This window comes from Bifidobacterium platyrrhinorum, assembly GCF_010667645.1.
Taxonomy (GTDB): domain Bacteria; phylum Actinomycetota; class Actinomycetes; order Actinomycetales; family Bifidobacteriaceae; genus Bifidobacterium; species Bifidobacterium platyrrhinorum.
Genome location: NZ_WHZV01000007.1, coordinates 1 through 57671, shown reverse-complemented (window position 1 = coordinate 57671; position 57671 = coordinate 1). Strand labels below are relative to the sequence as shown.

The window sequence follows — 57671 nt, the reverse complement described above, 5'->3', positions numbered from 1 at the left end:
ATCTGTCCGCCGTACTGGATCCCGACACCTTCGTCATAGGCGGAGGCGTGGCCGAAGTCGGCAGCATGCTGCTCGACCCCGCCAGCACCGCATTCAACCGATACCTACAGGCCAGCATGTACCGCCAGCACGCCAACATCCTGGAAGCCAAGGCCGGCGGCAAGGCAGGCATTATCGGAGCTGCCGATCTGGCGAGAGTCGACTAGAGACCAATACTCACGGGAACCGTTTTCGGCCGGTACTCTACGATAAGCGTGGAGTACCGGCCGTCTTCATATCCGCAAGGCCTACGACTACGAGACCAAGCTCGCGGCGGCGCGGGACCGTGTGGAGCATGGCCTGACGAGGGCGGAGGTCATGGCCAGGTACGGGATCGCGAGCATCACCGCGTTGGAGCGCTGGTGCCGGGAGTACCGTGCGGGAGGCCCGGAAGCGTTGCGTCCGAAGCCGAAGGGCAGGCCGAAAGGCGCGAAGTCCAAACCGAAACCGGCTCCAAGCCGTGAGCGGGAGCTGGAGGAGGAGAACGCGTATCTTAAGGCGAAGGTCGCGTATTTGGAAAAAGCCCGGGCCCTGCTGGCATCGAAATCACCAACCGGGAGAAATCGGTGATCGTTTCGACGTTGGCGGGGCTTGGACACAGGCTCGCGCATCTGCTGGCGGCTGCGGGATTGGCGAGAAGCACCTACTACTATCTCCTGTCCCATCCGGCCGTAGTCACTCGCCCTGACATCGAGCCCATGGTCGCCGAGGTCTTCGCCCGCACCCCTAACGGGTGCGGCCACCGGCAGGTGCGCATGTGCCTTGTACATGAGTTCGGTATGCGCGTGAGCCATAAGAGCGTGCTCAAGGTCATGCGGCGCATGGGGTTGACGTGTGCCATACGCCGGCCGAACCCATACCGCAAATACAGTTCGTATAAAGGCGAGATGGGCGACAAGGTGCCGAACCTGCTGGAACGCGACTTCTCGGCCGACGGGCCCTGGAACGAAGCCGGGCACGGATGTCACCGAGTCCAAGGTCGCGGGAGGCAAGGCATACCTCGCGCCCGTATACGACATGGGATCCAAGGAGATCGTCGCCTGGGACGTCAGCCGGCACCCCGACCTCGCCCAGCAGCAACGCCTGCTCGCCATGCTCGCCGAACGTCTGTCCGAGGGAACGACCCCGATCCTCCACTCGGACATGGGATGGCAGTACCAGCACCAGTGGTGGAGGAATCGTTTGACGGAGTTGAACATTCGTCAGTCCATGAGCCGGAAGGGCAACTGCATCGATAACGCCGCGACCGAGCAGGTGTTCGGCCATCTCAAGGACGAGTACTACAACGGTCGCGTGTTCGCCTCTTTTGAGGAGTTCGAGGCCGGACTGAACGCGTACATGGTCCACTGGAACACCAAACGCCGTCAGAAACGACTGGAGGGACACACCCCGGAGGAATTCCGGAACATGTCCCTCACAGCCTAATCAGGTACCCTTATAAACTACGTCCAACTTCCGGGGCGCAGTTCAGCCAAGGCTCTCTCCAGTTCAATCTTGGATTCTTCCAGCTTCGAAGTCTGCATGGCGATTTCCAGAATGGCCTGTTGCAACACGTAAGCATCATGCTGATCGGGAAGGAAATCGAAAGCCAACAGATCAGCAATTCAAGTTCTGTGTTCAGGGACGATCCTCTGATAATGGCGTATGGCGACCTGCGCCGAGGAATGACCGAGTTCATCCATGACCTCGCGTAGAGTGCCTCCCTTCAGCATGTACAGTGTGGCATGCGACGCGCAAGGTCTGGAATGTGAGTCTGGTCTGCCGGCTATCTCCCTCGCCGTCCGAAAGTACTTCTGCAACGTCGTCGGGGAAAGGATACCGGACGATGACTTCTTTGCGGGAAACATCATGATGCTGCGCCCATTGCCACAGTGGGAAGAGATGTGACGACTAATCATGTCGGTCAGTACCATGGGTATGGGCACTGTTCGCCTGCTGGATTTGGTCTTGGTCTTCCCTAACTGCATCGGGCCCCGATCCTCATCGCCGCGGTTGGCGGAGTGACGCACACGCAGCAATCGGTGTTCCAAATCGATGTCAGAGACGCGCAATGCGCATTCACGGCCATCATCGGCCTCCTTTCAACGAGGCGGCCCGCCATCGGACCGCTTCACTGAAAGACGCTACGGGAAACAACACACCGGTACCACCCAGACGCTACACCCGGTACCACTCTCAGGAGATCCCATTACCAACAGGATTATTTTCCACGCGGGTGGAGTTCCTCCTCCTTGTAGCTCTGACTGGCCGATTGGACCTAGGTCTATTGCACACCTCAGGAGTGCTTTTGCCCGTGTCGGCTTGTGCACCTAAAAGTGCACCTACATGCTTTTCCATTACAAGCTCCTTCGGTGTTCCCACGTTGCGCTACTTCACGTACGTCTCTGCAAGACCAGGAATGATTCAGAGAAAAGAAAAAGGCGGGGCCTCCCCGCCAGCGCCACAGGAAAAGGTGACTACCTTACTGACGACTGGGTTTACGAATAATGATGGTCAGGAAACCGAATGGCAGGGTGTTGCCGGTCAGTGTGAGTACATCTGTCTGGCTGCAAGTATGGAGCTTGGCGGTGTCTGTTGTCTGAAGCTCGATATGCTCGAATCCCTGCGGGGGAGGGGGGCACTTCCATCGTCCGCCATCGTTCGTCATCATCCGGAAACAAACCGCCGAAACATACGGCGGCTAGGCTCGTTCCCCGTCCCGACCGCAGCACAACCGTGAAGGAGAGGAACGTCATGCCGTCCAGCTGGACCCACGTCGACAAGGACACCACGACCGGACTGCCGATCATGCTCGCGCAGAACATCATCGTCGGCGCCGCGCTCACCGTCGGCGCGATCGCCTGCTCGGGCTTCTACCTCACGATGATCGGCAACGTCGCCTCGCTCGTGCCGTGGGCGCTCGTCGTCACGTTCGTCGCCGTCGCCTACACGTACGTCGTCGGCTTCGCGATCCTGTGGTGCGTCGAATCGTTCACCCTGCGCATGCGCGACAAGTTCAAGCCCGTCGCCTACGGCGTCATCGGCGCGATCGGCTACGGCGTCTGGGGCCTGTTCGTGATGACCTCGGTGATGAACTCGCTCGACCAGCCGCTCAACGGCGTCGTGCTCTCCAACGGGGACGTGGTCGCCATCACCGTCAACTACGCGGTGTTCGGCTTCATCGCCACCATGCTCGGACAGGCGCATGCGACGAAGCTCGCCGCCAGGAGCAAGACCGCGATTGGACTGCTCGTCGCGCAGATCGCGCTTGCCGCGCTCGGTCTCGTCTGCGCGGTGATGATGTTCTCGGCGCTCGGCCGGTGACGTACGGAACGACACCGGCAGACCGATAAACCGGCAGTAAGGAGGAATCCCATGTTCAGCGTCCTCGACATGTTCTCCATCGGCGTGGGCCCCAGCTCGTCGCACACCGTCGGGCCGATGTCCGCCGCGCACGCGTTCGTCGCCTCGATGCGCGACGACGGCCTCATCGAACGCACGGACCGGATCAAGGTCACCCTGTACGGCTCGCTCGCGCTCACCGGGCTCGGCCATGGCACCGACCGCGCCGTCATGGCCGGGCTCGAAGGCAACGTGCCCGCCACCGTCGACACGCAGCACATGCTGCGCATCCGCGAGACCTGCGCGCTCGACGACACGCTCGACCTCGCCGGCATCCGGCGCATCGGATTCCACTACGACAAGGACATGGTCTTCGAACAGTGGAAGCGCATGGCCGCCCACCCTAACGGCATGCGCTTCCAGGCGTTCGACGCGGCCGGCAGCCTCGTCGACGAGCAGGTCTGGTACTCCATCGGCGGCGGGTTCATCCGCAAAGGACATCCGGACGACCTCATGATCGGCATCCACGACCGGCCTCCGGAGGGCACCGCGTTCGCCGACGAGGACGAATCCGCCTCCACCGACTTCGGCCCCGATGCGCCCTACCCGTTCTCCTCATGCGCCGAACTCGTGGCATTGTGCCGCGAACACCACCTGAGCATCGCCGAACTGGTGTGGGCCAACGAGACCGCCACGCGTTCCGCCGTGCAGGTGCGCGCAGCCATCGACAACGTGTGGCGCGTCATGCGCGAATGCGTGAACCACGGATGCTCGTCCACCGAGCCGGTGCTGCCCGGCGGACTCGACGTGCCCAGGCGCGCGCCGAGGATGTACGCGCGTCTCGCCTCCAACGCCGACGTGCTGCGCCGCGACCGGCAGCGCCGCGACGCCGTGCTCGAAAGCTCCGACGCCGCCTGGGTGGATCTGTTCGCGCTCGCCGTCTCCGAGGAGAACGCCGGGGGAGGCCGCATCGTGACCGCGCCCACCAACGGTTCGGCGGGCATCATCCCCGCCGTGCTCCACTACTACTGGCATTTCGTCGACGAGGCGAACGAGCAGGGCGTCGTCACGTTCCTGCTCACCGCCGGCGCCATCGGCTACCTGTTCAAGCGCAACGCGTCGATCTCCGGCGCGGAGGTCGGTTGCCAGGGCGAGGTGGGGTCCGCCTGCTCGATGGCGGCCGCCGGTCTCGCCGCCGTGATGGGCGGCACCCCCGAACAGGTGGAGAACGCCGCCGAGATCGGCATCGAGCACAATCTGGGGCTCACCTGCGACCCGGTCGGCGGGCTTGTGCAGATCCCGTGCATCGAACGCAACGCGATGGCGGCGAACACCGCCATCAACGCGGTGCGCATGGCCATGCTCGGCGACGGGTCGCACATCGTGAGCCTCGACCAGGCGATCCGCACGATGAAGGAGACCGGTGAGGACATGATGGCCAAATACAAGGAGACCTCCAAGGGCGGTCTGGCCGTCAACGTGGTCGAATGCTGAGCTCGGCCGCGGGCGGAACGGCCATGCGCGTCGGCGGGAACGGTGCTAATATGAGCGGCATTGTGTTCGTGAAGGACGATTGTCCAAGGAGGCAAACCCATGGCTGATATGCCCACCGTGCAGGCCGAATTCGGCACCACGCCCGTCATCGAGTTCCCGACCCCGGAACCGCCGGCCGGCCTCAAGGTCGTCGAGGTCGTCGAGGGTGACGGCCCGATGGTGCGTCGCGGCGACACCGTCACCGTGAACTACCACGGCGTTGTGTGGGGCAAGTCGGATCCGTTCGACTCCAGCTTCAACCGCCACCAGCCGGCCAGCTTCGGCATCGGCGTCGGCCAGGTCATCAAGGGCTGGGACCAGACCGTGCCGGGCCACAACGTCGGCTCCCGTCTCATCGTCTCCATCCCGCCGGAGTACGGCTACGGCTCCCGCGGCGTCCCGCAGGCCGGCATCGGCGGCGGCGACACGCTCGTGTTCGTGATCGACATCATCTCCACGCGCTGAACCATACGTTCGCACGGACGACAAGGAAGCGCCGGGACGTACGCCGGCGCTTCCTTGTATTTCCGCGCGGCCTTGGCGGGCCGGCGCGTGTCGCATAGCACATAGAACAAGGAAGGAACGCACATGTCGGAAGACAAGGACATCCTGCTCACGCAGGAGGCATACGACAAGATGAAGGAGGAACTCGCCTGGCGTGAGGGCGAGTACCGCGACGAGATCCTCGCCAAGGTGTCCGCGGCGCGCGCCGAGGGCGACCTGAGCGAGAACGGCGGCTACCAGGCCGCCCGCGAGGCCCAGCGCGTCAACCAGGGCCGCATCGACGAGCTGACCGTCAAGCTGCGCCACGCCAAGATCCTCACCGCCCCGCCCGCCGGCAAGGTCGGCGACGGCTCCCTGGTCACCCTCGACATCATGGGCCGCGAGAAGGTGTTCGTGCTCGGCACGCGCGACCTGTCCATCGCCACCGACCACGACATCATCAGCCCCGAGTCGCCGATCGGCGCCGCCATCAACGGCGCCTCCGCCGGCGACACCGTGACCTACAAGGCGCCGAACGGCCGCGACATCTCCGTGACCATCAAGGAGTCCAAGCCGCTCGTGTGAGCGTGACGACGCGTATGCGCGTATGCGGAAAGACCCTCCGGCTCCCGAAACCGCTCGGGAGCCGGAGGGTCTTCGTGTATCCGCGTCGCGGGCCGGACCCTCAGACCCACAGCGCGACGATCACCATGTAGATGGCGACCATGTGGCATGCGTAGCCGGCGACGGTGCCGCAGTGGAAGATCTCGTGGAAGCCGAACACGCGCGGCCACGGGTCGGGCCTGCGCAACGCGTAGACGATGGCGCCGAGGATGTAGCACGCGCCGCCCGCGCACAGCAGGATCACCACGGCCGGCCCCGCATACGGCGAACGCCAGAACAGCATCATGAACGCGAGCCCGTAGATGCCGAAGACGATGTACACCACCGTGTACAGCCACCGCGGCGCGGAGATCCAGATCACGTGGATGACCATCGCCACCGCGGTGCACGCCCACATCGAGATGATGATGAAGTCGCGCCAGAACGGCTGCAGCGCGAACGAGACCGGCGTGTAGGTGCCGGCGATGAGCAGGAAGATGTTCACGTGGTCGATGCGGCGCAGCACGTCGGTGACATGCGGGCTCCAATCGCCCAGATGGTAGCAGGCCGAATTGGTGAACAGCACCAGGGAGGCGGTCATGAACACCGCGCACGCCCATTTGAGGCCGGCCCCCTGCGCCAGGCAGATGAGCACGATGCCGGCGGCCAGCGACAGGGGGGAGGCGACTGCGTGGATCCAGCCGCGCATCGCGGGCTTCGGGCGGCCGTGCACGTCGAGACGGACCTTGCGTTTCACCTCGGTGGGCGTGATGCCCTCCAATCGCAGCGCCTTGGCCTCGCCCTTGGCGATGACGTGTTTCGCCTTGGCCTCCGCCTTGAGCCTGATCTCCTGCGCCCTGAGCGCGGCCTTGCTGCGTGCGGCGTCCGCCTTCGCCTTGAGCGCCTGTTCCCGCGCGTCCGCGACCGCCTGGCGTTTCGCCCGCAGCTCCTCGTCCGTCAACTGCCCTTCATGTGCCATGCCGACCTCCGGCCTCGTCCGTCCTTGTTGTTGACGGTATCACAACCTACGTTACCGTAACCTACGATAGCGTAGGTTAGTGCAAAGTCAAGAAGGAGAACGCGGTCGATCCCCCCATCGACTAGCATGGAGGCGGTCGGCCGCAACCGGCCGTCATGCCTTGAGGAAGTGTGCGAGGGAGAAGAGACCATGTCCATTTGTCCGAACTGCGGTCATCGGGAGGAATCGGGTGCGTTCTGCACCGAATGCGGCAGCCCGCTGAACGCGGCGCCCCAGGAGAACGACGCCACCATCATCGACGGCTCGGCGCAGCCGGCGTATGCCCCCGTGGCGCCGCCGGCCTCGCAGCCCGCAGCGCAGACGGCATACACGCAGCCCGCGGCGACGACCCCGGCCGCGCAGGGCACCGTCACCCAGCCCGCTCCCGCGCCCGTGACGCCGACCCCCGCCGGAACCGCCACGGCGAAGGCGAAGCCGCGCACCGCCATGATCGTCGGCGCCATCGTCCTGGTCGTGGTGCTGGTCCTCGGCACCGCGTTCGCCACCCACCAGATGAAGCTGTGGGGCGACGCCACCGTGCCCGACTACACCTCGTGGACCTCGTCCGGCGAGGGCATCAGCGCCGAGGAGGCCGCACAGCGTCTGCGCGACGCCGGCTTCACCGTCACCATCGAGCAGCAGTACTCCAACGAGGACAAGGGCGTGTTCATCGGCGTCAAGGGCATCGACGCCGGCGCGAAGCTCAAGGTGAAGTCCAACATCACCGTGCTTGAGTCGCGCGGCCCGCGCGCCGTCTCGTCCGACGACTCCTCGGACTCCGACTCCTCCTCGAAGAAGAAGACGTCCAAGCTGCCGCAGATCACCTCCGGCCAGCTCGAATCGATCGCCGGCCGCTACTCGTCCGGCGACGTCGCCGTCTCCGCGATGCCCATCGGCTCCGGATCCTCGTCGTCGTCCGCCTCCCTGGCGACCACGCAGCAGGGCCACAGCAGGTTCGAGGCCGCCGGCCTCTACCTGCCCGTCTACCTCGCCGCCAACAGCGCCGGCGGCTCCGCCCAGTCCGAGGCGACCACCGCCATGAGCGGCATGGACAACAACGCCGCCAACAGCGCCGTCGCCGACATGGGCGGATGGAGCGCCGTTAACTCCTGGCTGAGCTCGCACGGCTACTCCGACACCTCCTTCAACCGCAACTTCGGCGACGTGGCCGCCAGCCAGGCCGGCTACACGAACCAGAGCTCCTCGGCGGACGCCGTGCGTATGCTCGCCGCCGTCGACGCGGCCGGGGGCACCAACCTCATGAACGTCGACATCGCCTCCGAAGGCGTCTCCATCCCCTCCGGCATGAGCGTGCACGCGCACCGCGGCATGGGCATCCAGAACACGTGGAACTACTTCGCCATCGTGGAGACCAACGGCCACAAGGCGGCCGTGTCGGTCGTCACCCAGAACCAGGGCAAGACCGTCGCGGCCCAGATCATGAGCGACGTGCTCGCCTCCGTCAACGACAGCCTGAACAAGTGATCCCATGGGGCGGCGGGGCGGGACGGACCCGGCCCGCCGCCCTGCGTATGATGGGACCATGGCAGATTTTTCCCAGATACTCGCAACGCGGCCGGACCTCGACGACAGGGACAGGGAATGGCTGCATCAGCTCGTCGCCGACTGGCAGGTGATCGCCGACCTGAGTTTCGCCGACCTCCTGCTCATCATGCAGAACGGCGACGGACACTACGTGGTGGCCGAACAGTGCCGTCCCTCCACCGTCATGACCCTGCGCACCGACGACGTCGTGGGCGACGTCATGCCGGACGCGATGACCGGCGAACTCGACGCCGCCATGCAATCGGCCGTCGTGTTCCGCTCCACCGTGCTCAGGACGGTCGGCAAGTCCACCGTCTGCAACGTGTACGCGCCCGTGCGCCACAACGGCAAGACGCTCGGACTGGTCGTGCGCGAGACCAACATGGCCACGCGCGAATCCAACGGCCGCTACGAGTCCGAGAGCATCAACGCCGGCAAGCAGCTCTACGAGATGATCCCGCGCGGCCAGTTCCCCTACTCCGATTCGGTGATGAGCCAACGCCACATGGCGCGCGTCGCCGACGGCTTCATCGTCCTGACGATGGACGGCATCGTCCGCTACGCCTCGCCCAACGCGATCAGCTGCTTCCGCCGTCTCGGCCTGCTCACCACGATGCAGGGCCACTACCTGAGCGAGCTCGGCGCCGACCTGCTGCGCGAGCAGAACGAGCAGGTCGACGAGCAGCTGCCGCTGGTCCTGAGCGGCAAGGCCGCCGTCGACTCGGAGATCACCACGAACCGTTCCGCCGTATCCGTGCGCTCGTTGCCGTTGTGCGACATGAACGGCCGCACCGGCGGCATCGTGCTGTGCCGCGACGTCACCGAGCTGCGCCGCCGCGAGCAGGAACTGCAGACCAAGAACGCCGCGATCTCCGAAATCCACCACCGCGTGAAGAACAACCTCCAGGCCGTGTCCGCGCTGCTGCGCCTGCAGGCGCGCAAGACCAAGTCCGAGGAGGTCAAGAAGGAGCTCAAGGAGGCGCAGCGCCGCGTGCAGACCATCGCCATGGTGCATGAGGGACTGAGCCAGACCGTCGACGAGGTCGTCGACTTCGACAAGGTGATCGCCAACCTGCTCAAGATGGCGGTGGACGTCGCCTCGATGCGCGACCAGCACATCGACATCGACTTCGTCGGCAAATTCGGCATGATGCCCGCGCAGGACGCCACCCCGCTGTCCCTCGTGCTCACCGAGCTGATCACGAACTCCGTCGAGCACGGATTCGAAGGGCGCAAGGAGGGACACATCACCATTTCGGTGGGGCGTTCCGGCTCCAATCTCAACGTCGTCGTCGAAGACGACGGCACCGGCCTCGACACCGAGGCGCAGGGCGGCATGGCGCGTTCCTCCGGTTCGGGCCTGGGCACGCAGATCATCAACACGTTCGTCACGAACGACTTCGGCGGCACCGTGCACTGGGAGCCCCGCCGCGGCGGCGGCACCCGCGTGGTGCTCGACATGACGTTGCGCGCGGCCCAAGCCGAGTGATCCCCCACGGGTCGTCCCGGACGGCCATCGGCCCGTGCGGGACGACCCGCCCGTCGGATCATGCTGAATCATGTCGGACCATATGGCGTGACGCGGAATACGTTGGGGCCCGGTCCCTTTCGGAACCGGGCCCCAACGTGCAAGCGGAACGATCACGGCCGACCGACGGCCGGAGAGTGGAACAAGGCGAATCAGATCTGCATCTGCATGGCCTGCGAACGGCGCAGGCGCATCGCCTTGCGCTTGAGCTGGCGACGCTCGTCCTCGCTCAGGCCGCCCCACACGCCGTAATCCTGGTTGGTGTCCAGCGCGCACTTGAGGCATGCGTCGATGACCTTGCAGGTGCGGCACACGGCCTTGGCCTCCTCGATCTGCTGGTAGGCGGCGCCGGTGTTGCCCACCGGGAAGAACAATTCCGGATCCTTGTCACGGCACGCGGCCTTGGCACGCCAATCATAAGCACTGCTCATCGTCGTTTCCTTCCGATCCCTGAAATCCTGTCTTGTTATACCTAAGCACGTTCGGATGCCTTTTTCAAGACTTTTCGCCAAAGAGGTGACGGCGGTGGCGTGTCCGGCGATTCATCGGCCCCGGTCCAGCACGCACTGCACGGCCGCGGCGCATCCACGTCCGATCAGCGCCGCGCGGCCGGGCGACGTCATGTCGTCTCCCATCGAGGCCCACAGATCGGCGGGGATGCCGTTCATCAGGTCGGCGGCGCGGTCCGCCGTGGGGAACACCACGCGGAACGGGCAATGGTCGGGGATGCGCACATGCCGGCTCGTCTCCACGGCGAACACGACGGTGGTCCGGTGGTCGTCGAGCGCGCGTCGCAGTTCGGCGCACAACGGGTCGTCCCCGAACGGGTCGAACAGCGGCCCGGCATCGTCGACGATCCACACCGCCCGCGGCGGCCTCGGGGGCCCGCCCGCGCCGGTCGCGTCATATCGACGCGCCCGGGACGCCGGCCCGATCGGGCGTAGGGTCCGTGTCCGGTATCCGCGTGCGTCCCGCGACGTGAACCTGACCGCCACCGGCGTCTCGGCGGGAGTCTCGGTCAGATGCCGCGCCAGCACGGCGAGCAGGTTCGTCTTGCCCCTGCCGTGCTGGCCGATCACCCCGATGTTGCCCCGGTCGACGGGCAGATACGCCACGGCGAGCGTCATGCCGTCGTCCTTCAGGCCGAACGGCATGCCGGCGCCGGCCCGCACGGCGGGCAGCGTGGCGAGCCGGCGCGGCAGGGGAGCGGTGAACAGGGCCGGCGGCGGCACGCATCCGTGGAACCTGGCGGCCGTGGCGATCGCGTCCGTCAGCCGCGGGATGTCGGCGCATGCGGCGCATCGCCATGCGCGCACCGTCTCGCCGTCGGCGCGGTAGGCGGCGCCCGGCAGGGACGGGGGTATGCGCGCGGCCCGGGCATCGCCGATCAGTTCCGTGGACTGCATGCCGTCGCGCACGCGCAGGCACAGCCCCAACGTCATGTTCGCCTTCATCTCGGCGGACACCTGCCCGGAGGGGTGCTGGGTGCATGCGACGACGTGCATGCCCAACGCGCGTCCCAGCGAGGCGATGCGCACCAGCCGGTCGACGGTGTCCGGCAGCTGGTCCTTCAATGCGTGGAATTCGTCCACCATGATGACCAGCCGCGGCGGCGGTTCGCGCAAACCGTCCACATCCTGCGCGCGGCCATGGGCGACGAGCCGTTCGCGTCTGCGCAGCTCATGCTCGATGGCGTGCAACGCCCTCGCGGCATGCCCCAGATCGAGGTCGTTCACGCTGCCCACGCAATGCGGCAGGCCCTCCAACGCGCGGAATGCGGAACCGCCTTTGAAATCGAGGAACACGAAACGCAACGCGTCCGGCGGGTTCCGGCAGGCGAGGGCCAGACACCAGCTCTGCAGCAGCACCGATTTGCCCGAACCGGTGGTTCCCGCCACCAGCGCGTGCGGACCCTGACCGGCCAGGTCGAGCCTGAACTCCCCGTCCTCGCCCATGCCGACCGGCACGTCCAACGATCCCGGTTCCAGCCATCGCCGTGCGATGGTGCGCCACGGCAACGGGTCGTCGCCACGTTCCAACGCCAACAGGCGTTCCAACGACGATGGCCTGATGAGGCCGAAGCGTGCGGCGTCGTCGCTTCCGTCGTCGGCATGCGGCGTTCCCACGGCCGACGACGGAGCCTGCGCCGGATCGGGGCCGGTCGCGGTCGGCTGGGCGGACCGCACGAGCAGCATCGCCGCGCAGCCGATGAGCGAGGGGACGATCATGAGCGCGAACGCCCAACGCCGCATCGCCAGCAGCGTGACGAGCATGACGCCCTGTGCGACGAGCGGCGCCGCCGTCGCCACCATGACCAGACGCCGCTCGCGGCGTCGTGACTTCGTTGTCCGGTTCATGCGTCCAGTGTGGAGGGCCGCCGGGCGCAGGCGCAATCCGTACGGGGAATGTGTACAGAGCTCCCGGAATCTTCACAATCCGGGAGCTCTGCGCGATGAGAGAGGAAAGTCAGCCGGCCTCCGCGAGCGAACCCACGGTACCCGCCTTATGGGTGCCCCCCGCGAGTTCGGAGAACAGCTCGACGTTGCGGGTGTCGTCCAGCAGCACCGACGATCCCACGCCGTCCACCTGGTAGTCCGGGTCGCTCCAATAGACGCTGCCGGTCACGCCGCCGTCGCCGGTGGCGTCCTTGAAGGCGAGGGCCATCGTCAGCAGCGTGGCGGGCGAGGTGTCGTCGTCGACCGTGACGGCCGCGAGCCCGGCGGCGGCGACCTTCATCACCTTCGCCGGATTGGACAGCACCGCCTTCGACGACGCCTTCGAGACGATGGCGGCGATCACCTGGCGCTGTCGTTGGGCGCGGCCGAAATCGCCGTTGGCGTCGGAATAGCGCATGCGGGAGAACGCCAGTGCGGTGGCGCCGTCGGCCACATGGCATCCCGCCTGCCAGTTCAGCCCGGAGTAGACGTCGCTCACCGTCTGGTCGTAGCACAGGTTCACGCCGCCGATGGCGTCGACGACCTCCTGCAGGCCGCCGAATTTGATCTTGGCGATGTGGTCGATCTTCTGCCCGGTGATCTGCTCGACCGTGCCCACCAGGGCCTGATTGCCTTCGAGCTGGGCCACCGCGTTGATCTTCATGTACTGGTCGTCCACCTGCACGAGGGAGTCGCGCGGAATGGAGATGAGCGAGCTGGGGCCGTTCTTCGGCTTGGTGAGCACGAGGATCGTGTCCGTGCGGAATCCGGGCGTGTCGTCGGCCGAGCCGCCGGCGGTGCCGTCGCGTTCGTCCGAACCGAGGATGAGCCAGGTGGAGGCCGAGGTGTCCGCGGCGGACGTGAGCCATCCGGATTCCTTGTTCAGCCGCGAATCGACCCAATGCCAGGCGCCGAACACCGTGATCGCCAGCGCCGCGACGATCACGGCCAGCGCCGTGGCCGCGATGCGGGGCGCGTGATGGCCATGCGAGGCGCGGGGGATGGACCGTGCGGTCGCCCGGGACCCCGCATCGGCGTTACGTGCGGTGAGCGGGGATGCTCCCTGGAGCGCCGTCGTCCTCGGGGTTCGGGATGCGACGTTGCCCGAGCCCGAGGAACGTCGCGCCGCGCGCGCCGGAGCCGGGGAGAAGCTGGCGGGCGCGGCTTCGGCCGGGGAAGCCGCCGCGTGGCGTTCCGTCGATCGCGGCGTCGTGCGGTTCATGCGGTCCTGCGTCGAGGCCGTCGCATGCGATGGGGAACGGGGGGCGAAGGACGCCGGCTGTGAGGATTCCTGAGCCGCATGCTGGGAGGCGGAATGACGCGGCGTACCCGTGCGCCGCGGCGCTGGGGCGAAACTCGGCGGGGTCGCGCCGCGGGGCGCGGGCGCATCGGCCGCCGTCGACGCATGACGTGAGGCTCCGGTTCCGGCGGCGGGGGAGAGGTTCGGGATCGGGGAAGCGGCGGGGGCGGCGGCCGAACGGCGGCGGGCGCCGGAGGGGATGAAGCTCGGAGGGATCTCCTGGGGACGCGTTCCCTCGTCTTCCTGTGCCATGCCGCCTCCTGAATGTCCTGTTGAGCTTATGTCACTGTTGCACATCGTGTGCCATGCCGGTGTTGGCGCCCGTGTTTTTTCTCATTTCCGGCACAAGAGAGGCGGCCACGGCGCCGTTCGGGCGCCATGGCCGCCTGGGATCGGCCGGGCTCGGCCGTTCATCGTCCCACTACTTGGTGGGGCAGGCCACGTTGTTGAGGTAGGCCTCGGAGATGCCGACGACCTGTCCGGTGACCGCGTCCTTGATGATGCCGGTCTCCGTGTCGATGATGCCGCCGGTCGCGGTGTCGATGTACTGGCCGGAGGCGTCCTGCTCGACGCCGTCGGCCACCTTGGTGTTGCCGGACTGCGAGGCGTCCGCGGAGCCGTCGGCGGAGGTCCCGTCGGACTGGGACTGGTCGGCGGAGCCGTCGGACGACTGCCCGTCCGCGGAACCGGAGGACTGCGAGGAGGAATCGGACTGGGCGGAATCGGAGGAGGCGTCCGAGGAGGACTGCTCCACGAACGGCTCGCCGTTGCGCATCTTGGCCCACAGGTCGTCGGCGTCGTCGCCCCACACCACGCGGTTCGCGTCGGTCGGCGCCTGCACCACCGGCACGGTGCGCGTGTAGAAGTTGGAGACCTTGAGGTCCTTGAGGCTCATGGCCAGGCCCGCGAGCGTGGTGGTGTTGGCCAGTCCCTTGGAGATGTTGAGCGACTTGAGCGCCGCCTTGGCGAGCTGGTAGAGCTGGCCGGACTGGGTGAGCATGTCCTTCTGCAGCGCCTCGTTGAGCAGCTGCTTGACGAGGTACTGCTGGCGGGTGGTGCGTTGCACGTCGGAGCCGTCGCCGGCGCCGTGGCGCATGCGGGCGTACTGGGTGGCGGCGGTGCCGTCGAGGTGCTGCCATCCCTTGGACAGGTTCGTGTTCGTGTACGGGTCCTCGACGTCGGACGGGATGCACAGGTCCACGCCGTTGACCGCGTCGATCATGTTCTTCAGGCCGTTGAAGTCCACCACGATGAAGTTCTGGATGTTCAGGCCGGTGAGCGAGTTCACCGCGTTCATCGTGCAGCTGGCCGCCGAGGCGAGGTCGCCGCCCTGGTCGTATCCGGAGGCGAAGATCGTGTTGAACATCACGCCGTACTGGGCGCCCACCGTGCCGTTCGAGGTCTCGCAGCTCGGCACGTCGACCAGGGAGTCGCGCGGGATGGACACCAGGTTGATGTACTTGCGGTCGGCGGAGATCTGCATGACCATCGTCGTGTCCGCGTTGTGCGTGCCCTGCACGTCCGCGAAGTCGCCGCCGATGGCGGTGTTGTCGCCGTCGCGTGTGTCCTGGCCGAGGATGAGGAGCTCGATGGACTTGCCCGCGTTGGGGTCGACGACCTGGGTCGAGGCGGACTTGCCGTTCTGGGGGATCACCCCCACGGCCTGGTCGGCGATGGTGCCGTTGATGTCGAGCATCGTCGCGCCGGCCGCGGACCCCGCGAACACGAGCACGGCGGCCACGGCGCAGACGATCGTGTTGCGCACGCGGTGCTGGACGCGGTACGCCACGCTGTGCCGCGGGCTGCTGTCGTCCCAGCCGTTGATGTTCGGGATGTCGGCGCCGGATCGCTTCGAGCTCACGTGCAAACCTTCCTATGGGGGGCAAAACGTCTTGATTGTACGGCAGGCAGTCGAAAAGAACGCTGGGAGCGGGCCGTGGCCGCCGCCGTTTTCCACGAAATCCGCGCGAAAACGCCCTATACCACACCGCGGCCGCGAATGTCTGCATTGACACGAGGCCACTTGACAAAAGCGAAAGCGCATGTGTGTAATTTAGGACGAAGGAATGGGCTCGGATCAAGGCAAGGAGGTTGGTGCGCATGTGGGGCATTGCCGACGATTCCGCCGATGAGCCGCTTCAGGAGCTGCTGTGGGGGCTGTTCGCGTCCGAGGGGGACAGGTCGTGGCAGCACAAGGCGCTGTGCTCCCAGACCGATCCGGAGGCGTTCTTCCCCGAGAAGGGCGGGTCGACGCGCGACGCCAAGCGCGTGTGCGCGCAGTGCGAGGTGCGCGAGCAGTGCCTGCAGTGGGCCATCGACCATGACGAGCGTTTCGGCATCTGGGGCGGCATGAGCGAACGGGAACGCCGGCGATACAAGAAGATGCGCAAGGAGCAGGCTTGAGCGATTTGACCGATACCAGAGAACAGACTTCCACGGGCGGCGTGCGTCAGGTTTTGGCCGATGCATTGGCCGCCCGTCCGTATTCGCACAGCCAGTACGTCGAGCGCGCCGTGGCGGCCGTCGTCGCCGTGGGGGAGGACCTGCGCTTCCTGCCCGCCACGCTGGCGGCCGTGCTCAGGCAGAACGTGCTGCCCGGCGTCATCGTCATCGCCGACTGCACCGGGGGCACCGCACAGCCGGTGGAGACCTCGTTCGACGTGATCTGCGCGCCGTCGGAGCCGATGGAGCGGGTGCCCGAGACGGTGCCCGTCAGCGTCCAGCTCGTGCGCGCCCAGGGGGCGCGTTCCTTCGGCGGCGCCGTGTCGAAGGCCCTGTCCTACGCCCGGCTCGACCCCTCCACGCGCGCCCTGTGGCTGCTGCACGACGACTCCCGCCCGGCGGATGAATACTGTCTCGAGGAGCTGGCCGAGGCGTGGCGCAACACGCCCGGTGCGTCGCTGCTCGGCGCCAAGCAGCTCGACTGGGAGGGCACGCGCCTGCACGGCGTGGGCGCCTACGCCGCCGGGCACGCCGTCAACACGCTCGTGGTGGACGGCGAACCCGACCAGGAGCAGTACGACGCCCGCGCCGACGTGTTCACCGTCTCCCTGGCCGGCGCGCTCGTGCCGTTGGAGACGATGAAGGCGTTCGGCGTGTCCGATTGGTTCACCACCTACGTCCAGGGCGCGGACCTGTGCCGCAGGATCTGCCGTGGCGGCGGCCGCGTGGTGGTGGTGCCCGGCGCGGGCATCGCCCACCGCCGCGCCCGCTTCGAGGGCGTGCGCACCCGTGCCGGCAGACCCGTGGACGAGGACGGCGCCCTCGACCCCTCCATGGGCGTGCTCGCCGCATGGCAGCGCTATCGGTACACGGACATCGGCATGGCGCGCTGGCCCCTCGTGTGGCTGTGGTCGCTCGTCGCCGCCGTGGGGCTGGCGCTGGCCCGGCTCGTCGGCAAGCGCCCGTACGAGGCCTGGTGCGAGTTGTGTATGCCATGGCGCGCCCTGGTCTCGTTGCCCGGCGCCCTGCGCGCCCGGCGCACGGTCGCCCGGCAGACGAAGGTGAGCAAGTCGCGTCTGGCCATGCTCACCGCATCGCGCGAGCAGCTGGCGCAGTGGCGCGAACGCGTGCGCGCGCTCGATGACCAGCGCGGCACCGTCCTGCTCGGTCCGCTGGTGCGTTCCCATCTGCGTATGCGCGCCGTGAGGCGTTGGGGCCTCGCCGCCGCCATGGCCGTGGTCGCCTTCGCCGCCGTGCTCGGCCTCGATTGGTCGCTGTTCCGCACCGCGCTGTCCGGAGGGTCCCTCCATTCCGCCCAGTGGCTGCCCACCGACGCCACCCTGGCGCAGCTCGCCGCGGCGGCCACCACCCAGTGGACGTGGGGCGTCGGCGTCGGCGTGGCCGTGCCGCCGGCCCCGTGGCTGTGGGTGCTGCTGGCCGCCTCGCTCGTCACCGGGGGGCATGTGGCCGCCGCGACCACCCTCGTCTTCTTCGCCGCGGCGCCGATGAGCGCGCTGGCGTTCTGGGCGTTGGCCGGCATCTTCACCCGGTCCGACGCGGTCCGCGTCATCACCGGCCTGCTGTGGGTGTCGCTGTCGCTTGCGCTGGGCCTGTATTCCACCGCGAACCTGCCGATGCTCACCGTGATGGTGTTCCTGCCCGCCGCGTTCGCGTTCACGTTCCGTGCCGTGGGGCTGTACCACACCGAGGACCCCGTCCGCCCCCGGCCTTCCGTGCAGGCGTCCGCCGCGGCGTCCCTGTGCTACATGCCGGTCGTGGCGGCCGAACCCCAGCTGCTGCTGCCGCTCGTCGTGGTCTTCCTCGTCTTCCTGCTGTTCGTGCCGCGGCATCGCGCCATGCTGCTGCTCATGCCGCTGCCCGCCGCCCTGCTCGCCGCGCCCACGCTCGTGGCCGCCGTGCGCTACGCCTCCCGCGGCGAATGGCGCCAGCTGTTCGGCGATATGACGGTCCCCTCGTCGTCCGTCAGCGGGACCCCCGCGGCGCTCAACCTCACCGATGTGGTCGTCCGCGCCTTCGGGCTTGACGAGGCCGCCGGCTTCGCCCAGTTCCTTTCCGGAGGCTTCGGCATCGCCACGCTCGCGGTCCTCGTCGCGGTCACCGTGCTCGCCGTCGTCTCCCTTGTCCTGCCGTTCGCGCTGCGCGCCTCGCGCATGATGTGGGTCGCGATCGTCGCCGGCGGCGCGCTCAGCCTCGTCTCCGCCCGCGTCGCGGTCGCGTTCGACGTGCGCGGCGCCGTCGCCGGATCGGTGCTGCCCGGTCTGGCCCTCGCCATGATGGGCGCCCTGTCGTGCGTCTGCCTCATGGCCGGCGGCGCCGTGCGCCGCTTCGTGGCGTTGGGCAGGCCCGGCGATCGTCCGAAGTCCACCGCCCCCGACCGCCACTGGCTGGTCGTCGGCGGACGCGCGCTGCTGTGCGCGGCGCTGGCCATGGGCGTCGTCGCGTGGACCGGATTCTCCACCGCCCGCCACGTCACGGGCGCCGTGGCCGTGAGCGAGTCCGGATTGCCGATGGTCGCGATGGACGTGCTCGACAACCAGCCGGACCAGCGCATCCTCGCGCTCGACGCGGATTCGCGCACCGGCGTCTCCTATGCGGTCATGGACACCTCGCGCGGCGACCTCGTCGACTCCTCGCCCGCCTGGCGCGCCCGCCAGGTCGCGGGCCAGGGCGACGCCACGGACGCGCGCATCGGCGAACTCGCGTCGCGGCTGCTGTCCAATGACGACGACGAGGCGATCGCCGAACTCGTCAAGCTCGGATTCGGCGGCATCTACGTCGTGTCCGGCGGCGCCGGGGACGACCAGCTCGCCACCAACGTCACCGCCTCCGACGGCACCCAGTCGGTCGTCTCGTCCTCCGACGGCACCTATTACCGTCTCACCGCAGCCGAAGGCAAGGGGGTGGGCGTGGACACCTCGCACGCGCGTGCCATGCAAACCAGCCCCTGGCGCGTCGCATGGCTGGCCTCGTTGGGTGTGATGAGCCTGTTGTACGTGCTTGTGGCGGTGCCCCGCCGGCACCGGACCGAACGTCAGGAGGAAACGGCATGAAGCATGCGAACACCCCGATGAAGGCCCTGCGGATCATCCTCGCCGTCGTCACGAGCGCGCTGCTGCTCGCCGCGTTCGCGCTGATGGCCGTCGTCAAGATGCCGCAGATCATGGTCGACGCGGTCCCGGGCGGCGTCACCTCCTCCCATCGGATCGTCCAGCACCGTCTCGAGGCGTACTGCCCGGGTCGCATGCAGCTGTCCGATTCGACCGACTGGGGGGACAGCGACTACCGCGCCTCGTCCGGCGACATTGCCTCCTCCACCGCGCTCGCCGCGTTCGGTTCGGTATACGCCTCCACGTCCTCGCCGCTCGACCTCACCGGCGGCGGGTCGACCGTCTCCCTCAAGGCTCCGGACAAGCCGACCAGCCGCGACGCGATGGTCGTCAGGGATGACGGCGACTACTCCCGCCTGCTGTCCACCAACCTGCTCAAGGCCGGCGACGGGTCCGGTCACGCCGGCGTCATCGCCTCCCACGCCTCCGACGGCGACCTGCGCGGCATCTCCGCCGCGACCTGCGTGACGCCCTCGATGAAGCAGACCTTCCTGCTCGGCGCCACCACGACCGGCACCAGCCAGCAGCTCGTGCTCGCCAACCCCTCCTCCAAGGCGACCACCGTCTCCATCGAGATCACCGGCAGCAAATCCTCCGGCCCGATGAGCCTGGCCACGGCCGGCAGCGCCACCGTCGGCGCCGAATCGGAGACCGTGGTGGACCTGTCCGCGGCGGCGTCCGGCCAGGACGGCCTGTACGTCACCGTCACCAGCGGGGCCACGCCCGTCGGCGCCGTCGTGCGCACGACCTCCTCCAGCGGGCTGACGCCGAAGGGCTCCGATTTCGCCATGCCCGCCGGCGACACGGCCACGCTGAACGCGATCCCCTCGGTCAGCCAGGGCGATCACGTCCGCCTGTATCTGTACGGCGAGCACGCCACCGACGCCACCCTGTCCTGGGTCACCGACGACGGGCTCTCCTCCATCCGCAAAGAGCAGGTCAAGGGGGAGCGTGTGGGCGTGTTCGACCTCGGCACGGCCCCCAGGAACGCGCATGGCATCCTCGTGACCAGCGATGAGGCCGTCGTCGCGGCCGCCAAGGCCACCCGGTCCGGATCCGGCGGCCAGGAGGACTTCGCCCTGCTCGCGGCCGCGGCCCCCGCGGCGTCAAGCGGCATGGCCCTGCCCGACGGCGTGGATTCCACGCTGGTGCTGGTCAACACCGGCAACGACGACGTCACCGTGTCGCTCACCATGATGGGCGACGACGGCAAGGCGGGGGACGCCGAAAGCGTCGACATCAAGGCGAATTCCGCCGTCACCGTCGACGGCAAGGGCACGGCCGCCATGCTCGACGACGAAACGAAGACCGTGGCGTGGGGCGTGCGCCTTTCGGGAGGCGGACTCGACCAGTCCAAGACCGCCGGCCTGTCCGCGGTGACGCCGACCGCGCTCGCGGTGCGCGAGGAGACCGTCCGGTCCACGCCGGACGCCTCCATCGTCGGCTGATGATCGTCCGACGGCCGTCAGAAGGTCGGACGACGGCATGAACGGCGGAGGCGGATCCCGCGGCCGTATGGCCATGGGATCCGCCTCCGCCGTTCTATGTGGTCACCATTCGAAATCCGGATCGATCTCCTCGGGCCTGCGCCCGTACAACTCGCCCAGACGGATGACGAGTTCGTCGCGGATGGCCCATTGCAGTTCGTCCTTGCCGCGCGTGTGCGACTGCAGCGGCATCCGGTACAGCACGATGCGCGCCGGCATGCCGTGGTCGGCGGGGAAGACGCGCGAATTCACGCTCGGCTCCGTCTCCCACGGCGCGGGATCGGAGGGCGGCACGTCCTCCACCGCGAACTGCACCGGGCGGACCAGTTCGGGCCAGGCCTCGGACAGCCGTCGGATATGCGCGGCGACCAGATCGTCGAACATCCCCGAACGGGTGCGGTAGCGGGGCAGACGGGTGCCGAACATCGGCGTCCTGACGCCGCGGCCATGACGGTTGCGGTAGACGCGTTCATTCCAAGGGGTTTCCAACATGGCCCCCACTGTAGGACAAGGCTGCGGCAACGGCGGCGGGGCGTGCGACGATAGGATAGGATACGTAACGATGGGCGACCGGACCGGCAGGAGGCGATGATGATCACACCGTGGAGCGAATGGGACCTCGACGCCCTCTGCGCCCGCCTGCTGCTGATCGGATTCGACCTGGACAACACGCTCGCCAACTCCAAGCGCCCGATGTCCGCCGCGATGGCCCACCGGTTCAGCGAACTCACCCGGCGCATCGACGTCGCCGTCATCACCGGAGGCCGCTACGAGCTCGTCGTCAGCCAGATCCTCGACGTGCTCGAGCCCACGGCGGACCTCGCGCGCCTGCATCTCATGCCGACCAGCGGCACCTGCTACCGTCGATGGAAGGACGGCCGCTGGGAGCGGGTCTTCAGCCATGATCTGAACGCGGACCAGCGCGCCCGCGCCCGCGCCAGCCTCGAACGCCGCGCGCGGGAACAGGGATTGTGGGTCGAACGGGTGTGGGGCGAGCGCATCGAGGACCGCGGTTCGCAGATCACGTTCTCCGTGCTTGGCCAGCAGGCGCCGCTCGAGGCGAAGCGGTCGTTCGATCCGGACGGCACGCTCAAGGAACGCCTCGCGGCCGCCGTCGCCGTCGATCTGCCCGACCTCAAGGTGCACGCCGGGGGCTACACCAGCATCGATGTGGCGGGTCAGGGGATCGACAAGGCGTTCGCGGTGCGCGAGCTCGCGTCGATCACCGGCGTCCCGGTGGAACGGATGGCCTTCGTCGGAGACCGCATGGAGCCCGGCGGCAACGACTATCCCGCCGCGCAGGCCGGTGTGAGGGGCGTCTCCGTCACCTGCCCGGCTGACACGCTCGTCCTCATCGACGGTCTTCTGGAACGGCTGCCGGCACCTGAACGAAGCGTCCGAGCCGGAGACAGATAGCGTCCGCGGCGGAATACGGGGGTGGGTCACGATGACGGGCGGCGGATCGTGGGCCTCGATGGCGGCGGGGCTGGTGTTGCCCCGTGGATGCGCGGGCTGCGATGCCCCCGATGAGGTGCTGTGCCCATCATGCCGTGCGCTGTTCGACCGTACCGTCGCCGTGCCGATGCCGGAGTGTCCTATGGGCGCCGCATACGCCTGCGCCGTGTACGAAGGCGCCGTCAGACGTGCGGTGCTCGGGTGGAAGGACCATGGCGACGAGGAGTGCGACCGTGCGTTCGCCACGGCGCTGTGCACGCTGGCGGAACGGGTGGATGTCCTGAGAAGACTCGGGGCGTCCGGGAAGGACGGTGTGCTGGTCGTGCCGGCCCCCTCATCCGCGCGTTCCACCAGACGGCGCGGCCGCAGGCATCTCATGCCGTCGGCGCGGGCGTTGGCGGCATGGTGCGGCAGAAGCGGCATCGACGCCCGGGTCCGCCGCGTCCTGGCGAATGCCGTGGACGGCGGCAAGGCGGTGGAGACCGTCGGCGCGCGCGGTCGTGCGGCGCGTCTCGGAGGCCGTATCCGCGTGCGCGGTTCGGCCGGTCTGGCCGGTTCGCGCGTCATATTGGTGGATGACATCATCACCACCGGGGCGACGATGCGCTCGTGCGTCGCGGCGCTGGACGCCGCCGGGGCGGCGAGGGTCGTCTGCCTGGCCCTGGCCGCTACTCCGCGGTATGGTGTTTCGGCAATGTGATTTCGAAATCGGCGCCGCGCATATCGTCGACGACGCGGACCGTGCCGCCGTGCAGCTGGGCCGCCCAACGTGCGATCGACAGGCCCAATCCGGTGCCTCCCGATTCGGTGCCGGGCCCCGTCTTGCCCTTGACGAACCGGCGGAAGATGTCGGAACGCGATTCGGGGGCGATCTGGGAGCCGAAGTTCACCACGTTCGTCACCACGGTGCCGTGGGTCTCGTCCTCATGGACCTCGATGAGCACCGTCGTGCCGTCAGGGGAGTGCTTCAGCGCGTTGGCGATGATGTTCGTGAACAGCTGGCGCAAGCGGTCCTGGTCGCCTTCCAGCATGATGCCCCCGGCGACCTGCACGTGGATGTCGTGGGCGTGGCCGCCGTCGGCGATCTCGAGCGGTTCGATGGTGTCGTCCAGGAACTCCGCGAAGTCGAAACGCTCGATCTCCAGACTGGCCGCGCCGGCCTCCATGCGGCTGAGGTCCAGCAGGAACGCGATGAGGTCGGTCAGCCGCCGCGTCTGGTCGAGGATGCCCTCGAGGTTCGCCGGCGTCGGTTCGGTCACGCCGTCGGCCATGTTCTCCACCTGCGCCTGCAGCGCGGAGACGGGCGTGCGCAGCTCATGGCTCACGTTGGCGATCATGTCGAGGCGCATCTGGTCGGCGTGCTGGAGTTCCGCCGCCATCTCGTTGAACGAGCGGGCCAGTTGGCCCACCTCGTCATGGCTGGATTCGTCCATCGGCACGCGCACCGTGTAGTCGCCGCCGGCCATCGCCTCGGCGGCGTCGCGCAATTGGCGCAACCGGGCCGTCAGCCCGCGCGAGAACGTGTACGTGATGCCCAGCGCCACCACCAGGGTGAACGGCATGGCCACCCAGCCGCTCCATCCGAACTTCAGCAGGAACCAGCACATGGTGAACGCGATGGCCGTCGCGAAGACGAGCAGGGCGCACAGTTCGAGCTTGAGCGAGGAGAACAGACCGAGCGGGCGCACGCGTTCGCCGCGTGCACCCGCTCGTCGGGAGGATGCGGGGGATCGCATGTCGTTCCCGTCAGCGTCCCTGCGCCGGGGGCTCGAACGCGTAGCCCACGCCGTGCACCGTGCGGATCATGTCGGGGCCGAGCTTGTGGCGCAACGCCTTGACATGGCTGTCGACGGTGCGCGTGCCGGAGGCGTCGACCCAGTCCCACACCTCCTCGAGGAGCTTCTCACGGGTGAGCACGGACTTCGGCTTGCGCGCCAGCGTGGCGAGCAGGTCGAACTCGGTGGGGGTCAGGTGCACGTAGTCGCCGTCGACGCTCACCGTGCGCTGCGCGGGGTCGATGACCAGCGATCCGAAGTCGAGGATCTTCTCGTTCTCGGCGTTCTTGGCGATGACCTTCGCGCGTTCCACGCGGCGCAGCAGGGCCTTGCATCGGGCGATGAGCTCGCGCATCGAGAACGGCTTGGTCATGTAGTCGTCGGCGCCCGCGCCCAGACCGGTGACCTTGTCCGCCTCGTCGTCGCGTGCGGTGAGGATCAGCACCGGCACCGGGCGGGCGGCCACGATGCGTTTCGTCGCCTCGAGGCCGTCCATCACGGGCAGCATGATGTCCATGATCACCAGATCGGGCTTGAGCTGGGCGGCCGCCTGCACGGCGCTGGCGCCGTCGCCGGCCACGCGCGCGGTCCACCCCTCGGCGGTGATGCGTTGCGCGATGGCCGTGGCCAGCGTCGGTTCGTCCTCCACGACCAGCACCGTGCGCGGTGCCGTCTGCTGACGTGCCGTGGTATTGAGCATATTCGTGTTGCCGCCTTTCGACCGGTAGACAGTAGGGGGAATGCCCCCGCTTCACTCTTCCGGCTTCAAGAATACAGCGCCGAGCGCGGGGACGGTGATTTTCGCCGAAGCCGGACGCGAATGGTATTCGCCGGCGTCCGCCTCGAACGTGCCGTTCGAGATGCCCGAGCCGCCGTACTTCTTCGCGTCGGTGGTGAACACCTCGGTCCACTTGCCCTCGGAGGGCAGCGCCACCTGGTAGTCGGACCACGCCTCGCCGGAGAAGTTGACGACCACGACGACAGTCTCGCCGTCCTTGCCGATGCGCATGAAGCTCAGCGTGTTGTGGTCGGCGTCGTCGCTGGTGAGCCACTGGAAGCCGTCGGGCGTGAAGTCCTGGCTCCAGATGGCCGGGGTCTCCTTGTACAGCCTGTTGAGGTCGGCGACCATGGACTGCACCTCGCGATGGTCCTCCCAGTCGAGGCAGGCCCAGTCGATGGAGTTGTCGTGGTCCCATTCGCCCCACTGCGCGAGCTCGTTGCCCATGAACGTGAGCTTCTTGCCCGGGTGCGCCCACTGGTAGGCGAACAGGGCGCGCACGCCGGCGTACTTCTGCCAGCCGTCGCCCGGCATCTTGCCGTACAGGGAGCCCTTGCCGTACACGACCTCGTCGTGGCTCAGCGGCAGCACGTAGTGCTCCGAGTAGGCGTACACCATCGAGAAGGTGATCTCGTTGTGGTGCCACTTGCGGTTGATGGGCTCCTCGTGCAGGTACTCGAGCGTGTCGTGCATCCAGCCCATGTTCCACTTGAGGCCGAACCCGACGCCGCCGGCGTCGGTCGGGGCGGTGATGCCCGGGTAGGCGGTGGACTCCTCGGCGATCATCAGGATGCCGGGGTTGTTCTTGTACGCGGTGGCGTTCGCCTCCTTGAGGAAGTCGATGGCCTCCAGGTTCTCGCGGCCGCCGTAGATGTTCGGGTGCCACTGGCCGGGCTCACGGCTGTAGTCGAGGTAGAGCATGGAGCTGACGGCGTCCACGCGCAGGCCGTCGATGTGGTATTCGCCGAGCCAGAAGCAGGCGTTGGCGACGAGGAAGTTGCGCACCTCGTGGCGGCCGAAGTTGAAGATGTAGGTGCCCCAGTCCGGGTGCTCGCCGCGCGTCGGGTCCGGATCCTCGTACAGCGGCGTGCCGTCGAAGCGGCCCAGGGCGAACGCGTCCTTCGGGAAGTGCGCGGGCACCCAGTCCATGATCACGCCGATGCCGGCCTCGTGCAGCCTGTCGACGAGGTACTTGAAGTCGTCCGGCCCTCCCAGGCGCGAGTCGACCGCGTAGTAGCCGGTCACCTGGTAGCCCCACGATCCGGTGAACGGGTATTCGGCCAAGGGCATGAACTCCACGTGGGTGAAGCCCATCTTCTGGATGTAGGGCACGAGCTTGTCGGCCAGCTCGCGGTAGTTGCTCACGTCCTTGCGCCAGCTCAGCGCGTTCATCTCGTAGATGGCGACCGGCCTGTCCATCGGGTCGGTCTTCGCGCGGCGGTCCATCCATTCGCCGTCGCCCCACTCGTGGGTCGACTCGACGACGATGGAGCCGGTGGCCGGCGGGACCTCGTGCGAACGCTCCATCGGGTCGGCCTTCTGCACCCACTCGTAGTTCGCGTTGAGGATCTCGTACTTGTACACCTCGCCGGCGCCGACGCCCGGGATGAAGATCTCCCACACGCCGGAGGAGCCGAGCTCGCGCATCGCGTGGCGGCGGCCGTCCCAGCCGTTGAAGTTGCCGATCACGCGCACGGCGTGGGCGTTCGGCGCCCAGACCGCGAAGGACACGCCGGACACCTGCTCGCCGGGCGTGCCGTCGGCGCCGCCCATCGGGTCGTCGTAGCGGCGCACGTGCGCGCCCAGCGCCTCCCAGAGACGCTCGTGGCGGCCTTCGCCGAACAGGTAGGTGTCCATCTCGCCCAGCGTGGGCAGGTAGCGGTACGGATCGTCCTCGACGAGCTCCGTGCCGCCCTCGTAGGAGGTCCTGACGCGGTAGTCGGGCACGCTGAAGCCGTGCTCGGTCGGGGTGGAGGGCACCACGGCGATGAATACGCCGTTGTATTCATGGGTGGCGGGGAACTCGCCGTCCTGGGTGATGATGGTGACGGTCTTGGCCAGCGGGCGCAGCACGCGCACGGTGGTTCGGTCGGCGTGCGGGTACACCGCGAGGTGCGCGCCGAGGATGGCGTGGGGGTTGTGGTACTCCGCGTTGCTGACTCGATCGAGGTCGCCCTGGTTCACGGGCACGGCAACGGTATCGTCATTGATGTTCGTGTTAGTAGCCATGCCCATTAGTGTACGGCCACAAACGTTGTCATCGGGGCATATGGCGCGTCGTGGCGCGTCCCGGCGCGACCTGCCGGCAAGTCCACGGGACATGGCATACTTTTTCAGGTTTTTTGTGTGTCTGCATTCAGCGGAGGTTTCATGGGCTACAAGGTCGGCGATATGGTCGTCTATCCGCGCCACGGCGCGGCGAGGGTCGAGGCGGTCACCGAGCGGACCGTGAGGGGGAAGACCCGCGAGTACCTGCAGCTGTCGGTGCTGTCCTCCGACGGCCTGGTGATCAACGTGCCGGTCGAGAACGCGAAGAAGGTCGGCGTGCGCGACATCGTCGACGCGAACGAGGTGGCGAAGGTCTTCGAGATCCTGCGCACCCCGATCGTCGAGAAGGAGATGAACTGGTCCCGGCGTTACAAGCTCAACGTCGAGAAGATCGCGACCGGCGACGTCAACAAGATCGCCGAGGTCGTGCGCGACCTGGCGCAGCGCGACGTCGACGAGCACGGCCTGTCCGCGGGCGAGAAGCGCATGCTCACCAAGGCCCGCTCCATCCTCACCTCCGAGATCGCCCTGTCCGAGAAGATCGACGAGGACGAGGCGCAGCGCCTGCTCGACGTGAACCTCGGCTACAGCGAGCCGCAGCCCGGCGACGACGAGCACCACACGCAGGCCCCCGAGGAGGCGGCCTCCGACACGATGGCCCGCCTCGACGCAGCGAAGAAGAAGACCCGCAGGAAGTGACGCGGCCGTAGGGCCGCGCTGCGGACGTACAGGCCCCGTGCGGGGCCTGTTTTCGTATCCGGCCGCCCCGGGGCGTGCGGAAGGGACAGGAAACGAAGGAGCGACGCGAATGCGCATAGGGCAGGGTTTCGACGCACACCGGTTCGCCGATCCGGATTCGGGCACGCCGTTGTGGCTCGCCGGTCTGGAATGGCCCGGCGCCGGCCCCGGCATCGAGGGGGATTCCGACGGCGACGTCGCCGCCCACGCGCTCATCGACGCGCTGCTCGCCGCCGCGGGGCTGGGCGACATCGGCTCGTTGTTCGGCGTGGGGGCCGACGCGCATGGCGCCGGCATGCATGGCGCGGCGATGCTGCGCGAGACCGTCGACGTGCTGCGCGGGGCGGGGTTCGTCCCGGTCTCGGCGTCGGTCGCCGTCATCGGCAACCGGCCGAAGATCGGCCCGCGGCGGTCCGAGGCGTCCCATGCGCTGGGCGAGGCCGTCGGATGCCCGGTGTCCGTGACCGCCACCACCACGGACCGCATGGGGTTCACCGGTCGTGGCGAGGGCGTCGCCGCGGTCGCTTCGGCGCTGGTGGAACGCGTCCGTTAGCGCCTGACGACGGGCGCTAACGGCGACGGAGGGACTCGACGGCCTTCGCCGCCGCCCAGAACAGCGTCGAGATCGTCACGATGACGAAGCTCGGCGGGGCGGGGAACATCGCGGCCAGCACGAGGCCGCCCCATATCGACGCCAGGCAGATCAGGCCCGCGACGACCATGGCCTTCAGCGGCGAGGCGGCGAGGATGTTCGCCGCCGCGGCCGGCGTGATGACCAACGCGAAGATGAGCAGCGTGCCCACGGCGGGCACCGCGATCGTGATCACGCCCGCCATGATCGCCATGAACGCGACGTTCATCCAGCCGATCGGCACGCCCTTGGCCTGCGCCACCTGCTCGTCGAGCGAGCTGAACAGCAGCGGGCGGTAGATCACGGCCAGCACGGCCAGCAGCACCACGTCGAACACCGCGAAGCCGACGATCTGCGCGCTTGTGATCGTCAGGATCGAACCGAACAGGATGGATTGCATCTGCTGGGAGGCGGAACTGGACAGGCGCGCGAAGAACAGGCCCAGGCCGGTGGCGAAGGCGAGCACCGTGCCGGTGGCGATCTCGCGTTCGGAGACGCGCTTGCCGAGCGCGCCGATCACGAGCGCGCCGCCCAGGGCGAACACGCCGAGCCCCAGCGAGACCGGCAGGCCGAGCAGCACGGCGCCGGTGGCGCCCGGCAGGCCGATGTGCGCGAGGGCGTGCGCGGCGAACGTCGACTGGCGCGCGATGGTGAAGTATCCCATCACTCCCGCCGCGAACGCGATGCACAGCCCGGCGAGGAACGCGTTCGCCATGAACGGGGCGGACAGCGTGTCCAGCCAGTTCGGGTCGAAGCTGAAATCGATGTGGCTCATCCGTTACCTCCTCGGATTCGTGTCGTTCCCGCCGTGCGCGTGCATGACCGGGGTGTGCGCGTGATGGTGCAGTTCCGCGACCTCCGCGGCGGTGTGCATGTCCAGCGGCTGGCCGTCCGGCTCGTCCGGGGTCGGGGTGACGAACATGTCGCCCTGCGGCGTGGTCACCACCTGCACGTTCGTGCCGTACAGATGGGTGAGCAGATCGGAGTCGAGCACCTTGCGCATGTCCGCGTAGTGCGGATGGCCGTCGAGCAGGTACACCGCGCCGGTGAGGATGGGCAGCAGCATGTTGAGGTCGTGCGCCACCACCTGGATGGTCATGCCCAGCTCCCGGTTCAGCCGCGCGAGCAGATGGGCGACGGCGCGTTGGGACGCCAGGTCGAGGTTGGCGAGCGGCTCGTCGAGCATGAGCAGCTTCGGGTCGGAGACGATGGCCTGGGCGATGGCGACGCGCTGGCGCAGGCCGCCAGACAGTTCGGACAGCCGGTAGGGGGCCTTGTCCTCGATGCCGACGAACGCCATGGCCCGGCGGGCCCTGGCGCGTTGGGCGCGCGTGACCGGATGGATGCCGAAGCGCGTTCCGGTCAGGCCGAGCAGCACCGACTGCTCGGCGGTGAGGTTCGAATCGATGTCCGAGGTGTAGCTCTGCGGCACGTAGCCGATGTCCGCGTTCGCCGACCCCGCCGGCCGGCCGAGCACGCTCACCGATCCGGAGGCGAGCGGCAGCAGGCCCAGTTCGGCCTTCATCATCGTGGTCTTGCCGGTGCCGTTCGTGCCGACGATCGCGGTGACGGAACCGGCGGGTATGGCGAAGTCGCCATGCTGCCAGATGATCCTGTCCCCGCGTCTGATCGCCGCGTCGCGGAATACGATCGCGTCCTGAATCCGTTCGGCCATGCCCGAGCCTCCCCGAAGTGCGTGTCTGGGATGCGTCCATGCGGCGCACCGAAGGGATTATCGCAAATGATGTTGACAACCGTTCTCAATTGCGGAACGGGCCCGGACCCGGACGGCGTGTCCGGGCGCTCCCGTTACTTTCCGGGGTCGGGCTGGGCGGCGCCGGTCCCGTCGTCGCTGGCCTCGCCGGTGTTCACGCCGTCGGAGGAAGCCGAGCCGGAGCTGCCGGAGCCGCCGTCGGAATCGCTGTCGGATCCGTCGCCGGAGGCATCGCACGTCGTCTTGCCGGTTCCGCCCTCCTCGCCGTCGCCGTCCGAGGCGCCGTCCGTGCCCGTGCCGTCGGAGCCCGTGCCGTCGGCCGTGCATCCGTCCGCCGTGCCGTCCTTGCCGTAGTCGGGGTCGACGGCGGTGAAGATCCCGTCGGCCAACGCGCCGATCCAGTCGACGAGCGTGTCGTACTTCTTCGGCATCTGCTCGCTCACGTCCACGACGGGCACGTCGGACCTGCCGGCGGCGCCCGTGAGCATGTTCGTCGCGTCGGAGGCCTCCTGCGTGTTGTTGACGAGCACGTCGAGGCGCTTCCTCTCGATGAGCGTCCGGAAGGTCTGCAGGTCGGCCGGGGCCACCTCGCCGCCGTTCGACACCGCCTGCGTGTAGCCCTTCGGCGTGACGTCCTCGAAGGACATGTCGCTCATGAGGTAGTAGACCACGGTCTCGGTCGCGCCATAGGTGAGGTCCTTGTGCGTGTCGGCGAAGTCCTTCATGCGCGCGTCGAGCCCCTTCTCGCGCGACTGCCATGCCTTGAGCCTCGCGGCGAACGCCTTGCGCTTCTTCGGCCGCGCCTTGGAGAACGCGTCCGCGAGCTCCTTGGCCATGCCGGCGCGGGCGTCCTTCGAGAACCACAGATGCGGGTTGTCGCCGTCCATCGCGCCCACGATCTGGGCGGCCGAGACCAGCGTCGAATCCGGCCCGCGCGACTTCGTGGCCCAGGTGTCGTACCCGGCGCCGTTCGCCACCACGATCTCCGCCTTGGAGAGCCCGGCCAGGTCCGAGGTCTTCGGCTCGAAATCGTGCGCGTCCACGCCGGTGGAGGAGAGCACCGACGTCACCTTCACGTCCTTGCCGCCGATCTCCGCGGCCAGCGAGCCCCACTGGTTGACCGACGCGACCACGTCGATGACGCCGGTGCGCGCCTCCTGCGCCGGCGTCCCGGACGATCGTCCGTCGCCGACGTCGCCGGAGCCGCACGCCGCGCACGCGGCGACGAGCGCGGCCGCCGCCGCCAGCGCCGCCGCCTTCGCCAGCGAACGGATGCGATGATGCGTATGCGAACCCATGTGAACCCTCCGACCCTTGACGATGCATCGGTCCCCGCCGTGCGCCCGCCTCCGGCATCCCCGGGCGAAACCGACATGTTACCTAATCGTAGTAGCGTTCGGGCGCATCGACGACACGTTCGGCATACAGAAGGAGTGACATGTCCACGAAACTCGATGGCAAGGCGACGGCCGCACGGATCAAGCACGAGCTGGGGGAGCGCGTCGCGCGTCTCAAGGAGCGGGGCGTGGAGCCCGGCCTGGGCACGCTGCTGGTCGGCTCCGACCCCGGATCGGTCAAGTACGTGGCCGGCAAGCACGCCGACTGCGCCGAGGTCGGCATCCGCTCCATCAAGCACGAACTGCCCGCCGACGCGTCCTTCGACGACATCGCCGCCGTGGTGCGCGAGATGAACGAGGATCCCGCCTGCACCGGGTACATCGTCCAGCTGCCGCTGCCCAAGGGCATCGACCAGAACGCGATCATCGACCTCATCGACCCGGCCAAGGACGCCGACGGCATGCACCCGTACAACCTCGGCGAACTCGTGCTGCATGTGCGCGGCGATCTGACCACGCCGCTGCCGTGCACGCCCCGCGGCTGCATCGAACTGCTCGACGCCTACGGCATCGACCTCGACGGCAAGGAGGTGTGCGTGCTCGGCCGCGGCATCACCATCGGGCGCACCATCGGCCTCATGCTCACCCGACGCTCGGTCAACGCGACCGTCACGCTGTGCCATACGGGCACGCGCGACGTCGCCGACCACATGCGCCGCGCCGACGTGATCGTCGCCGCCATGGGCTCCGCCGGATTCGTCAAGCCGGACATGATCAAGGACGGCGCCGTGCTGCTCGACGTCGGCGTTTCCCGCGTCTTCGACGAGGAGGCCGGCCGTTGGCGGGTCAAGGGCGACATCGACAAGGCGTGCCACGAGAAGTCCTCCGCCTATTCGCCGAACCCGGGCGGCGTCGGTCCCATGACCCGTGCCATGCTGCTGGCCAACGTGGTGGAGATGGCGGAGCGCCGGGCGAACGCCGGGGACGAGGCCTGACGCTCCGACGGCCCGCCGGGCGACGACGCCGACGAGGGGGTTCCGGGGCGTCGCGCCCGGGTCTCCCTCGCGACACGCCCGGGATTTTGGGCATGGCTGACTGTATGGTGGGAATTCGCGTGTCCATAGGGCGCATTCATAACTGAATAACGAGTAATTATCCATCCATCTATTGAGAAACCATTACCTACATGGCAGAGAACAATACTGAGGTCACCAAGGTCGCCATCAACGACATCGGCACCGAAGAGGACTTCATCAAGGCAGTCGATTCCACCATCAAGAACTTCGATGATGGTGATCTGGTCGAGGGTACCGTCGTCAAGATCGATCACGACGAGGTCCTCCTGGATATCGGCTACAAGACCGAGGGTGTGATCCCCTCCCGCGAGCTTTCCATCAAGAAGGACGTCGATCCGGACGAGGTCGTCGAGGTCGGCGATACCGTCGAGGCCCTTGTCGTCACCAAGGAGGACAAGGAAGGCCGTCTGATCCTGTCCAAGAAGCGCGCCCAGTACGAGCGCGCCTGGGGCGACATCGAGAAGATCAAGGAAGCCGACGGCGTCGTCGAGGGCACCGTCATCGAAGCCGTCAAGGGCGGCCTCATCGTGGACATCGGCCTGCGCGGCTTCCTGCCGGCCTCCCTGGTCGAGATGCGTCGCGTGCGCGACCTGTCCCCGTACATCGGCCAGAAGATCCAGGCCAAGATCCTCGAGCTCGACAAGAACCGCAACAACGTGGTCCTGTCCCGTCGCCAGTACCTCGAGGAGACCCAGTCCGAGGTCCGCGAGACCTTCCTCTCGCAGCTCAAGAAGGGCCAGATCCGCGAGGGCGTCGTGTCCTCCATCGTCAACTTCGGCGCCTTCGTCGATCTCGGCGGTGTGGACGGCCTCATCCACGTCTCCGAGCTGTCCTGGAAGCACATCGACCACCCGTCCGAGGTCGTCAAGGTCGGCGACAAGGTCACCGTCGAGGTGCTGGACGTCGATCTGGACCGCGAGCGCATCTCCCTGTCGCTCAAGGCCACCCAGGAGGATCCGTGGCAGCGCTTCGCCCGCACCCACGTCCCCGGCCAGATCGTCAAGGGCAAGGTCACCAAGATCGTGCAGTTCGGCGTGTTCATCTCCGTCGAGGACGGCATCGAGGGCCTGGTGCACATCTCCGAGCTCGCCAACCGTCACGTCGAGAACCCGGAGACCGTCGTCAAGCCGGGCGAGATCGTGTTCGTCAAGGTGATCGACGTCGATCTCGATCGTCGCCGCATCTCCCTGTCCCTCAAGCAGGCCAACGATTCGGTCGACCCGAACTCCGAGGACTTCGATCCGGCCATCTACGGCATGCCGGCCGAGTACGACGAGCAGGGCAACTACAAGTACCCCGAAGGCTTCGACCCGAACACCAACGAGTGGATCGCCGGCTACGAGAAGCAGCGCGAGGAGTGGGAGTCCCAGTACGCGGCCGCCCACCAGCTGTGGGAGGAGCACAAGGAGTTCGTGGCCAAGGAGCTCGAGCACGCGGACGAGTCCGCCGCCGCCGACGGCCAGGGCCCCAAGGAGGAGAAGGTCGAGGAGACCTCCAACTACTCCTCCGAGTCCACCTCCACCGGCACCCTCGCCGACTCCGACCAGCTCGCCGCCCTGCGCGACCAGCTGCTCGGCAAGTGAGTTCCGGCTCCAAGCCTGAATCCACGGCGTAATGCCTGAACGAAACCCGGTCCGTCATGGGCCGGGTTTCGTCGTATATACGTATACATGCGAATATGCCGGCCGATTCCCATGGTGCGGCGACACGTTTTCCGCATGACAGCGGAATCAAGCCGTTTCCACGTGCCGCATCATGGGGCTTCGCCGCACCATGGGAGCGAGATGGGGAGGGGAACATGATCCGTATCGGGTTGACCGGGGGCATCGCCGCGGGCAAGAGCACGGTGGCGGCGCGGATGCGTGGGGACGGCGCGCTGCACATCGACTATGACGCGATCGCGCATGAGATCACGGGACGCGGGGGAGCGGCGTTGGCGCCGATCGCGCGCGAGTTCGGCGACGCCGCCATCGCGGCGGACGGCACGTTGGATCGCGTCTGGGTCGCCGACCATGTGTTCGGGCGTGGCGCCGAGCCCGGCGCGCGGGAGCGTCTCGACGCGATCGAGCATCCGCTGATCTACGCCGAGGCGCGACGGCGGGAGGACCGGGCCGTGGAGGCGGTCCGGAACGCCGCGCGGGAGCCGGGCGGGCGGGGAATCGTCGTCGTGCACGACGTGCCGCTGCTCGCCGAAGTGATCGGCGACATCCCCTTCCGTTTCGACCATATCGTCACGGTCGAGGCGCCGGAGGACGTACGCGTCGCGCGTATGATCGCCACGCGCGGCATGACGCGCGAACAGGCCGAGGCGCGCATCCGCCATCAGTCGACGCGCGCCGAACGCGAGGCGATCGCCGATGCCGTCATCGACTCCACGCAGCCGCTCGAACGGATGTTCGACGAGGTTGATAGGCTGTATGCCGAATGGAGCGCCGTGCGGAAGGAGCAGTGATGGGATTCAACATCGAGCGTGAGGACCGTCCGTTCGTCGTCAAATCGCCGTACAAGCCGAGCGGCGACCAGCCGCAGGCCATCGAGGAGCTCGCCACGCGCATCGAGAACGGCGAGAACGACGTGGTGCTCATGGGCGCCACCGGCACCGGCAAGACCGCGACCACCGCGTGGCTCATCGAACGGCTCCAACGCCCGACGCTCATCATCGAGCCGAACAAGACGCTCGCCGCGCAGCTGTGCGCCGAATTCCGCGAACTCATGCCGGACAACGCGGTGAGCTATTTCGTGAGCTATTACGACTACTACCAGCCCGAGGCGTACATCCCGCAGACCGACACCTACATCGAGAAGGACTCCAACATCAACGACGATGTGGAGCGTCTGCGCCATCAGGCCACCGCCAACCTGCTCACCCGCCGCGACTGCGTGGTCGTCGCCACCGTGTCATGCATCTACGGACTGGGCACGCCGGAGGAGTACGCGGGGCGCATGCTTCTGCTCAAGGAGGGCATGCGGATCGACCGCGACCAGCTGCTGAGGCGGTTCGTCGCCATGCAGTACAAACGCAACGACATCGCGTTCACGCGCGGTACGTTCCGTGTGCGCGGCGACACGGTGGAGATCATCCCCGTGTACGAGGAGCTCGCCGTGCGCATCGAGTTCTTCGGCGACGAGATCGACCGGATCTCGACCCTCCACCCGCTCACCGGCGACGTCATCGACCATGAGAGCCAGGTGCACATCTTCCCCGCATCGCATTACGTGGCCGGCCCGGAGCGCATGGAACGCGCGCTGAGGACCATCCGCGAGGAGCTCGACGCGCGCGTCGCGGAACTGAAGAAGCAGGGCAAGGACCTGGAGGCGCAGCGCCTCACCATGCGCACCACCTACGATCTGGAGATGCTTACCCAGGTGGGCGTGTGCTCCGGCGTCGAGAACTATTCGCGGCATTTCGACGGCCGCGCGCCCGGCACGCCGCCGCATACGCTGCTCGACTTCTTCCCCGACGACTTCCTGCTCGTCATCGACGAGTCGCACGTGACGGTCCCGCAGATCGGCGCCATGTACGAAGGCGATGCGTCGCGCAAGCGCACGCTCGTCGAACACGGCTTCCGCCTGCCCTCGGCGATGGACAACCGTCCGCTCAAATGGCCGGAGTTCCTTGAGCGCGTCGGCCAGACCGTGTACCTGTCCGCCACCCCCGGCGACTACGAGCTGGGGCTGTCGGACGGCGTGGTCGAGCAGATCATCCGCCCGACCGGCCTGCTCGACCCGAAGGTCGAGGTGCGTCCCGTGGAGGGGCAGGTCGACGACCTGCTCGCCGAGATCAAGGACCGTGTGGCGAAGGGGGAGCGCGCCCTGGTCACCACGCTCACCAAGAAGATGGCCGAGGATCTGACCGATTATCTGCTCGAGCGGGGCATCAAGGTCGAGTACCTGCATTCCGACGTGGACACGCTGCGCCGTGTCGAACTGCTGCGCATGCTGCGCGAGGGCAAGATCGACGTGATCGTCGGCATCAACCTGCTGCGCGAGGGCCTCGATCTGCCCGAGGTGTCGCTCGTCGCGATCCTCGACGCCGACAAGGAGGGCTTCCTGCGCTCCTACCGTTCGCTCATCCAGACCATCGGCCGTGCGGCGCGCAACGTGTCCGGCACGGTCATCATGTACGCGGACGAGGTCACCGAGGCGATGCGCAAGGCCATCGACGAGACCGAACGCCGCCGCGAGAGGCAGATCGCGTACAACAAGGAGCACGGCATCGACCCCAAGCCGCTCATCAAGAAGATCAGCGACGTCAACGACATGCTCGCCAAGGAGGACGTGGACACGGCCACCCTGCTCGAAGGCGGCTACCGCAACGCCGGCAAGGCCGGCAACACGCATCTGGGCGTGCCCTCGTTCAACGCCGAGGAGGCGGACCGGCGCCACGAGGAGATCCTCAAGGCCGGTCTGCCCGCGCAGGATCTCGCCGACCTGATCCGTCAGCTGAGCGAGCAGATGCACACCGCCGCCGAACAGCTCCAGTTCGAACTCGCCGCCCGTCTGCGCGACGAGATCCGCGACCTCAAAAAGGAACTGCGGCAGATGACGGAGGCGAACAAGTGAGCCTCCGTGGCTGAGCCGTCAATCAAACGCCGGAGGCGTTTGCAGGCGAAGGCGAACGACAGTGAGCCGATGATGGGCCGACCGAAGGTCGTCCTTGATTGCGGGACGTGAGCAGCGGTAGCGTCGCGAGCGTCGCACGTAACGCGGAGGCGAACAAGTGAGTCGGGATCGGCCCGTCGTCCTTCCGTCACGCTGATGCGTTAGGGTAGGGAATCATGGCCGAAACCCCTCTTGCATTCGAAATCGCCACGTTCGTGGTGCTTGCCCTGTTCTTCATCGTCGACCTGTTCGTCATCGGACGCAGGCCGCACGTGCCCTCCACGAAGGAATGCGTCCAGCACATCGCGTTCTTCGTGGTCATGGCGCTGATCTTCGGCGGCTGCATCTGGTATTTCGCCGGTTCGAAGCCCGCCATCGAGTTCTATTCGGGATGGCTCACCGAGTATTCGCTGTCCATCGACAACCTGTTCGTGTTCGTCATCATCATGTCGAACTTCGCCGTGCCCAAGCAGATCCAGAAGTACGTGCTGTCCGTCGGCATCACGATCGCGCTGATCTTCCGCGGCGTGTTCATCCTCATCGGAGCGGCGCTCATCAGCCGCTTCACATGGGTGTTCTTCATCTTCGGCGCGTTCCTCATCTACACCGCCGTCAAGCTGGTCCTCGGCGGCGACGATGACGAGGAGTATCAGGAGAACGGTCTCATCCGCGCGTTGCGCAAGGTGATCCGCATCACCGACGAGTACGACGGCGAGAAGCTCAGGACCACCCGCAACGGCGTGCGCTACTGGACCCCGATGCTCATCGTGTTCCTCACCATCGGCACCACCGACGTGATGTTCGCGTTCGATTCGATTCCCGCCATCTTCGGCCTGACCAAGGATCCGTTCCTGGTGTTCACGTCGAACGTGTTCGCGTTGCTGGGTCTGCAGCAGCTCTACTTCCTGCTCGGCGCCCTGCTCGACAAGCTCGTCTACCTGCCGCTGGGCCTGTCCGTCGTGCTCGGCTTCATCGGCGTGAAGCTGGTCATGGAGGCGCTGCACGGCAACACGCTGCCGTTCATCAACGGCGGCGAGGGCGTCCACTGGGTGCCCGAGGTGCCCACATGGCTGTCGCTGGCCGTGATCGTCGTCGCGATCGGCGGCGCGGCGCTCGCGTCGGTCGCCAAGATGAAGGCGATGGACGCGGGCAAGGGCTCGAAGCCCGCCGTGGAGTCCGGCGCGGACGGCGAGTGACGTCGGCGTGACGGCCGGTCGGGGCCGACGGCCGGCGAATGGCCCGTCGGTCCGGTGAATTCTATGAGAACGCTCACGGAATTCCCTGAAAAGGGAATCTCCGTGGGCGTTCTTTGTATTGCCGCAATTGGGTTGTGAGCGCTAACAACACACCGGGGGAAAAACTGGAAGGAACAGGCGAAAGCTAGTACACTGTTCCGTGGAAAACGTGAGGCCATCCGGCCCGCGTCCCTTGCAATAGTTAGGAATAGGCAACATGCGCAAAGCCAAGATCGTCGATACCATCGGCCCCGCCAGCGAGTCCCTCGAAGGCATCACCAGCCTCGTCGAGGCCGGCATGGATGTGGCCCGCCTGAACCGTTCGCACGGCACCCCGGAGGACCACCTCAAGGTCTACAACAACGTTCGTCAGGCCTCCAAGGCTGCCGGCCGCAACGTGGCCGTGCTGGTCGACCTTCAGGGCCCGAAGATCCGCTGCGGCTGGTTCAAGAAGAACGCCGAGGGCGAGGACAAGGTCCAGCTCAAGGAAGGCCAGGAGTTCGTCATCACCACCGACGACGTCGAGGGCGACGAGCACATCACCTCCACCACCTTCAAGGGACTGCCGGGCGACTGCCACCCGGGCGACCCGATCCTCATCGACGACGGCAAGGTCCGCCTCGAGGTCACCAAGGTCGAGGGCAACAACGTGTACACCAAGGTCGTCGTGGCCGGTCCGGTGTCCTCCCACAAGGGCATCAACCTGCCGGGCGTCGCCGTCTCCCTGCCGGCCCTGACCGAGAAGGACGAGGAGGACCTGCGCTGGGCCATCCGCACCGGCGCCGACATCATCGCCATGTCCTTCGTGCGTTTCGCCACCGACATCGACCGCGCCCACGAGATCATGGACGAGGAAGGCCGCCGCATCCCGATCGTCGCCAAGATCGAGAAGCCGCAGGCCCTCGAGAACCTCGAGGACATCGTCAAGACCTTCGACGGCATCATGGCCGCCCGTGGCGACATGGCCGTCGAGTGCCCGCTCGAGGAGGTCCCGCTGGCCACCAAGCGCATCATCGAGCTGTCCCGCCACTACGCCAAGCCGGTCATCGTGGCCACCGAGGTCCTGGGCTCCATGGTCCACTCCCCGGTCCCGTCCCGCGCCGAGGCCTCCGACTGCGCCAACGCCGTGCTTGACGGCGCCGACGCCACCATGACCTCCAACGAGACCGCCGTCGGCGAGTACCCGGCCGTCACCGTCGCCACCATGTCCCGCATCTCCGGCTTCGCCACCGAGCACGGCTTCGACCGCATCCCGGCCCTGAAGAACCTGGACATGTCCTCCACCGGCGCCGTTTCCTCCGCCGCCGTCGACCTGGCCGACAAGCTCAACGCCAAGGCCATCGTCGCCTACACCCAGACCGGCAACACCGTGCACCGCGTCTCCCGCGAGCGTCCGGCCGCCCCGATCTACGGCATCACCAACAACGAGCACACCTACCACTGGCTGGCCCTTTCCTGGGGCACCGAGGCCTTCCTGCTCGACGAGGACTACCACGACAAGTCCCGCAAGGACCTCATGGTGTTCACCGACAAGCTGCTGCGCGACGCCGGCAAGGTCGTTGACGGCGACAAGATCGTCATCCTGAGCTCCGCCCAGGGCGAGCATCAGCCGGGCAGCACCGACTCCATCTACGTCCACACCGTGGGCGCCTGCGACTGATTCCCGCAGTCCCGGTGCATAGGCCGGTATGATTCGTCCCCGGATTGATCCGGGAACGGGTCGGTATGCAAGGAACCCCTGCCGTGTATCGACGGCAGGGGTTCCTTGCATATGGCGTTCGTTGTGGGCTGAGGACCTCGTCGGCGTCGCGGGGCGGCGTCGGTGCGCGTCGAAGCGGGACGGTGATGCCCGAAACGGATCCGGCCGGCCGGCGAGGATAACGAAAATCCCCCGCGGCCGTTGCGGTTGCGGGGGATTCCAAGCCGTGCCCCCGGTGGGACTCGAACCCACACTGCGCAGATTTTGAGGCTGCTTCCTCTACCAATTGGGATACGGGGGCGTATCCGCGCGGCCGACCGGGCGGACGCACTCGTGACAATGTAGCACAATCCGGCGACCCGGGCCATTCGACATGCGTCCAGCGCGCCCTCCATGGATGCGGCCCCCGGCGGAACTACAATGAATCACGGGTCCCCATCGACGGGAACCCACCTAGGAGGGATCATGACCAACGAAACGCATCGTCAATTCGACCCCTGGCGGCCTTCCCCGCTCAAGGAGGAGTCCCGAGAGCAGATTCTCGCCAGCCACTACTTCAACGTCGATCGCGTGAAACTCGAATCCGTCCAGGCGGGAAGCATCGAACGCACCATCGTGCATGTGAACAACGGAGACGAGGTCGCCGTGCTCGCCGTCACCGAGGACGGCAGGCTGCCCCTCGTCGAACAGTACCGTGTGCCCATCCACCGCTGGACGCTGGAGATCCCCGGCGGCCACGCCAAGGATCCGGACGAGCGCCCGCTCGACGTCGCCAGGCGCAAGCTGCACGAGGAGGGCGGCTACGAGGCCGAACGCTTCAGCCAGATCGCGCGCTACATCGGCGCGCCGGGGTTCTCCACGATGTACACGTCGCTGTACTACGCCACCGGTCTCACCCCGGCGGCCCGCACCGAGATCGGTCCCGAGACGCCCCGTTCCGAGGTGCGGCTGTACACCGTCGACGAGGCGATGAGGATGGTGCTCAACGGCACCATCATCGACGCGAAGTCCATCATCGCGATCCAACGTCTGTACGCGGGCTTGTCCGAAGGGGAGGACGAGCCGGAGGCCTGATCCTGCCCGTCCCCATGCGCGTCATCGCCCCCGCCGTGGCACGTCGTGCCGACGGCGTGGGCGATTATGCGTTAAAATCACCAAAGGACATTCGAACGTCGAAACGAAAGCTAGGAAAGGGAACTGGCATGGCTGCTAGGAAAACCGCTGAACAGGATCCGCAGATGGAGCCCGTGCTGACCGAGGCGGAGCTTGAGGCCGTGGCGCATGAGGCCGCGGAGCCGAAGGAGACCGCCGCCGAGGAGCCGCAGGAGGGCCGCAAGCGCACCGTCGTGGTCGCCGAGGACGAATCCGTGAACCGCATGGACCTCGTCGGCATGCTCGAGGACAACGGCTACGAGGTCGTGGGCGAGGCCGCCAACGGCGAGGAGGCCGTCGAACTCACCCGTGCCAAGCGCCCGGACGTGGTGTGCATGGACGTCAAGATGCCGCGCATGGACGGCATCACCGCCGCCGGCCTGATCTGCGACGAGAACATCGCCCCCGTGGTGATGCTCACCGCGTTCTCGCAGCCGGACCTCGTCAAGAAGTCCACCGGCGCCGGCGCCATGGCCTACGTGACCAAGCCGTACGAGGAGTCCAAGCTGATCCCCGCGCTCGAGGTGGCCATGGGGCGCTTCGCCGAGATCAACGACCTGCTCGACAACGTCGAGCGCAGCGAGAACAAGCTCAAGGAGACCAAGGAGGAGCTGGCCAAGGCCCAGGCGGACCTGCAGAAGGCCCAGGACACCCTGGAGGAGCGCAAGCTCGTCGACCGTGCCAAGGGACTGCTCATGGACAAGGCGGACTTCTCCGAGCAGGGCGCGTTCCGCTGGATCCAGAAGACCTCGATGGACCAGCGCATCCCGAAGAAGCGCCTGGCCATGGCCATCATCGCCAAGTACGGCGACCCGAAGCCCGAGCGCGACGAGCACTGAGCCGGGACAGCCGAAGATACATGGCGCAAAACGAATCCACGCCGACGCGCGGGACGCTGCTGGTCGTAGACGGCCATTCGCTGGCGTTCCGCGCGTTCTTCGCTCTGCCGGCCGAGAACTTCTCCACCGCCTCCGGACAGGCCACGAACGCCGTATGGGGGTTCGCCTCGATGCTCGCCCAGGTCATCGACGCGGAGAAGCCCGACCACCTCGCCGTCGCCTTCGACGTGAAGGGCGGCACCTTCCGCAATACGATGCTGCCGCAGTACAAGGGCACCCGCGAGGCGGCCCCCGAGGAACTGCTCACCCAGCTGCCGCTCATCCAGGAGATGCTCGACGCGCTCGGCGTCACCTACATCGAGAAGCCCGGATACGAGGGCGACGACGTGATCGGCACGCTCGCCACGATGGGCGAGAAGGCCGGATACCACACGCTCGTCCTGTCCGGCGACCGTGACGCGTTCCAGCTCATCGACGACGCCGTCACCGTGCTGTACCCCGGGCATCATTTCAAGGAACTCAAGCACATGACGCCGGAGGCGGTCGTCGCCAAATACAAGGTGACGCCGCAGCAGTACCCCGATCTGGCCGCGCTGAGGGGCGAGACGGCGGACAACATCCCCGGCGTGCCCGGAGTGGGCGACGGATTCGCCGCCAAATGGATCAACCAGTACGGCTCCCTCGACGGCATCTGCGCGCACGCCGACGAGATCGGCGGCAAGAAGGGCGAGGCCTTGCGCGCCAACCTCGACCAGGTCAGGCTCAACCGCAAGGTCAACGCGCTCGTGCGCGACCTCGACCTCGGCGTGACCGTCGACGACCTCACCTTCGGCCGCCTCGACGCCGACAAGGTGGACGCGCTGTTCACCAGGCTCGAATTCGGCACAAGGACCAGGAACCGCGTGCTCAAGACCTTCAACAACGGCGAGAAACCGGCGCTCACGGGCAAGGGGGAACGTCCCTCGTCCGACGAACCGGCGCTCGCGGTTCCCGATCCCGTGCGCATCGCCGACGCGGACGGGCTGCGCTCCTGGGCGCGGACCCATCTGCCGAAGAGCGGCGCGTCCGATGGATTCCCCATGGACGGCGGATGGACGCTGCACGCCGAGGGCGACGCACGCCCGGGCCGTGCGGTCCTCGGGACCGTGTGCCTGCTTGTGCGCGATGCCGCAGCGGTCCTCGCGGCGCCGATCGACACGGCTCTCGCCGACGCGTTGCACGAGGTCGTGGCCGGCCATGCCCGGGCGATGGCCGTGCACGGCTACAAGGAGCATCTGCACATGCTCGGGGCGGCGGGCGTCGATTTGCCCACGCCCGGCTTCGACACGAAGCTCGCCGGCTACCTGCTCAAGCCGGACTTCCACGCGGACACGCTCGAGCAGGCCGCGGCGCAGTTCCTCGACCTGCATCTGGACGAGGAGCGGGAGGCCACCCAGGGGCTGCTCGACCTCGATGCGGACGGCGCCGGGGACGCCCCGGACGACGCCGGCGCGGACAGGACGCCGCTGCGGCATGCGGCCATAGTCTCGGCCCTCGCGCGGCATCTCGCCCCGCGCCTCAAGGCCGACGAACAGACCGGACTGCTCGCCTCCATCGAGATGCCGGTCTCCCGCGTGCTGTACGGCATGGAGACGGAAGGGGCGAAGGTCGACCGCCGCCGGCTCGACGACATGCGCGACATGTTCGCCGCCGAGGCGAACCAGGCGCAGGAGATCGCCTGGAGCAACGCCGGATCGCGGGTCAACCTGCAAAGCCCCAAGCAGCTCGCCAAGGTGCTGTTCGAGGACATGGGGCTCAAACCCACGAAGCGCACCAAGTCCGGTTCCTACACCACCAACGCGGACGCGTTGCAGACCCTGTACGTGCGCAACGCGGACGACGAACGCGCCAGCGGGTTCCTCGGCGCCCTGCTGCGGCACCGCGAGACCAACAAGCTCAGGCAGATCGTCGCCACGCTCATCGACGCGGTCAACCCGGCCGACGGGCGCATCCATACCACGTTCGAGCAGACGGTGGCGGCCACCGGCCGCCTGAGCTCGGTCGACCCGAACCTGCAGAACATCCCCAACCGCAATGCGGCGGGGCGCGAGATCCGTTCCGCGTTCGTGCCCGGCGAAGGCTTCGAATCGCTGATGAGCTGCGACTATTCGCAGGTCGAGCTGCGCATCATGGCGCATCTGTCCGGCGACGAGGCGCTCATCGAGGCGTTCAGGAGCGGCGCCGACTTCCACCGCTACGTGGCGAGCCTCGTCTACGGGATCCCCGTCGACGAGATCAGCTCCGACCAACGCAGCCACGTGAAGGCCATGAGCTACGGCCTCGCCTACGGACTGAGCACATACGGCCTGTCGCAGCAGCTCAAGATCAGCCCCGGTGAGGCCGAACGGCTCAAGCAGCAGTACTTCGCCACGTTCGGCAAGGTGCACGACTTCCTTGAATCATGCGTCGCCGAGGCACGACGCAAGGGCTACACCGAGACGATGTTCGGCAGGAGGAGGTATTTCCCCGGGCTGAAGTCGACGAACCGCAACATGCGCGACGCGGCGGAGCGTGCGGCGCTCAACGCCCCCATCCAGGGCACGGCCGCCGACATCATGAAGATCGCGATGGTCCGCGCCGCCGGCGCCCTGCACGATGCCGGGCTGGACAGCCGCATCATCCTGCAGATCCACGACGAACTCGTCGTGGAGATCGCCCCAGGCGAGGCGGAACGCGTCACCTCGCTCGTCAGCGACGCAATGGAACACGCCGTCACGCTCGACGTGCCGTTGGACGTGTCCACGGGCATCGGCGCGGACTGGCAGCTTGCCGCGCACTGAACGGACATCTGCGCCGGGCCGCCGATCCGCGTCGGGCGAGCCCGGCGCGTGAAGGCCGCGCCCGACGCGCGGCAGTGGAGCATCGGCCGGCATGACACCGGCCGCGAAGGAGGAACGCATGCCGAATCTCAATCAGGTCGTGGGCGTACTCGAGACGTTGTACCCCCTGCGGTACGCCGAGGAGTGGGACGCCCCCGGCCTCATCGTCGGGGACCTCACGGGCCCCGTCTCCCGCATCGCCTTCGCCGCCGACCCGACCATGGCGGTGATCGACGAGGCGATCCGGTGGGGCGCCGACCTGCTTGTCACCCATCATCCGCTGTTCTTCCGCTCCGTCCATCAGGTCTCGGGGCTGGGCGCGCGCGGCGCCATCGTCAACCGGCTCAACCGTGCCGGCTGCGCTCTATGGGTGGGACACACCAACGCGGACTGCGCCGTGCGCGGCGTGGGCCAGGCCGCGGCCGACGGCTTCGGGCTCGTCGACCAACGCCCGCTCGTGCCCGTCGACGATCCGCAGGCGGCCGGTCCCGTCGGGCTCGGCCGCGTCGGGCGTCTCCCCGGACCGATGCGTCTGGACGATTTCGCGCGACGCGTGTGTGACGCGTTGCCCATCGACACCGAGCTCGGCGTGCAGGTGTGCGGCGACCCCAGCACTCCCGTCGAAACCGTCGCCGTGCTGCCCGGCTCGGGGGATTCCCTGTTCGACGAGGTGCGTGCCACGGGTGCCGATGTGTACGTGACCAGCGACCTGCGCCATCATCCCGCCACCGACGCCATCGAACAGGCGCGCTACGAGGCGTCGATGCGCGCCGAGGGCGTCATGATCGGCTCCGGCGACGCGCATGCGCGCCCCTGCCTGATCAACACGCCGCATTCCGCGATCGAATCGATGTGGTTCCGCTATGCCGTCGGAGACATCGCCGACGCCGTCGAACGGGCGACGGGGGAGCGCCCCGAAACCAACTGGATCCGGCGCAACACCGACCCGTGGACCATGTCCATCCATGCGGGCGACGGGAAAGGCGCCGGCGACGGCGTCGCGGCGGATGACGGGGAGGAGTGACATGACCGGCATGACGGCTTCGGAAGGCGAGGCGCTCGCCTCCAGCTCCGACGGCATCGACATGGACGTGCCGGCGAAGGTGCTCGAACGGCACGAGGTATATCGCGGCGCCATCTTCCACGTGGAGGACATGACCATCGGGCTGACCACCGGTGCCGGCGACATCGTGCCGATCCGCCGGCAGGTGCTGCGGCACGCGCCCTGCGTCGTCATGCTCGTGCACGACACCGCCGCGGACCGCTACCTCATCGAACGCGAATACCGCGCCGGCAGCGACATCTTCGCATACGGGCTGCCCGCCGGACTCATGGACGACGGCGAGGACGTGCGCGCCGCGGCCCTGCGCGAGCTCGCCGAGGAGACCGGCGTCGCGCCGGCGTCCGACGACGCGACGCGCATCGACCACGTCGGCGACTACTATTCATCGGAAGGCATGACCGACGAACTCGCCCACATCATGGTCATCCATCTGGACGCATGGACGAGCGTGCCCCGGCACTTCGACCCGGACGAGCACGTCGAATCCGCATGGGTGGGCTGGGACGAGCTCCTCGCCACCCGCATCACCGCATCCAATTCGATCATCGCCATCCAACACGAGACGATACGGCGGCTGACCGTACACGACTGATTCCCTACCTCCGGCGGCATGACCGCCGCCGGCCGGCTTCGGCGGTTCCGAGCGATCCTTCCGGAGTGGTCCCAGACCATCACCGACTGTTCATATACGTCGACCATTCACCACACATGGAGGTGCGATACTGGTGAATATGCAGATACGACCGGGCTTAACCTATCCGTACGGCGCAAGCTACGACGGCGCCGGCGTCAATTTCGCGTTGTTCTCCCAAGTGGCCGACAGCGTCGAACTGTGCCTGTTCGACGATGACGACAACGAGACACGCATCAACATGACCGAGCAGAACTCGTATGTCTGGCACAACTACATCCCGGGCATCCAACCGGGCCAACGCTACGGCTACCGCGTGCACGGCCCCTACGATCCCGGGCAGGGCCTGAGATGCAATCCGGCGAAGCTGCTGCTCGACCCCTACGCCAAGGCCATCGAGGGCAACATCGACGGCGACGAGAGCCTGTTCTCCTACCGCTTCTCGTCCCCCGACAACGACGGCGTGCTCAACGACATGGACTCCGCCGCACACACGATGAAATCCGTGGTCGTCAACCCGTACTTCGACTGGGGCAACGACCAGCATCCGCGCATCCCATACCACGATTCCGTGATCTACGAGGCGCACGTGCGCGGCATGACCAACCTCAACCACGACGTGCCGCCGGACATCCGCGGCACCTACGCGGGCCTCGCCTACCCGACCGTCATCGAATACCTCAAGAAGCTGGGCGTCACCGCCATCGAGCTCATGCCGATCCACCAGTTCGTCAACGACTCGTTCCTCCAGGAGAAAGGCCTGTCGAACTACTGGGGCTACAACACCATCGGGTTCTTCGCGCCCCACAACGCGTACTCGTCCGCCGGGGAACGCGGCCAGCAGGTCAACGAGTTCAAGTCGATGGTCAAGGCGTACCACCAGGCCGGCATGGAGGTCATCCTCGACGTGGTGTACAACCACACCGCCGAAGGCAACCACATGGGCCCCACGCTGAGCTTCAAGGGCATCGACAACCGCGCCTACTACCGTCTCGTCGACAACGACCAGCGCCACTACTTCGACACCACCGGCACCGGCAACTCGCTGCTCATGCGTTCGCCGCACGCCCTGCAGCTCATCACCGACTCGCTGCGCTACTGGGTGTCCGAAATGCACGTCGACGGCTTCCGCTTCGATCTGGCCGCCACGCTGGCCCGCCAGTTCCAGGAGGTCGACAAGCTCTCCGCGTTCTTCGACATCGTCGAGCAGGACCCGATCATCAGCCGCGTCAAGCTCATCGCCGAACCGTGGGATCTCGGCTCCGGCGGCTACCAAGTGGGCGGCTTCCCGTCCAGCTGGTCCGAGTGGAACGGACGCTACCGCGACACCGTGCGCGACTTCTGGCGCTCGCAGCCGTCCACGCTGCCCGAGTTCGCGTCGCGCCTCATGGGTTCGTCCGACCTCTACCAGATGAACGGGCGCCGTCCCGTCGCCTCCGTGAACTTCATCACCGCGCACGACGGCTTCACCCTCAACGATCTCGTGTCGTACAATGAGAAACACAACGAGGCCAACGGCGAGGGCAACCGCGACGGCGAAAGCAACAACCGTTCGTGGAACTGCGGCGTCGAGGGTCCGACCACCATCGCGGACGTCAACGACCTGCGACAGCGCCAGATCCGCAACATGTTCTCCACGCTGCTCGTCAGCCAGGGCATCCCGATGATCTGCGGCGGTGACGAGGTGGAACGCACCCAGCAGGGCAACAACAACGCCTACTGCCAGGACAACGAGATATCGTGGACCGACTGGGACCTCGACGGGACCCGAGAGGACATGTTCGAGTTCGTTTCGAAACTCATCCACCTGCGCCTCGACCATCCGGTGCTCCACCGTCGCCGCTTCTTCACCGGACGCGAGCCGGGGGAGGACACGGAGACGATCCCGCAGGTCGAATGGTTCGACCACACCGGCTCCATCATGGACATGGAGGACTGGCAGAACACGCATGCGTTCTCGATGATGGTGTACCTCAACGGTTCCGACATCCCGGAGCTCGACTACTACGGCAACCTGATGGTCGACAACGACTTCATCCTCATCTTCAACGCCCACTACGAGCCCATCCAGTTCACGCTGCCGGACGAGCGCTATGGGCGCAAATGGAAGCTCGTCGTCGACACGCACAACCCGAAGGGACCCGTGCTCAACTACGAGGCCGGCTTCGCGATCACCGCGCAGTCGCGCAGCTTCATGCTGCTCATGAGCGCGGAGAGGCCGAAGCAGCCGCGGAACTTCTGACGGCGCCGATCCGCGGCGCGGTGAGGCAGGGAGGCGGGTGTGCGGCATCCGATGCCACGCACCCGCCTCGACTTGCGCCCGCCGCCCCGATGCGGACGCAGGGGCGCGGTCGCCATGGCCCTCGGCGTGTCGCGGATTTGACGACTCGTCATGTTCTGGTAATGTATCCACTCGTTGCCAAGACAACACCTGTCCGGGTGGCGGAATGGTAGACGCGCTAGCTTGAGGTGCTAGTGCCTATTTTATACAGGCGTGTGAGTTCAAGTCTCATCCCGGACACCGGCAAGACCCCGTGGTTTCGTAAGGAACCTCGGGGTCTTTTCCGTTCCACGCGGCGGTGGAATCGGGCTATAGGATCGGGGGGTACAGGGATACGAGGCGAGGGAAAGGCGGGAGATTCTCCCTCAACCCACATTGCCTTGTTTTCCACGTTGGGTGGGAGGAATCGTCTTTCCCTCAACTCGCGTTCGGTCGTTTCCCGGGTTAAGGGAGAGGATGATTCGCCACCCAATGCCGTAAACGGCCGGATCATGGTTGAGTGTCGAAATCGCTCGAACCCGCAATCCTTGGAAAATGGCGGTTTTGCGCGAACGCGACCCACATGGGCCATGCCGTGGCTCGGATCCATGTTCTCCCTTAACCCGAAAACCCGCCTCTGCAAGGTTGAGGGGAGACCTGATGCTCGCACTCAACCGGGAAACGGGCCTCCACCGGGTTGTGTGGCGAATTCGCGGCTCCGTTAGGCCCCGGCCCCGGAGAAACGACCGGGACAGTAACCATCCCCGCATGCCGAATACGGAGAGCCGGAAAGAAAAAGCCCTGAACGCCGATGGGTGAGCAGGGCTTTCGGGTCGGGCTAGCCGGATTCGAACCGGCGACATCCTGTTAGGATTCGGGGGTTCTTGGCTCACGCCAGCGGTCTTGGCTCACCTCGGAACCGTTGGAATAAAGCCATTCTCCGTTTTTTTAAGTTTCTTTGTTCAGACCACCCGGATTGGCGAATCGTGACGGTCATTGTTGACAAAATGTTAGCGTCTCGGAGCTCGGGACCGGCGGAAACGCTCGGCGTGTCGCCAATGTCGTTCTGGAGTTATGTTAGCGCTCTTGAAGTCTACGTCCGCTTGCTTCGTCGGCTGCGGTATCGAGGAGAGCGGCACATGCTCCCTATTCATCTGATTGCGACTGAGCGACCCCTTGCCGGTTTGAAGGGTCGCTTCGCTGGTTTCCGCGAGCTTCGTCAGTTATGTTTCCGCTGCAATGACGCCGTTTTGCCGACTTTCGCGAGCTTCGTTGATTGCCGCTGATTTCGCTGTTCTCCGCGGTCATTGCGTCCCCATCGACGCAGGTGTTCTCAGTCGAATGAGACGTAATGGCTGCGGAGCGGCGACGACCGGCGACGAGGCATTCGTTCGGGCCGCTCATGCGCAATGCGACCGGTGCGAGGCCCTCCATCGTTGCCCGGTTCGCTCTACGTGCAGTGGGATGCCGAACATCGATTCGAGCCTTTCGTCGGTAAGGCCCTCGCCTATCGGCCCGGCGAACGTGATGGTTCCGGGCGTCGTGTTGCCGTCGAGCGTGGCGTAGATGCGCGGATGCTCGTCGAGGTATGTCGTACACTCGTGTTCCGTCATGCGGCCCATCATCGCGATATGGGCGAATCCCGCGGGAATGTTCTCCACCTGATGCGTGACGAGCAGCATCGTGCGGCCGTCCTTCGCGCGTTCACCCGTGAACGCCACAGCCACAGCAGCGTGACGGCTCCGGCGGGAACGGCCCAGATACCGAGTGTGCCCCGCCATCCGATCGCATCGGACAGGGGCAGGGTCACGGCCGAGGCAAACGCGGCCATGCCGGTCATGCATGCGGAGTAGATGCCGGTGGCGAGTGAGGTGCGGCCGGGATGGTCGCGTTTGACTATGGCCGGCACCAGGGCGTTGCCCACCGCAATCGAGCAGCCGACGATGAGCGTGCCGGTCCATAGTCCGATGGTGCCGAGCGTCGAACGGATCACGATGCCGATCGTCAGGAACGCCATTGCGGCCAGCACGGTCCGTTCGATGCCGAGGCGTTCGGCGGCGCGGTGCACCATCGGGGAAACGACGGCGAACGCGAGGATGGGCAACGAGCCGAGCGGCCCCTGCATCGTCGCGTTGAGATGTTCGGACGCCCCTATCCGCGGCAGCAGCGGGCCGACGGACGTGAGAGCGGGGCGCACAGGTTCAGCGCGACGACGAAGACCAATGCGGTCAGTATCGATGCGGCGAATCGCGATGCCGACGATGGTGCGGGATGGCGTTGTGTTGTCTGTTCCGTGATGATTGATGGGTGATTGATGGGTGTCCGTGTGATGATGCCGTTGGTGCGTATGGGTGGGAGGATGGCCGTCATCGCCCGCCGGGAATACGCGCGGCGATGGCGTTGAGGTTTTCGACGACCGCCGCGATGATCTCGTCGTCGCTTTGTCCGCCTTCCAGCTTGAGCAGGCCAAGCGAGTGGAGGGCCCCGGCGATGGAGAAGACGGCGGCGATGCGCTCGCGCTCGTTCGCCGCTCGGGCGGAGTAACGTTCGACGAGCGTCGATTCGATTTTGCGGAACATGGCTTCGGCGCGGCCTGTGAACAGGACGCGCAGATCGTCGATCTGGCTGTCGATGGCCGGTCTCCAGCCATTGAGGAATGCGGGTGGATCGGACAGGATCTTGTCCTTGTCGGGGTAATGCTCCAGCATCGCGTCGATGGTCTCGTCCTCAAGCTTGTCGTTGAGGTCGTATACGTCGAGGTAATGCTTGTAGAACGTGCTCGGGTTGACGAGCGCAAGGTCGCAGATGTCCTTGACCTTGACCTTCGAGACCGGAACTCCTGATGCCCGTAGGCGCAGAAACGCCTCGCGGATCGCCTTGCGGGTCTTGACGATGCGTAGATCGGTCATCATGCCCCTTTCGTCTGTTCGTTTGTCGGTGGCGTCATTCCCTCGCCGACCATAAGCCGAGTGTTATGCGACGATTCGGGCAAATCGTCGCATAAGCGAGAAATGTCGCATATCGGTGGTTGCCGTCCGTTGCGTTTCGATAATAATTGATGCTCGTTGAATAATCAATAACTATTGTTTATCGGAGTGTTGTTGTGAAACTTGGCATCAACAGAAAACAATGGATCATGGTCATCGTGCTGCTCATGGGCACATTGCTGGCCGTGCTCAACATGTCGGTGGTCACGCCGGCGCTGCCGTCCATCATGAAGGACCTCGGGGTGGATTCCACCACCGTTCAGTGGCTGTCCAGCGGCTATTCTCTGGTCGAGGCGATGGTCATCCCGCTCGCCGCGTTCCTCATGGGGCGCTTCTCCACCCGCAGGCTGTTCATTGGATGCATCTCATTGTTCGCGGCCGGCAGTCTCGTCGCCGCATTCGCGTCGACCTTCTCCCTGCTCATGGTCGGCCGGGTGCTGCAGGCCCTGTGCACCGGCGCGATCATGCCGATGGTCACCGCGGTGATCCTGCTCGTGTTCCCCAAGGAAAGCCGCGGTACGGCAATGGGCATCACAGGACTCGTCGTCGGTTTCGCCCCGGCGCTCGGCCCGTCCGTCTCCGGCGTGATCATCGACTCGTTCGGCTGGCGCACGCTGTTCGTCATCATGGCGGCAGTCTCGCTGATCGTCATCGCGTTGGCCGCCGTCTACCTGCGTAACTTCGACGGCTTCCAGCCGGGCGCGTTCGACCCCATCTCCGTGCTGCTCTCCTCGGTCGGCCTGGCATGCCTGCTGTACGGACTGTCCACGTTCACATCCACCGGCAACATGGCGCTCACCGTCGCGCTGATCGGCATCGGCGTACTGCTCGTCGCCGTGTTCGTGCGCCGACAGCTCAAGGCGAAGGAACCGATGCTGCGCGTCGGAATCCTCGCCAACCGCACCTACGCGCATTCGGTGATCATCGTGGCGTGCATGCAGGCGGCCCTCATGGGATGCAACGTCATGGTGCCGATGTTCATCCAGACCGTGCTCGGCGCATCCGCCACCGCCAGCGGGCTCGCCATGCTCCCCGGCGCCCTCATCGGCGCATGCTGCGGCATTGTCTCGGGTCGTCTGTTCGACAAATACGGCATTCGCAAGGTCGCCCTGCCCGGCCTGACGGTCATGACCATTGGCGGCGTGCTCATGGCTCTGCTCGGCGCGGACGCCTCGGTCATCCTCACGGCATGCGCCTACACCGTGCTCTACGCGGGACTCATGTTCGCCATGACCCCGGTGAACACCTGGGGCATCAACGCGCTCGACAACGAAAACATCGGACACGCGCAAAGCGTGACCAACACCGTCGGACAGATCGCCTCCTCGATGGGCACAGCCCTCATCGTATCCATCTCCGCGCTGTCCACCACCCTCGCGCCCACCGCCACCGGACACGCGCAATCCATACTCGGCTCGACGCTGGCATTCGCCGCCATCGCGGTCATCCTCGCGGCCGCCCTCATCACGGCGCTTCTGGCGACTCGAACGCACCGAGGCACGACGAAACGGACTCTCGTCGGACAGTGACCGAACCGATAACGCATCAACAGACACGGAACCAAAACGAAACGAGACATGATGAACACCACGAACAACTCGCTGACCCACAACATCCGCACCTTCCACCACGGCACCGAACCGCTGGTGGATCCCATCCAAGACACATTCATACGCACCGACAAAGCCGGCAACTCATGGTTCTGGGTCGGTCATTTCGAGACGGGCGGCCACACCCTTGACTTCATGTACCACGTCAGCGTCCTGCAGGTCTCCAAATACCTGCCGGTGCGCATGATCAACAGCGTGCTGTCCATCACCGATGAGACCGGACGCATCTACCGTCACGAAGACCGCTTTTACAAGGTCAGACGAGGACAGGTCGCAGGCCAGGGACTGCACATCCACACCGACAAGGACGTCATCGAAGGCGACCTCGACAACATGCGCATCGCATCGGCCATGCCGGACGGATCCATCTACCTCGACCTGCACGGCACCGGATACCCACTCTACAGTCTCGGTACCGGCTACTTCCAGATCGCCGGAGTGGCCAACTACCAATACTCGTTCCCGCACATGGCCGCCAAAGGCGTCATCACTCTCGGCGGCCAGCGCCACGAGGTGGAGGGAATGGTATGGATGGACCGTCAGTTCGCCGGCATGCCCAAAGGCAGAAGCCTCAAGGACGGCTACAACTGCAAATGGCTGTGGATGAACCTCTGCTTCGACAACGATCCCGACGTGATCAGCCTATGGGGTGTAACCGAACTGGCCACCGGCAGCGAACATTGCTGGGCCAGCGTCCTGCACGAGGACGGCACCCAATCTTCCGCCGGCGTGGATCCGATGGTCGGCGACTCCTTCAACGTGTGGGAAAGTCCTGTGACCGGCATGAAATACCCGACCGGATGGACTATCTCCATCCCCGAATGGGAAGCGAAACTCACCGTCACATCCATCATGGACGAACAGGAAATCGCTTCGCCGAACCCCTCAGGGCGCAAATACGAAGGCGCAAGCCAAGTGGTCGGCACCTACCGAGGACACTCGGTGACGGGCCACTGCTGCCTCGAACTCGTCGGAGGATGGAACTGACAACACCGGCCCATTTTCCGAAATCACCGGCGTCGGGCCGATTCCGCCAACCCGCCGAAGAAAGTCACAACCCGACGGACCGGTGAACAAGGGATTCGGAATGGACACGGAATAGCCTTTCGGGGGCTCTCGCACAAGTTAAGCCCGTCTCGCGCACAACACGAGATGGGCTTGACTCCTTGTTTTTATTTAATCCATAAAAACCTCCATAAATTAGCAACCATTCAGCGAAAAGATAGTTTAAACCACTGTACATTTAAATTGCCGACTGATATTAAACAACTATAGTTGTTTTATCATTGTAAATTAATTACTATGGGAAGTCAAGATAGTTTTAAATATCAACTGACTTTCCAGGAACAGGAGAGGACTTTTAATATGGATAACAAGCAAATGCAAATCAGGAAAGCAATTCTTGACAAATCATGGATTATCTGTGTGGTCGCAGTGATTGGCGCACTGATTTCAGCGATTTTGATGCCGGATAAGGGACCGATACCGGCGTTTGTCATTATGTTTTTCTTTGCTATTGTTCACGGAAATGCTCGTTATGGATGGAAAAATATGCTTATTTTCTTTGCCATATACTTTGTGTTGAGTATGTGCCTGGAGACCTGCAGTACGATCACAGGATTTCCATTCGGCGCTTATTCTTATACGGCAGTGGAAAACAGTGGCAATGTATCGTTTGGTGTCGGGATATTCTATTTTGACTTAGGCTATCTTTCCTGGACGATTGCTTCTATTCTTCTTGATGGAGCAGACTGGAGACTGGATAAAAAAATAAATCTGTTTGCTATGCCTATTGTTGCATCGACAGTTATGACGGTAGTTGACCTTGCTACTGATTTTACATCGTCCACTGTGCAGCATATCTGGAACTGGGGAGAAGGCGGTGGTTTCTACGGTGTTCCGTACACAAATTTTCTTGGCTGGAGTTTTGTCACCTGGCTGTGCGCACAAGTATTTGCTTTTGTATTACGCAGACAGCAGGAAAATATTCTTCCGACACATAACAAGAGGAACTTTTTATGGCCTGTTCTGGCATATGGTTCTATGGGACTTAACCTGATCATCGTTTATTTTGTTCCCGGAGAAACGGGCACTGTGATGGATGAAAGGGGAGTTGCATGGCAGATTTCTGATATGCGGGAGGCGGCATTACTGATAGCATTTTATACTGTGGTATTTATTGCGGTCCTTGCTCTTTTCAAAATGGGGCGAGGTGATTTGAAAGAAAAACCGGATCAGGAGATTGCAAATCAGTAATACATATTTGAAGAAATTTTAGGCGCTGTTGTTGTTTTCGTGGGTGTGGGTTCGTCGTTGAGTCGTTGAGGGAGTAAGAGAAGAGCGCTTCCTGGGTAGGATGTTTTCGACCAAGATAAACAAGCAACCAGCAAGCGCCTGATGAACAGGATATTCAACCAGCTCCTCAACGTCAAAGACACGGTCGTCGAGACCGCGCGGACCGCCGACTCGCTGCAGCGTCCCACGCCCGTGCTCGAGATTCGCGTGTGCCCGCGCAATGGGCATGCTCCGATGCTCGAGGTGCGGCAGACGTCGTCGTGGTTACGACCAGGGTGGTGGTGTGCGTCGTTGGCGGCACCAGGACTTCGGCTGCCGGCGGGTAGAGATGGTCGCCGTGATGCCGCGCGTGGACTGCCCGGAATGCGGGGTCGTGGTCGCCCAAGTGCCGTGGGCACGGCCCGGCAGCCGGTTCACCAGGGATTTCGAGACGGAGTGCGCGTGGCTGATGACCGTCGCCGACCAGAAGACTGTCAGCGGGTTCCTGCACGTCGCGTGGGGGGACCGCGGGCGACATCGCCCATAGGGTCGCCGAACGGTTGCGAGCGGGGATGCCGTCGCCGTTCGACGGTCTGACGGCGATTGGCGTGGACGGGACCAGCTGCCGGAAGGGCCGCACGTATCTGACCGTGGTCGTCGATCATGAGCGCCACCGCGTGATCCGGGCGCACGACGGGTACGGCAAGGACGTGTTCGGCCTGTTCTTCAAGGCGTTGACCCCACGACAGCGCGCGTCCATCCGCGTGGTCACCGGCGACGGGGCGCGTTGGATCGACTCGTGCGTCGCCGAGCACTGCCCGAACGCGCAGCGCGTGCTCGACGGCTTCCATATCGTCTCCTGGATGACCGGCGCGCTCGACAAGGTCGGAAAACGCCTCTGGAACCAAGCCGGACGCGAACACGACGAGGAAACCACCAGGCGCATGCGCGGCGTCAAATACGCCGTCCTGAAGAACCCAGACCCACTGACCGACAAACGGAACGAGGCGTTCGACGCGTTGAGGAACACGGATCCCAAAGGCCAGCTCTACCCCGCGCCTGGCGGCTCAAGGAACTCCTCGGGACCCTGCTCAGGCACCCCCTCGACCGGGCATGCGGCGAACTGAACCACTGGGTGTTCCGGGCGTCACGCTCACGCATCCCCGAGATCGTCGAACTCGCCGGGAAGATCAGGAGACGTCGCCCCGACATCCTGCGCACGATCGAACTGGGATGCTCCAATGCCAGGCTCGAGGCGTTCAACAACAGGATCAAGGTCACCGTCCGCATGGCCTACGTCTTCCACCACGTCACCAACCTCATCAGCCTCGTCATGCTCAGATGCGGCGGGCTCGACATCCAACTACCAACACCAACAACCTAACCCACGAAAACAGCAGAAGCCTCTTATTTTTCTTCATGGAAAAATAGGGACGTTCCGATGATGGGCTGGACGCATGAGAATGAAGTCCGGCAAGGCGAAGAAATGCCCGATATGCGGTCAGTCGATGAAGAAAAACGGTCGAACCGCGAAAGGAACCCGACGTTGGAAGTGCACGGCCTGCTCGCTAAGCTCGACCATGCCGCGGGAGACCGCCGCGCGCGGGAGGCAGCTCGACGCGTTCCTTACCTGGCTGCTCGGCCACGCCTCCCAGTCCACGTGCGACGCGAACGGTGACGCGCGCGCCCTGCGCAAGCGGACCGCGTGGTGCTGGAACATCCGGCCCATGGTCCCACCGCCGACCGTCAAGCATCACACGGTGATGGCGGACGGCACGTACATGAACCATGATTGGTGCCTGATCATCGCGATCGACGGCGGGACCG

General features: G+C 66.0%; 50 protein-coding genes, 2 tRNA genes and 2 pseudogenes (1 of these 54 running past the window's edge). 36 read left to right on the top strand and 18 right to left on the bottom strand.

Annotated elements, in window-relative coordinates:
• The 3 genes and pseudogenes from GFD21_RS08150 to GFD21_RS08140 all read left to right on the top strand — a co-directional run.
• Positions 1-206, top strand: partial view of an ROK family glucokinase gene (locus GFD21_RS08150; RefSeq protein WP_163197494.1) — the 3' portion only. 742 nt of this gene lie to the left of the window's left edge; the window shows 206 of its 948 coding nt (coding positions 743-948); the start codon falls outside the window, past its left edge; it ends in the stop codon at positions 204-206.
• Positions 207-282: 76 nt separating this feature from the next.
• Positions 283-609: pseudogene (locus GFD21_RS08145) on the top strand (transposase); the annotation flags it as partial.
• Positions 609-1464, top strand: a pseudogene (locus tag GFD21_RS08140) (IS3 family transposase). The pseudogenes GFD21_RS08145 and GFD21_RS08140, both read left to right, overlap by 1 nt.
• 17 nt (positions 1465-1481) lie before the next feature.
• Here GFD21_RS08140 and GFD21_RS08135 read toward each other — a convergent pair.
• Together GFD21_RS08135 and GFD21_RS11470 are read right to left on the bottom strand one after the other, a co-directional pair.
• On the bottom strand, positions 1482-1631 hold the full coding sequence (locus GFD21_RS08135) for a hypothetical protein (RefSeq protein ID WP_163197493.1): 150 nt from the start codon (positions 1629-1631) through the stop codon (positions 1482-1484).
• A gap of 12 nt (positions 1632-1643) precedes the next feature.
• Positions 1644-2090, bottom strand: a complete 447-nt coding sequence (locus tag GFD21_RS11470) for a tyrosine-type recombinase/integrase (protein ID WP_225431744.1) — start codon at positions 2088-2090, stop codon at positions 1644-1646.
• Positions 2091-2772: 682 nt separating this feature from the next.
• On the opposite strand from GFD21_RS11470, the gene GFD21_RS08125 reads away from it, so the two are divergent.
• The 4 genes from GFD21_RS08125 to GFD21_RS08110 all read left to right on the top strand — a co-directional run bounded on the left by GFD21_RS08125 (position 2773) and on the right by GFD21_RS08110 (position 5961).
• Positions 2773-3342 carry a cadmium transporter gene (locus GFD21_RS08125; protein ID WP_163197491.1) on the top strand — a complete coding sequence of 190 codons (570 nt, stop codon included), beginning with the start codon at positions 2773-2775 and terminating at the stop codon, positions 3340-3342.
• A 51-nt stretch (positions 3343-3393) separates the two neighbouring features.
• Positions 3394-4854, top strand: a complete 1461-nt coding sequence (locus GFD21_RS08120) for an L-serine ammonia-lyase (protein ID WP_163197490.1) — start codon at positions 3394-3396, stop codon at positions 4852-4854.
• 99 nt (positions 4855-4953) lie between these two features.
• Positions 4954-5358: an FKBP-type peptidyl-prolyl cis-trans isomerase gene (locus GFD21_RS08115; RefSeq protein WP_163197489.1), complete on the top strand. Its 405-nt coding sequence runs from the start codon at positions 4954-4956 to the stop codon at positions 5356-5358.
• Positions 5359-5481: 123 nt separating this feature from the next.
• Entirely contained in the window at positions 5482-5961 is a 480-nt protein-coding gene (locus GFD21_RS08110; protein ID WP_163197488.1) for a GreA/GreB family elongation factor, read from the top strand.
• A gap of 100 nt (positions 5962-6061) precedes the next feature.
• On the opposite strand, the gene trhA is transcribed toward GFD21_RS08110, so the two are convergent.
• Positions 6062-6958, bottom strand: coding sequence for a PAQR family membrane homeostasis protein TrhA (trhA, locus tag GFD21_RS08105; protein WP_163197487.1), 897 nt, complete (start codon positions 6956-6958; stop codon positions 6062-6064).
• A gap of 189 nt (positions 6959-7147) precedes the next feature.
• Here trhA and GFD21_RS08100 point away from each other — a divergent pair, with 189 nt between their 5' ends.
• Together GFD21_RS08100 and GFD21_RS08095 are read left to right on the top strand one after the other, a co-directional pair.
• The gene (locus tag GFD21_RS08100) at positions 7148-8482 is read left to right on the top strand and encodes a serine hydrolase (protein WP_163197486.1); all 1335 of its coding nucleotides are present in this window, start codon (positions 7148-7150) and stop codon (positions 8480-8482) included.
• Between the two features lie 58 nt (positions 8483-8540).
• Positions 8541-10031 carry a sensor histidine kinase gene (locus GFD21_RS08095; RefSeq protein WP_163197485.1) on the top strand — a complete coding sequence of 497 codons (1491 nt, stop codon included), beginning with the start codon at positions 8541-8543 and terminating at the stop codon, positions 10029-10031.
• Between the two features lie 191 nt (positions 10032-10222).
• Here the strand turns inward: GFD21_RS08095 and GFD21_RS08090 are convergent, their stop codons facing one another.
• The 4 genes from GFD21_RS08090 to GFD21_RS08075 all read right to left on the bottom strand — a co-directional run bounded on the left by GFD21_RS08090 (position 10223) and on the right by GFD21_RS08075 (position 15666).
• Positions 10223-10501 (bottom strand): WhiB family transcriptional regulator, encoded by a 279-nt coding sequence (locus GFD21_RS08090; RefSeq protein ID WP_034526413.1) that lies wholly within the window; start codon positions 10499-10501, stop codon positions 10223-10225.
• Between the two features lie 111 nt (positions 10502-10612).
• On the bottom strand, positions 10613-12427 hold the full coding sequence (locus tag GFD21_RS08085) for an FtsK/SpoIIIE domain-containing protein (RefSeq protein ID WP_225431743.1): 1815 nt from the start codon (positions 12425-12427) through the stop codon (positions 10613-10615).
• 109 nt (positions 12428-12536) lie between these two features.
• Complete coding sequence (locus GFD21_RS08080; RefSeq protein WP_225431742.1) at positions 12537-13727, bottom strand: LCP family protein; 1191 nt, start codon at positions 13725-13727, stop codon at positions 12537-12539.
• Positions 13728-14226: 499 nt separating this feature from the next.
• A complete protein-coding gene (locus GFD21_RS08075) occupies positions 14227-15666 on the bottom strand; it encodes an LCP family protein (RefSeq protein ID WP_163197483.1) in 1440 nt (479 codons plus the stop codon).
• A 239-nt stretch (positions 15667-15905) separates the two neighbouring features.
• Between GFD21_RS08075 and GFD21_RS08070 the strand changes: the two genes are divergently transcribed.
• Genes GFD21_RS08070 through GFD21_RS08060 form a run of 3 tightly spaced genes read left to right on the top strand, consistent with a single transcriptional unit; the run spans position 15906 to position 20823 of the window.
• Positions 15906-16208: a WhiB family transcriptional regulator gene (locus tag GFD21_RS08070; protein WP_163197482.1), complete on the top strand. Its 303-nt coding sequence runs from the start codon at positions 15906-15908 to the stop codon at positions 16206-16208.
• 5 nt (positions 16209-16213) lie between these two features.
• Complete coding sequence (locus tag GFD21_RS08065) at positions 16214-19318, top strand: glycosyltransferase family 2 protein (protein ID WP_163197555.1); 3105 nt, start codon at positions 16214-16216, stop codon at positions 19316-19318.
• The gene (locus tag GFD21_RS08060; protein WP_163197481.1) at positions 19315-20823 is read left to right on the top strand and encodes a DUF5719 family protein; all 1509 of its coding nucleotides are present in this window, start codon (positions 19315-19317) and stop codon (positions 20821-20823) included. Before GFD21_RS08065 ends, GFD21_RS08060 begins: the two co-directional genes overlap by 4 nt.
• A 102-nt stretch (positions 20824-20925) precedes the next feature.
• Here the strand turns inward: GFD21_RS08060 and GFD21_RS08055 are convergent, their stop codons facing one another.
• On the bottom strand, positions 20926-21354 hold the full coding sequence (locus GFD21_RS08055) for a metallopeptidase family protein (RefSeq protein ID WP_163197480.1): 429 nt from the start codon (positions 21352-21354) through the stop codon (positions 20926-20928).
• Positions 21355-21450: 96 nt separating this feature from the next.
• On the opposite strand from GFD21_RS08055, the gene GFD21_RS08050 reads away from it, so the two are divergent.
• Positions 21451-22278 (top strand): HAD-IIB family hydrolase, encoded by an 828-nt coding sequence (locus GFD21_RS08050; RefSeq protein WP_163197479.1) that lies wholly within the window; start codon positions 21451-21453, stop codon positions 22276-22278.
• Positions 22279-22459: 181 nt separating this feature from the next.
• Positions 22460-23017 carry a ComF family protein gene (locus GFD21_RS08045; RefSeq protein WP_225431740.1) on the top strand — a complete coding sequence of 186 codons (558 nt, stop codon included), beginning with the start codon at positions 22460-22462 and terminating at the stop codon, positions 23015-23017.
• On the opposite strand, the gene GFD21_RS08040 is transcribed toward GFD21_RS08045, so the two are convergent.
• The 3 genes from GFD21_RS08040 to glgB are packed head-to-tail and all read right to left on the bottom strand — an operon-like array spanning position 22986 to position 27099.
• Positions 22986-24053: a sensor histidine kinase gene (locus GFD21_RS08040; protein WP_163197477.1), complete on the bottom strand. Its 1068-nt coding sequence runs from the start codon at positions 24051-24053 to the stop codon at positions 22986-22988. The genes GFD21_RS08045 and GFD21_RS08040 overlap by 32 nt on opposite strands.
• 10 nt (positions 24054-24063) lie before the next feature.
• Positions 24064-24792, bottom strand: coding sequence for a response regulator transcription factor (locus tag GFD21_RS08035; protein ID WP_163197476.1), 729 nt, complete (start codon positions 24790-24792; stop codon positions 24064-24066).
• 51 nt (positions 24793-24843) lie between these two features.
• Positions 24844-27099 carry a 1,4-alpha-glucan branching protein GlgB gene (gene glgB, locus GFD21_RS08030; RefSeq protein WP_163197475.1) on the bottom strand — a complete coding sequence of 752 codons (2256 nt, stop codon included), beginning with the start codon at positions 27097-27099 and terminating at the stop codon, positions 24844-24846.
• Positions 27100-27240: 141 nt separating this feature from the next.
• Here glgB and GFD21_RS08025 point away from each other — a divergent pair, with 141 nt between their 5' ends.
• The gene (locus GFD21_RS08025) at positions 27241-27837 is read left to right on the top strand and encodes a CarD family transcriptional regulator (RefSeq protein WP_163197474.1); all 597 of its coding nucleotides are present in this window, start codon (positions 27241-27243) and stop codon (positions 27835-27837) included.
• Between the two features lie 109 nt (positions 27838-27946).
• Positions 27947-28429, top strand: coding sequence for a 2-C-methyl-D-erythritol 2,4-cyclodiphosphate synthase (gene ispF / locus GFD21_RS08020; RefSeq protein ID WP_163197473.1), 483 nt, complete (start codon positions 27947-27949; stop codon positions 28427-28429).
• A gap of 16 nt (positions 28430-28445) precedes the next feature.
• Here ispF and GFD21_RS08015 read toward each other — a convergent pair whose 3' ends face one another.
• The 3 genes from GFD21_RS08015 to GFD21_RS08005 form a co-directional block, all read right to left on the bottom strand.
• Positions 28446-29282, bottom strand: coding sequence for a metal ABC transporter permease (locus GFD21_RS08015; protein ID WP_163197472.1), 837 nt, complete (start codon positions 29280-29282; stop codon positions 28446-28448).
• Between the two features lie 3 nt (positions 29283-29285).
• Positions 29286-30182, bottom strand: a complete 897-nt coding sequence (locus GFD21_RS08010; RefSeq protein WP_163197471.1) for an ATP-binding cassette domain-containing protein — start codon at positions 30180-30182, stop codon at positions 29286-29288.
• A gap of 134 nt (positions 30183-30316) precedes the next feature.
• On the bottom strand, positions 30317-31519 hold the full coding sequence (locus GFD21_RS08005; RefSeq protein WP_163197470.1) for a metal ABC transporter solute-binding protein, Zn/Mn family: 1203 nt from the start codon (positions 31517-31519) through the stop codon (positions 30317-30319).
• Between the two features lie 140 nt (positions 31520-31659).
• Here GFD21_RS08005 and GFD21_RS08000 point away from each other — a divergent pair, with 140 nt between their 5' ends.
• From GFD21_RS08000 to pyk, 6 genes are all read left to right on the top strand, one after another.
• Positions 31660-32553 (top strand): bifunctional methylenetetrahydrofolate dehydrogenase/methenyltetrahydrofolate cyclohydrolase, encoded by an 894-nt coding sequence (locus GFD21_RS08000; RefSeq protein ID WP_163197469.1) that lies wholly within the window; start codon positions 31660-31662, stop codon positions 32551-32553.
• Positions 32554-32744: 191 nt separating this feature from the next.
• Positions 32745-34217, top strand: a complete 1473-nt coding sequence (rpsA, locus tag GFD21_RS07995) for a 30S ribosomal protein S1 (RefSeq protein WP_163197468.1) — start codon at positions 32745-32747, stop codon at positions 34215-34217.
• Between the two features lie 215 nt (positions 34218-34432).
• The gene (gene coaE, locus GFD21_RS07990) at positions 34433-35086 is read left to right on the top strand and encodes a dephospho-CoA kinase (protein WP_163197554.1); all 654 of its coding nucleotides are present in this window, start codon (positions 34433-34435) and stop codon (positions 35084-35086) included.
• Positions 35086-37197, top strand: a complete 2112-nt coding sequence (gene uvrB / locus GFD21_RS07985) for an excinuclease ABC subunit UvrB (protein WP_163197467.1) — start codon at positions 35086-35088, stop codon at positions 37195-37197. Before coaE ends, uvrB begins: the two co-directional genes overlap by 1 nt.
• Positions 37198-37412: 215 nt before the next feature.
• Positions 37413-38432 (top strand): TerC family protein, encoded by a 1020-nt coding sequence (locus GFD21_RS07980; RefSeq protein WP_163197466.1) that lies wholly within the window; start codon positions 37413-37415, stop codon positions 38430-38432.
• A 256-nt stretch (positions 38433-38688) separates the two neighbouring features.
• On the top strand, positions 38689-40131 hold the full coding sequence (gene pyk, locus GFD21_RS07975) for a pyruvate kinase (RefSeq protein ID WP_163197465.1): 1443 nt from the start codon (positions 38689-38691) through the stop codon (positions 40129-40131).
• 266 nt (positions 40132-40397) lie between these two features.
• Here the strand turns inward: pyk and GFD21_RS07970 are convergent.
• Positions 40398-40471 (bottom strand) — tRNA-Leu (locus GFD21_RS07970).
• Between the two features lie 164 nt (positions 40472-40635).
• On the opposite strand from GFD21_RS07970, the gene GFD21_RS07965 reads away from it, so the two are divergent.
• The 7 genes from GFD21_RS07965 (at position 40636) to GFD21_RS07935 (ending at position 49234) form a co-directional block, all read left to right on the top strand.
• Entirely contained in the window at positions 40636-41244 is a 609-nt protein-coding gene (locus GFD21_RS07965) for an NUDIX domain-containing protein (RefSeq protein ID WP_163197464.1), read from the top strand.
• A 128-nt stretch (positions 41245-41372) separates the two neighbouring features.
• Positions 41373-42161, top strand: a complete 789-nt coding sequence (locus GFD21_RS07960; RefSeq protein ID WP_163197463.1) for an ANTAR domain-containing response regulator — start codon at positions 41373-41375, stop codon at positions 42159-42161.
• A 20-nt stretch (positions 42162-42181) separates the two neighbouring features.
• Positions 42182-44980 carry a DNA polymerase I gene (gene polA / locus GFD21_RS07955; protein WP_163197461.1) on the top strand — a complete coding sequence of 933 codons (2799 nt, stop codon included), beginning with the start codon at positions 42182-42184 and terminating at the stop codon, positions 44978-44980.
• A 118-nt stretch (positions 44981-45098) separates the two neighbouring features.
• Positions 45099-46043, top strand: a complete 945-nt coding sequence (locus GFD21_RS07950) for a Nif3-like dinuclear metal center hexameric protein (protein ID WP_163197460.1) — start codon at positions 45099-45101, stop codon at positions 46041-46043.
• Positions 46027-46674: an NUDIX hydrolase gene (locus GFD21_RS07945; RefSeq protein WP_191996903.1), complete on the top strand. Its 648-nt coding sequence runs from the start codon at positions 46027-46029 to the stop codon at positions 46672-46674. The genes GFD21_RS07950 and GFD21_RS07945 overlap by 17 nt, the downstream gene beginning before the upstream one ends.
• 139 nt (positions 46675-46813) lie before the next feature.
• Positions 46814-48955 carry a glycogen debranching protein GlgX gene (gene glgX, locus GFD21_RS07940; RefSeq protein WP_163197552.1) on the top strand — a complete coding sequence of 714 codons (2142 nt, stop codon included), beginning with the start codon at positions 46814-46816 and terminating at the stop codon, positions 48953-48955.
• 191 nt (positions 48956-49146) lie between these two features.
• Positions 49147-49234: transfer RNA gene (locus GFD21_RS07935), tRNA-Leu, on the top strand.
• A gap of 1139 nt (positions 49235-50373) precedes the next feature.
• Here GFD21_RS07935 and GFD21_RS07930 read toward each other — a convergent pair.
• The 3 genes from GFD21_RS07930 to GFD21_RS07920 all read right to left on the bottom strand — a co-directional run bounded on the left by GFD21_RS07930 (position 50374) and on the right by GFD21_RS07920 (position 51885).
• Positions 50374-50586, bottom strand: coding sequence for a hypothetical protein (locus GFD21_RS07930; protein WP_163197458.1), 213 nt, complete (start codon positions 50584-50586; stop codon positions 50374-50376).
• Between the two features lie 8 nt (positions 50587-50594).
• On the bottom strand, positions 50595-51170 hold the full coding sequence (locus GFD21_RS07925; RefSeq protein WP_163197456.1) for an MFS transporter: 576 nt from the start codon (positions 51168-51170) through the stop codon (positions 50595-50597).
• A gap of 169 nt (positions 51171-51339) precedes the next feature.
• Complete coding sequence (locus GFD21_RS07920; protein ID WP_163197454.1) at positions 51340-51885, bottom strand: hypothetical protein; 546 nt, start codon at positions 51883-51885, stop codon at positions 51340-51342.
• A gap of 191 nt (positions 51886-52076) precedes the next feature.
• Between GFD21_RS07920 and GFD21_RS07915 the strand changes: the two genes are divergently transcribed.
• From GFD21_RS07915 to GFD21_RS07895, 7 genes are all read left to right on the top strand, one after another.
• A complete protein-coding gene (locus tag GFD21_RS07915; protein WP_163197453.1) occupies positions 52077-53489 on the top strand; it encodes a DHA2 family efflux MFS transporter permease subunit in 1413 nt (470 codons plus the stop codon).
• A 48-nt stretch (positions 53490-53537) separates the two neighbouring features.
• Entirely contained in the window at positions 53538-54557 is a 1020-nt protein-coding gene (locus GFD21_RS07910) for a lipocalin family protein (protein ID WP_163197452.1), read from the top strand.
• 378 nt (positions 54558-54935) lie between these two features.
• Positions 54936-55826 (top strand): carotenoid biosynthesis protein, encoded by an 891-nt coding sequence (locus tag GFD21_RS07905; RefSeq protein ID WP_158276225.1) that lies wholly within the window; start codon positions 54936-54938, stop codon positions 55824-55826.
• 259 nt (positions 55827-56085) lie between these two features.
• Complete coding sequence (locus GFD21_RS10995) at positions 56086-56391, top strand: helix-turn-helix domain-containing protein (protein WP_318643748.1); 306 nt, start codon at positions 56086-56088, stop codon at positions 56389-56391.
• A 61-nt stretch (positions 56392-56452) separates the two neighbouring features.
• A complete protein-coding gene (locus GFD21_RS11270) occupies positions 56453-56971 on the top strand; it encodes a transposase (protein ID WP_191996915.1) in 519 nt (172 codons plus the stop codon).
• Entirely contained in the window at positions 56932-57228 is a 297-nt protein-coding gene (locus GFD21_RS11465) for a transposase (RefSeq protein ID WP_404801572.1), read from the top strand. The genes GFD21_RS11270 and GFD21_RS11465 overlap by 40 nt, the downstream gene beginning before the upstream one ends.
• 73 nt (positions 57229-57301) lie before the next feature.
• Positions 57302-57671, top strand: a 370-nt coding sequence (locus tag GFD21_RS07895; protein ID WP_163197450.1) for an IS1 family transposase, incomplete at its 3' end; no start/stop codon positions are given.

Coding starts and splice junctions, on each gene's coding strand:
- GFD21_RS08125 (WP_163197491.1), top strand. CDS start 2,773: ATGCCGTCCAGCTGGACCCACGTCGACAAGGACACCACGACCGGACTG.
- GFD21_RS08120 (WP_163197490.1), top strand. CDS start 3,394: ATGTTCAGCGTCCTCGACATGTTCTCCATCGGCGTGGGCCCCAGCTCG.
- GFD21_RS08115 (WP_163197489.1), top strand. CDS start 4,954: ATGGCTGATATGCCCACCGTGCAGGCCGAATTCGGCACCACGCCCGTC.
- GFD21_RS08110 (WP_163197488.1), top strand. CDS start 5,482: ATGTCGGAAGACAAGGACATCCTGCTCACGCAGGAGGCATACGACAAG.
- trhA (WP_163197487.1), bottom strand. CDS start 6,958: ATGGCACATGAAGGGCAGTTGACGGACGAGGAGCTGCGGGCGAAACGC.
- GFD21_RS08100 (WP_163197486.1), top strand. CDS start 7,148: ATGTCCATTTGTCCGAACTGCGGTCATCGGGAGGAATCGGGTGCGTTC.
- GFD21_RS08095 (WP_163197485.1), top strand. CDS start 8,541: ATGGCAGATTTTTCCCAGATACTCGCAACGCGGCCGGACCTCGACGAC.
- GFD21_RS08090 (WP_034526413.1), bottom strand. CDS start 10,501: ATGAGCAGTGCTTATGATTGGCGTGCCAAGGCCGCGTGCCGTGACAAG.
- GFD21_RS08085 (WP_225431743.1), bottom strand. CDS start 12,427: ATGAACCGGACAACGAAGTCACGACGCCGCGAGCGGCGTCTGGTCATG.
- GFD21_RS08080 (WP_225431742.1), bottom strand. CDS start 13,727: ATGAACCGCACGACGCCGCGATCGACGGAACGCCACGCGGCGGCTTCC.
- GFD21_RS08070 (WP_163197482.1), top strand. CDS start 15,906: ATGTGGGGCATTGCCGACGATTCCGCCGATGAGCCGCTTCAGGAGCTG.
- GFD21_RS08060 (WP_163197481.1), top strand. CDS start 19,315: ATGAAGCATGCGAACACCCCGATGAAGGCCCTGCGGATCATCCTCGCC.
- GFD21_RS08055 (WP_163197480.1), bottom strand. CDS start 21,354: ATGTTGGAAACCCCTTGGAATGAACGCGTCTACCGCAACCGTCATGGC.
- GFD21_RS08050 (WP_163197479.1), top strand. CDS start 21,451: ATGATGATCACACCGTGGAGCGAATGGGACCTCGACGCCCTCTGCGCC.
- GFD21_RS08045 (WP_225431740.1), top strand. CDS start 22,460: ATGGGCGCCGCATACGCCTGCGCCGTGTACGAAGGCGCCGTCAGACGT.
- GFD21_RS08040 (WP_163197477.1), bottom strand. CDS start 24,053: ATGCGATCCCCCGCATCCTCCCGACGAGCGGGTGCACGCGGCGAACGC.
- GFD21_RS08035 (WP_163197476.1), bottom strand. CDS start 24,792: ATGCTCAATACCACGGCACGTCAGCAGACGGCACCGCGCACGGTGCTG.
- glgB (WP_163197475.1), bottom strand. CDS start 27,099: ATGGCTACTAACACGAACATCAATGACGATACCGTTGCCGTGCCCGTG.
- GFD21_RS08025 (WP_163197474.1), top strand. CDS start 27,241: ATGGGCTACAAGGTCGGCGATATGGTCGTCTATCCGCGCCACGGCGCG.
- ispF (WP_163197473.1), top strand. CDS start 27,947: ATGCGCATAGGGCAGGGTTTCGACGCACACCGGTTCGCCGATCCGGAT.
- GFD21_RS08015 (WP_163197472.1), bottom strand. CDS start 29,282: ATGAGCCACATCGATTTCAGCTTCGACCCGAACTGGCTGGACACGCTG.
- GFD21_RS08010 (WP_163197471.1), bottom strand. CDS start 30,182: ATGGCCGAACGGATTCAGGACGCGATCGTATTCCGCGACGCGGCGATC.
- GFD21_RS08005 (WP_163197470.1), bottom strand. CDS start 31,519: ATGGGTTCGCATACGCATCATCGCATCCGTTCGCTGGCGAAGGCGGCG.
- GFD21_RS08000 (WP_163197469.1), top strand. CDS start 31,660: ATGTCCACGAAACTCGATGGCAAGGCGACGGCCGCACGGATCAAGCAC.
- rpsA (WP_163197468.1), top strand. CDS start 32,745: ATGGCAGAGAACAATACTGAGGTCACCAAGGTCGCCATCAACGACATC.
- coaE (WP_163197554.1), top strand. CDS start 34,433: ATGATCCGTATCGGGTTGACCGGGGGCATCGCCGCGGGCAAGAGCACG.
- uvrB (WP_163197467.1), top strand. CDS start 35,086: ATGGGATTCAACATCGAGCGTGAGGACCGTCCGTTCGTCGTCAAATCG.
- GFD21_RS07980 (WP_163197466.1), top strand. CDS start 37,413: ATGGCCGAAACCCCTCTTGCATTCGAAATCGCCACGTTCGTGGTGCTT.
- pyk (WP_163197465.1), top strand. CDS start 38,689: ATGCGCAAAGCCAAGATCGTCGATACCATCGGCCCCGCCAGCGAGTCC.
- GFD21_RS07965 (WP_163197464.1), top strand. CDS start 40,636: ATGACCAACGAAACGCATCGTCAATTCGACCCCTGGCGGCCTTCCCCG.
- GFD21_RS07960 (WP_163197463.1), top strand. CDS start 41,373: ATGGCTGCTAGGAAAACCGCTGAACAGGATCCGCAGATGGAGCCCGTG.
- polA (WP_163197461.1), top strand. CDS start 42,182: ATGGCGCAAAACGAATCCACGCCGACGCGCGGGACGCTGCTGGTCGTA.
- GFD21_RS07950 (WP_163197460.1), top strand. CDS start 45,099: ATGCCGAATCTCAATCAGGTCGTGGGCGTACTCGAGACGTTGTACCCC.
- GFD21_RS07945 (WP_191996903.1), top strand. CDS start 46,027: ATGACGGGGAGGAGTGACATGACCGGCATGACGGCTTCGGAAGGCGAG.
- glgX (WP_163197552.1), top strand. CDS start 46,814: ATGCAGATACGACCGGGCTTAACCTATCCGTACGGCGCAAGCTACGAC.
- GFD21_RS07930 (WP_163197458.1), bottom strand. CDS start 50,586: ATGACGGAACACGAGTGTACGACATACCTCGACGAGCATCCGCGCATC.
- GFD21_RS07920 (WP_163197454.1), bottom strand. CDS start 51,885: ATGATGACCGATCTACGCATCGTCAAGACCCGCAAGGCGATCCGCGAG.
- GFD21_RS07910 (WP_163197452.1), top strand. CDS start 53,538: ATGATGAACACCACGAACAACTCGCTGACCCACAACATCCGCACCTTC.
- GFD21_RS07905 (WP_158276225.1), top strand. CDS start 54,936: ATGGATAACAAGCAAATGCAAATCAGGAAAGCAATTCTTGACAAATCA.
- GFD21_RS10995 (WP_318643748.1), top strand. CDS start 56,086: ATGGGCATGCTCCGATGCTCGAGGTGCGGCAGACGTCGTCGTGGTTAC.